Genomic DNA, 57671 nt, shown 5'->3' on the forward strand with positions numbered 1-57671 from the left:
TGCTCCTGTGTGTAACTTATCAAAGGGTGGGTTGTTCTACCCCAGAGCGTGCTCTGGCGCAATGTCGATAAAAATGCTTTCGGCTGGCATAACACAACAAGCAAAAGCTTTGAGCTTCCCAGCCGTGGTACTGGCAATGGTTTGCAGCATACAGCCGGCGTCGGCGAAGACAGATTGGCGATATGATGCCCATCGGGACCAGACGATGGTGCGACAGACCGCGGATCAGCCTTACGTTCGCAGGTACGAGCAACCGCCATCTCCAGTGGTGCTGCCAGAAGCCGCATGGCCCCAAACAACCGGCGCTTCCAATCGAGGCTGGCAATTCATGGATCCTGCGTTCGGCACCGGGCGGGTGGAAAGCTATCAGGACTCCCGCACTGCGGTCCAGCTTGCCCAGGGCCAGCAGGATGCCAGCCTGGCCAGCTCTGCGGCCCCACCTCCTGGCCTTGACAACCTACCCGATGCGTTGCAGGGCCTGAATTATCGAATTGATTTTGGCATCGAGTACCGGTTCTGAGATTGTCCCTGCCAGGGCGAACCGTTAGCGCTAACGGTGAATCGGTGGCACCTCTTTCGACAGCGCCTGTTTTTCGATGGCGAAATCACCGGTGACAGCAAAGCCGAGGGTTTCGCCTCCCTCGCCGACAAACAATGCCTTGACACTGTTGCCAGTACGTTCAACCTTCCACTCTCCCTTTGCATCGTTCGGCGGTGGGCAAACCACTGTAGGACAGCATGGCGTTTTAATCATTACCGGCATGGTGCCGTAGCTGACTTCTGTGCGTTCTCCCAGCAGGGTTTTCGCTAGCGCGCGCGCGCAGGCCATCAGTGGTAAAACGTACAACAACACATGGCCATCGACCTCCGCACAATCCCCAAGCGCGTATATGTCTTTCGCGCTGGTTTCCAATGCCCGATTCACCTCGATACCCCGGTTAACCTTGAGGCCGGATGCTTTCGCAAGATCGGTACGAGGTCTCAATCCCACCGCTGAAATCACTATGTCCGAATTCACGATATTGCCGTCGGACAAGGTCAGCCGCACGCCTTCGCCACGCTTTTCAATTCGTTCCACCACGGTTTCAAGATGGAAGTTGACACCAATCTCGGTCAAGCCGTCCATCACCGCATTCGCTGCCTCTGGCGGTAACAACCCGGGCATGACGGTGTCCGAAGGCGCAATGACGTCAACTTCGTAGTCGCCATTACGCAGGTCGTTGGCGAACTCACAGCCAATCAGCCCGGCCCCCATAATAGCGACACGTTTTCTGCCAGCCAGAGCCTTACGAAAGGCGCGATAATCCATCAGATCATTGATGGAAAAAACATGTTCATGCCCCTCACCCGGAATTGTCAGCCGAATCAGATCGGCTCCCCACGCAAGTACCAGGCTCGAATAGACCAGGCGCTCTTCGCCGATATGCAGCTCGTGAGCGTCGACATCGATTCCCGTAATCGTGGTGTGGGTGCGCAGCTCAATACCAAGCTGCTCTACCATTCCACCAGAACTGGCCTGGGCCAACTCATCGGCTTCCTTACCTTTGGTGAAACCGGTGGACAGCATGGGCTTGGAGTAGCTGAAGCCGTCATCAGCGGTAATCATCATGACCGCTGAGTCTTTGTCCTGCTTGCGGATTTCCCGCGCAAGGGAATAGCCGGAGAGTCCGGTACCTATAATAACTATGGGGGCATCCGCGCTCATAAGCTGCGCTCCTGAGGGAGTTGGTTGGTTAACCAATTTCTATCATTTCGAAGTCTTCTTTACCCACGCCGCAGTCAGGGCACACCCAGTCTTCGGGTACGTCGTCCCACTCGGTACCTGGCGCGATGCCATCTTCCGGCCAGCCCTGAGCTTCATCGTAAATCCAGCCACACACCACACATTGCCACTTCTTCATCAGAAACCTCCACGCACCCTTAGAGAGAGCGATCTTGATTATAAAAGGTCGTTATCAAAAATACGGGAGGCCTATGATACGCATTGTTCGGTGATTGACCAATGCCAGAGCCGACTCCCATCGTCTTCCATTTGGCGTCAACCCCTCCCTTCCTGCAGCGCCCTTCGGTATAATCCGCCGTTTTACGACAGGACCAGATCACTATGACCGACACCGTCGATGAGTTGAACCAGGTGTTTGCAGAGGCAGATTGCCTGGTCAGCGAGAACCAGGTTCACACTGCCATTCAGTCTGTGGCCAGCGCCATCACCGAACGCCTGAGCAGCAGCAACCCACTGATATTCTGCGTGATGAACGGCGGGCTTATATTCACCGGTCAACTGCTTCCGCAGCTTAAGTTTCCGGTGCAGGCCGAATATCTGCATGCCACCCGCTACCGTCAGGAAACCACCGGCGGTATCCTCGAATGGAAACTGAAGCCGGATGCAGACTTCAATGGCCGCACGGTTTTGATCGTTGACGATATTCTTGATGAAGGCACTACTCTGGAGGCCATTGGTGACTATTGCCGGGCCCAGGGGGCAAAAGAAGTGCTCACCGCGGTATTGGTGGACAAACAGCACGATCGCAAAGCCCGACCCGGACTGAAAGCGGATTTCACCGGCCTGGAAGTGGAAGACCGCTTCCTATTCGGCTTTGGCATGGATTACAAAGGCTACTGGCGCAACGCGCCGGGGATTTATGCGGTCAAAGGGCTTTAACCTGGCGGCCTTACGTGCCCACCACGCGATTCCCCCGACTACGTGGTATCCGACACTGGCTGCGGCGGCGTTAATTCGTCCGTTGCCGAAGGATCGCGCGCGGTATTGGCTCACACTGGAGGGCTCCCTGACACGGGCCTTGCAACTGCGGTGTCGGGTGCGATTTCATGTTGATGTACTCCATGAAGGCTTCGCTCTGCCCACGTTGGAGGAAGCCCGCACCCTCGGCATTCCAACCCGACAGAACGCCTGGATACGGGAAGTTCAGCTCTGCGGCGATGATCAACCCTGGGTGATGGCCCGCACAGTCATCCCCCGTCATACCCTGGCCGGAAAGGGACGCCGCCTGCGCTACCTGGGCCGAAAACCACTCGGTGCCTATCTGTTCAGCCGTCCGGAATGGCAACGCGGACCGTTCCAGACTGGCTTGTGCGACTGCGACGAGAGCGGCGATCAGCCCATGGTGGCAAGGCGTTCCCGATTCCATTCCGGCAACGCTGCGCTGCTGGTGGGGGAGTACTTCCTGCCAGCGGTTCTGTGACCACGCCCTCACCGCTATACTCCTAAGGAGCCTCTGATTAACTCCTGGATCGCCTCTGGCTTTCAGAGCGATTCAGGAGTTAATCAGAGGCTCCCTAAGTGCCCGCAATCCACCAAAAGACAGATCGGACCTGATATGAAGCCTGATGTTCTCCCCCCCCATGTGCAAGTCCGGCTAACCGACTACGCCATACTGCTGCGTCTGAACCGGCCAGTCGGCAGCCTGCTGTTGCTATGGCCAACCTACTGGGCCCTATGGCTGGCCGCAGGCGGCGTCCCCAGTCTCGCTAATCTGGTTATCTTTACTCTGGGTGTATTTTTAATGCGGGCTGCGGGCTGTGCCATCAATGACTTTGCCGACCGCAAAATAGACGGCCATGTGAAACGCACCCGTGAGCGTCCGTTGGCCTCTGGACGAGTGAAGCCGAAGGAAGCGGTCGCGCTGTTTCTCGGGCTGGCCCTGGTGGCTTTCCTGATGGTGATCTTCTTCACCAACATGCTGACGCTATATCTTTCGTTCGGCGGCCTCGTGCTGGCCTTCATCTACCCGTTTATGAAACGCCACACCCACCTGCCCCAGCTATTTCTGGGAGCCGCGTTTTCCTGGGCCATTCCAATGGCCTGGGCAGCCGAAACCGGCGGGTTGACCAACCTGGCGTGGCTACTGTTTACCGCCAATGTGCTGTGGACGGTGGCCTACGATACCTTCTATGCCATGGTGGATCGCGATGATGACTTGCAGATCGGTGTCAAATCCACCGCTATCCTGTTTGGCGACGGTGACAGGGCCATAATCGCAGTTCTGCAGGCCCTGGTGATTCTGGTCCTTATACTGGTGGGCCAGCAGGCGGAACTGGGCGCATTCTACTATCTCGGGCTGGTTGTAATGGCGTGCCTGTTTGTCTATCAGCAACATCTGGCGAGACATCGTGAGCGGGAAGCGTGTTTCAAGGCCTTCCTGAATAATAACTGGGCAGGTTTTGCCGTGTTTGTGGGGCTGTTTATCGACACACTTCTCTAAAAAGATATCTGTCATATACTTGTAACACTTCCGGGTTGTAATGAGTCAGCAACAAACACCGGTCTGATACAGGTTAATTCTCATGTCTGGAAAAACTGTCCTGATTGTTGATGACGAAGCGTCGATCCGCGAAATGATCGCCGTCGCTCTCGAAATGGCGGATTACGACTATCTGGAGGCAGCGGATGCCAGAGAAGCGCATGCGCTGATTGTTGATAAGCACCCCGACCTCGTTCTGCTCGACTGGATGCTCCCCGGTACCAGTGGCGTTGAATTGGCCAGGCGCCTGAAGAAGGATGAGGCAACCGCAGAAATTCCCATCATCATGCTGACCGCCAAAGTCGAGGAAGATAACAAGATCCAGGGGCTTGAGGTCGGCGCTGATGACTACATCACCAAACCCTTCTCACCCAGGGAACTGGTTGCACGCCTCAAAGCCGTGCTAAGGCGGGCAACGCCCGCTGGTGTAGAAGCCCCGATTGAAGTCGAGGGTCTGACCCTCGATCCCATCGGCCACCGGGTCAGTACCGAAAATAACGGCGCCCTGACTATGGGCCCGACCGAGTATCGCTTGTTGCAGTTTTTCATGACCCATCAGGAACGGGTTTATAGCCGCTCCCAACTATTGGATCAGGTCTGGGGCGGCAATGTGTACGTCGAGGAACGTACCGTGGACGTACACATCCGACGCTTGCGCAAGGCCCTTGGAAACCAATACGATCATCTGATCCAGACCGTCAGGGGCACTGGCTATCGCTTCTCTACGCGGGCTGCCTGAAATCCTGTTAGCCGTATCTTTTACAACAGACGGATAGACCCATGCGACACAACTGGACGCAGCATCTGCGCCTGATTGTTTTTTTGCTGATTGCATCAACAGGCCTTGGCCTTTACTTCGGTCAGCCGTTCGCAGGGTTAATGGCAGCATTGGCAGCGTATCTGGTCTGGACCCTGGTTCAGATCCGCAAGCTGCACCATTGGCTTGCGCATCCGGATACCGGCGACGAGGCGCCGGAGAGTATCGGGTTATGGGGTAATATTTTTGATAACCTGCACCGATTGCACCGGGACCATTTGCGTACCCGGGATCGACTGCAAGCCTCGGTAAACCGCGTTCAGGAATCCACTAATGCCATGCGGGACGGCGTCATCATGACCGACGCTCAGGGCCGGATGGAATGGTGGAACGGTTCGGCCGAACACCTGCTCGGGTTTCGTCGCCAGACTGATCGGGGCCAGTATATCCACAACCTTATTCGCCACCCTTCTTTCAAAGCCTATTTTGGTGCCCGCGACTACCGGGAGCCCCTGGAACTCAACTCTCCGGCCAAGCCCCACATTCACCTGCAGATCCAGATCAGCCTGTTCGGTGATGATGATCGACTGATTGTCGCCAAGGATGTCACCCGACTGTTCCAGCTCGAACTGATGCGACGGGACTTCGTCGGTAATGTCTCTCATGAAATGAGAACGCCGCTCACAGTAATCAGCGGCTACCTCGAGACCATGGTGGACAACGCCGATGACCTCCCGCCCAAATGGCGGCGGGCGATCAACACCATGGCACAGCAATCATCACGGATGGAAGCGCTGATCACGGATCTGATTCTGCTGTCCAAACTGGAAACCGGCGAGCAACTGGTGAATGCCGACGTCGTCGATATCCAGGCCATGATTAATCACATCTGTACTGACGCCAAAGCCTTGAGCGGTGACAAGCATCATACGTTCAGTGTTGAGATCGGGGAGCGCAGTTACCTGAAAGGCGATGAGGGCCAGCTTCGGAGCGCGTTTTCGAATCTTATTTTCAATGCCGTGAAGTATACCCCGGCCGAGGGCCATATCACGGTCACCTGGACCACTGACCGCAGGGGGGCGCACCTGTCGGTCAAGGACACTGGAATCGGCATTGACCCTGTGCATATACCGAGGTTAACCGAACGGTTCTACCGGGCTGATCCCAGTCGGCACCAGCAAACCGGTGGCACCGGCCTCGGTCTTGCTATCGTCAAACATGTGCTGTTAAACCATGATAGCAATCTCGAAATAAAGAGTGGTCCGGGCCAAGGCAGCGAATTTATCTGTCATTTTCCCCGCGAACGCATTGCCGAGTATCTCGAGGAAACCGGGCCAGCGTAATCAGACTAACCGGTATTAAAGCGGGCGATAAAGCGTGAGAGATCCTCAAGCTTCTGCGGGTCTTCATCAACAAAACGGATAACCACGCTGACAAAGTCGGTATCCTGCCGCTTATCCACTGCCTGTAGCTGATGGATATAACCGTTCAGGCGAGCCACCTTGTCTTCAGCAATTTCCATGTCCACCACTGCCTGGTCCAGGATACCGGGGAATATCTGGTCACGACGGGCGATCACCCGAATCTCAGTCAACGAGATGTCCTTCACTACCGACTTTAGCGTACTGTCGGCAAACCGGATTGCCGCGACACTACGAACACCCTTTGCACCGGTTGCTTTTTTCACTTGCTCAGCGGGCAGATCCGATTCGACGACGCCCGGTTTCTGGGTTAACAACGTTGCGGATTCTTTGAATACATCCCCAGGACCCTCCATCGACTTGCCGCTGCCGGTCATGGCGTCATGAAGACGCCGCCCCATTACCTTGATGATTTTCCTGCTCAGCCCGTCCGGACTGAAGGGCTTGCCAAGGTATTCGGATACACCTTCCTGAACCGCTTCGACGACGTGGGATTTGTCACCCCTACTGGTAATCATGATGAACGGCGTTTTTTTATAGTTGTCTTGTTGGCGCATCCAGCGCAGCAACTCAAGGCCGGACATTTCGGGCATTTCCCAATCGCAAAGAATCAGGTCATAGGTCATCCTGGACATCAGGCCCTGTGCTTTTTTCCCGTTCTGGGCCTCCGCCAGTTCAATGACTGGAAATCGTTGCCTTACGGTGCGTTTGACCAGATCCCGAACAAAACTCGCATCATCCACTACCAGTGCCTTCAGTACTGCCATACTGCAACCTTCTATTGTTAGCGTTCACGCATTACAGGAACATCTCGAGGGTTAAGTCACTATAGATCAAAGCCGTCGAGTTAACCGCCAGCAAGGGGTTACTTTCTTAAGGAAATGTCATTCTCACAACTCCGAAAACCTCCCTTGTCGCCATTGAAACAGGCTACCATGGCGCTCTATGCTCCGCCCTGAATCGAGGTTATACGTGCAGAACAAACAACCACCTACTCCTAGCGGGTCGTTTAATCGCAACACCATGCTCGGCATAGGCCTGGCCGCAACGCTGCTGTCGGGCATGTCTCATGCTAGAACCCCGGAGAACTTTCAGCAATGTGTTGCAGAGCTGACCGACAAAGCCATCACTGAGGGCGTGTCCAGAACCACCGCCGAGCAGGTGATGGCCACCACCGAGTACCAGGACCGGGTCATCGAACTTGACCAGCGCCAGCCGGAATTCACCACGACCTTTGCTGACTACCTTAACCGTCGGGTGAATGACAGCCGCATCAGCCAGGGTCGCGAGTTAATGGAAGAACACCGGGCCCTGTTGGAGCGGGTGACCCGTGAAACTGGCGTTCCGCCCGCTTATCTACTTGCGTTCTGGGGTCTGGAAACCAATTTTGGCAGCTACTTCGGCAAGATGTCGGTGCCCAACTCCCTGACCACTCTGGCCTGCGATCCGCGGCGAAGCGAGTATTTCACCGGCGAGCTGGTCGCCGCCCTGAAGATTATTGACGAGGGTGCAATTGCCGTTGAACAAATGGAAGGTTCATGGGCAGGCGCCATGGGGCACGTGCAGTTCATGCCATCCGTCTTCCTGCGTTATGCCGTTGATGCAGACAACGATGGCAAGCGGGATTTATGGAACAGTCTGGATGACGCCCTGATGTCCGCTGGCACCTTTTTGAACGACTTAGGTTGGGACCCGGAGTACCGTTGGGGACGCGAGGTATTGCTTCCGGACGATTTTGATTATGCCCTGGCGGATGGTAAAAAACGGTCACTGAAGGAGTGGCGCGAGATGAACATCACCGATGCCTTCGGGAACACATTGCCAGCAGCGGATATCGAAGCCGGTCTTGTGGTGCCTGCCGGGCATGAAGGGCCCGCCTTTCTGGCCTACAGTAACTTCAATGTGATCATGGGCTGGAACCGCTCGGAATTTTACGCCATCGCCGTCGGCCACCTGGCGGACCGGATCGCCAGCGCGGGTGGGTTGCAGAATCCACCACCTACCGATACCCCTAATTTGTCCAGGGCCGATATTGAGGCATTGCAGGCAGCTCTAGAGAGCGAGGGCTTTGATCCGGGTAAGCCAGACGGCATTCTTGGCCCTGCCACCCGTTCAGCCATCCGGCAGTTCCAGACCAGTAAAAACATGATCGCTGATGGCTATCCGAGTGCCGAGGTGTTCAGTGCAATGGACATCGAGCTCACATCGACCAAGGGTACCTAAGCGAGCTAAGTATCCACCTTGCCCCGCAGGGCCTTCTTCTGGCCCCGCTGCTTTTTGTTCTCTATACGCCGTTTACGCGCGCCCAAAGTCGGGCGCGTTGCCCGGCGCACTTTTTGCACCACCAACGCGTCCTCTATGAAGCCCTTCAGGCGCTCTAGTCCCTCTGCCCGGTTTTTTTCCTGACTACGGAATTGCTGGGCCTTGATTACAAGAACTCCGTCGCCGGATATCCTGCTGTCATTGCGCTCCAACAGACGCTGTTTGAGAAACTCCGGCAGTGAAGAGGCCGCAATATCAAACCTGATATGCAGGGCAGAAGAAACTTTGTTAACGTTCTGCCCCCCGGCACCCTGGGCCCGGATCGCCTGAAATTCTATTTCAGCCTCGGGAATCGTGATCTGATCGGTGATTCTGAGCATAATCACTAAACCTTATTTTTTTATGTTGAGCCAACTTTATGGATTCAATTTCACAGGCGGTCCTGGGCGCGGCGCTGGGCAGTGCTGTTGCTGGCAAAACCCTGGGTCGATCAGCCATCCTGGGCGGCGCGTTGCTGGGCACTTTACCGGATATGGACGTAGTGATCGATTATGGTTCCGCCGTTGCCAATTTCAGTCAACACCGGGGCTTCAGTCACTCCTTGCTGATACTGTTTCCCCTTGCTGTCGTGCTGGCCTGGGTGTTTCATCGCTGGCGACCGTTATTATCCTATCAGCGATGGCTCGCCTTCACCTCGCTGATCCTGATAACCCATCCGCTACTGGACGCTTTCACCACCTATGGCACCCAGTTGTTTTGGCCCTTTGCCAAGCCGGTGGCGATCAGCAGCATTTTCATTATCGACCCGCTCTACACCTTGCCGCTGCTGTTTGCGGTTATATGGACCCTATGGCGTCCAAGCCAAACGAAGGCGGCGTATACCGGCCTCGCTGTGTCGACGCTTTATCTCGGCTGGACCCTGCTGGCGCAGCAAGCGATCAACCAGAAAGTGGAATCAACCCTGGCGGCTGAGGGGCTTGAAGACGCCCCACGGCTCGTCCAGCCGATGCCGCTCACGACCTTCCTCTGGCGAGTGACTGTGATGGCAGAAGATGAGCGGCTGGAAATCGTAACCGGCTTTTTTGACGGTGACATCCCGTTGAGCATCGAGCGATTTCCCCAGCATCCCGAACTGGAAGCAGCCACCCTGGCGCTGCCAGAAGGCCGCCGACTGGTCTGGTTTACCCGGGGGTTTCTGGCTTATTCAACCACTTCCGACCGCAAACTCGCCGTCACCGATATTCGTCTCGGAGTTCCGGGAGCGCACCCGTTCACCTTTATCCTGGCAGAAGCTGTTGAAACCGGCTCCGATACCTGGCAATGGCAATCTGTAACCAGCTATCAAAGCCCAAGGCCGACTATCCGAGCGGGACTGCTCACCGCATTGTGGGACCGATTGTCAGGTAAAGCCCCAATCCTCTGCCTGGCAACCCTGGAAACACGGCAACTCGGAGACCCCTGCGGCTGACCATGCGACTGGACTACTATCTGGCCAACGCCACGGCCATGTCACGAAAAGACGCCAAACGGGCGATCAGCCGAGGCCAGGTTTGCATCGACGGCCAGCCTTGCCGCCAGATTGCCCTCCATATAGTGACCGGCCAGCATATAACGCTGCGGGGGCAACTGTTGTCGCTGCCCGGCGAGCGATATCTGATGCTGAACAAGCCCCTAGGGGTCGTCAGCGCCACCTCGGACCGTGATCATCTGACTGTCCTCAGTCTATTGCCTGCCGATCAGCGCAGTCATCTTCACGTCGCCGGGCGGCTCGATATCGACACCACTGGCCTGGTGCTGTTAACCACGGACGGCCAGTGGTCGCACCGGCTCACTTCGCCAAAAGTCGAGTGTGAAAAAATCTATCGGGTGGAACTGGCAGCGCCGCTCCGGTCGGAGGCGGCAGACGCCATTGAAGCCGGTCTGCAACTGCATAATGAAGTCAGGAAAACCCGGCCCGCCCGCGTGGTGCCCGTGGCGGAAAATGTCATCGAACTGGCGATTACCGAGGGTCGCTACCATCAGGTCAAACGCATGATGGCGGCGGTAGGAAATCATGTGGTGGGGTTGCACCGGTTACAAATCGGCGGGATTCGCCTGGACCCGACCCTTGAGCCCGGTGAAAGTCGTCCGCTGACCGAGGAGGAGATTCAGTCAGTCGATTGAGGTACGTTCGAAGCGTTGGGCTTTGAGGTTTTTCCTGACGTTGCCCGCTTCAAATACTTCTCCGTTCATCGCTATGTAGACACCTGCAGGCAGCAGACTCGCCGCCGCCCAGGCAAATCCGATATTAAACACCGCATCGCTGCGACGCATTCGGGCAGGTTGCATGGCGCCGGTGAACACGATGGTCTTGTTGCTTACGCGAGCAAGCACCGAGGCGGTCTCCGGCATGGTGTCGGTACCATGGGTAATCAGGATACGATCAGCGGTGCACTGTTCCACTGCCTGCAGGATCAGGCTGCGGTCGTTATCGGTCAGCTCGAGGCTGTCCTTGCGCAACAGCCCAGCGATATCGTACTTCCCACTAATATTAGCTTCGGCCAGTAACTCGTTTAATAACGACTCACCAATCTCAAATTCGCTATTGGCGTCAAAATAGACCTTGTCAATCGTACCACCGGTGGTAAATACCTGAATCATAAAGGCATAACTCCCTGGCCGCCGTAACTTAGTTGGTTGTCTGCATGCCGTTACTGCCGGTGGCATACTGGGCATTCTTCTGCTGCTCGTAACGCTTGGCAGCACCAGCCACCTTGCCGCTTTCACCGGTGGTGAGCCAGCGCTTTACCCGGCCAGCATCACCTATCGGCGAACGCGTACCGAACGAGTCCAGAAACACCGTAATCACTTCCTTACCCTCGACTTTCGATATCATGGCCAGACACCGACCAGCTTCTGTCAGGTAGCCTGTCTTGCTTAAACCTACTCCCCAGCTGTCGCGATGCACCAGGGCATTGGTATTGCCATAAGACAGCGAGTAACGGGGCTGACGGAATCTGGCGGAGTAGTACCGAGTCGTCGAGTAATCTCCGATTTGGGGGTGCTTGATTGAGGCCCTAACGAGCTTGACGATATCCGAGGCGGAGGCGACATTGCGCTCGGAAAGCCCGGTCGGATCGAAGAAGACGCTGTTGGTCATTCCCAGCGCCAAGGCGGTCTTGTTCATGTCTGCGACGAAGGCATCGTAACCGCCGGGGTGGTGACGGGCGAGGGTGTAAGCGGCCAGGTTTTCCGAGGACATCAGCGCAATACGCAGCATATCAGAGCGCCGTAATTCGGAACCGATGCGGATTCGGGAATAAGCGTTATTGGGGGCATCCTTGTGCCTGGGAAGCACCTCCAGCCACTCATTCAACGGCTCACCGGAGTCCATCACCACCAGGGCAGTCATCAGTTTGGTGAGCGAGGCAATCGGCACCGGACGGTCAGCATTTTTATCCTGTAACAACGTCTCGGAGTCAACATAGGCAACCGCCGCATTGACCGACGCGAGATGAAAGTTGTCAGCCGCCTCATCACCGGCGGCGACAGCGGATGTACTGAAAGCGAGCCAGCACAGGGCTGCTGCTATCGCATACTTCCGATACATAACCATAAACCCTCAGACGTAACGGCCAGCAGAGCCGATCACTACGACCAGCAGGCCAAGCACAAGATTTACTCCGACAAACATTCTTATCTGCCCTACCCGACGTACTGCCTCATCGGTATCGTTGCTCTGGACGGCTTTTTTAAGGCGACGATAGGGTGCGAAATAAATGTGCAGAAACAACAGCATCATCAGTAGCCCCAGCCCCTGCATCGCATGTATGTGCCAGCCAGCTCCAGCCATCCCGCCGAAATACGCGCCGATCATGCCGTACCCGGTGACCAGCAGGACGATCACGCAACCCCAGACCCAACGGAAAAATACTGCCAGTGTGTGGCACCAGAGGACTGAACGCGGGCCGGGGTCCAGCACTTTGCCCGCGGCCGGGCGAAGTGCCATATAGGCAAAAAACATACCGCCAACCCAAATAACCGCGGCCAGGGTATGCAACGCAACAAATAAACTCATCAGAATGCTCTCTTTCTCTGTTAAATCGATGTAGCCGAACTATACCAGCAACCCACAATTAAAAGTTGCAAGAAAAGTACGCCTTCAGAGCAGATCCGTCACCGCGCCCAAAGAAGCCGAGCTGACTGTTTTGGCGTACTTGGCCAACACCCCGCGACGATAGCGGGGTTCCGGGGCAGACCAGCGCTTGCGACGTTCCGCCAGTATCTCTTCAGACACTGCCAGTTCAATGGAATTGGAGTCCGCGTCAATCGTGATTTCATCACCGTTTTCAACCAGAGCCAGGGGGCCACCCTCCGCGGCTTCTGGCGTAATATGCCCGACCACAAAACCGTGGCTGCCACCGGAAAACCGGCCGTCGGTAATCAGCGCGACGTCGCTACCCAGGCCTTTCCCCATGATAGCGGAGGTAGGAGTCAACATTTCCCGCATGCCGGGGCCGCCAACCGGACCCTCGTAACGGATAACCAACACATCCCCGGCGACCACTGTGCCATCCATGATGCGCTCCTGAGCTTCCTCCTCGGAATGAAAAACCCTGGCCTGGCCAGTAAAGCGGGTACCTTCCTTTCCGGTAATTTTTGCTACTGCGCCCGTGGGCGCAAGGTTGCCGTACAGAATGCGCAAATGGCTGTCTTTTTTTATTGGGTTATCGAGAGCATGAATGATCGTCTGGCTGCTCGGATAGGGCGCCACATCCGCCAGGTTCTCCGCCAATGTCTGCCCGGTTACCGTCAGACAGTCGCCGTGCAGCAAATCGGCATCGAGCAGCATCTTCATTAACGGCTGGATACCGCCAATGGTGACCAGCTCCGACATCATATAGTGGCCACTGGGGCGTAAATCCGCCAGCACCGGCACGCGCTTGCCAATTCTGGTGAAATCTTCCAGCGACAACTCCACGCCTGTGGTGCTGGCCATGGCTAACAAGTGCAAGACCGCATTCGTGGAGCCGCCCAACGCAATGACCACGGTAATGGCATTCTCGAAGGCCGGCCGGGTCATGATATCCGATGGTTTGATGTCCTTTTCCAGCAGGTTCAGTACCGCGGCCCCTGCGGCCCTGCAGTCATCCAGTTTGGTCTGGGAAACTGCATTCTGGGCCGAACTGCCCGGCAGGCTCATGCCCATGGCCTCAATAGCCGAAGCCATGGTGTTAGCGGTATACATACCACCGCAGGAGCCAGGCCCGGGAATGGCGGTTTCCTCGATCTGTTTCACCTCAATCAGGTCCATGTCACCCTTGGCGTAGGCACCCACAGCCTCAAAAACCGAGATGATATCGGTGTGATTCTTACCGGGCTCAATGGTGCCCCCGTAGACAAATACCGAAGGACGATTCAAGCGGGCCAGGCCCATGACGCAACCGGGCATATTTTTGTCGCAGCCGCCGATGGCAACCAGGCCGTCGAAGCCCTCGCAGCCTGCAGTGGTCTCGATGGAGTCCGCAATCACCTCCCTGGAGACCAGTGAGTACTTCATGCCCTCGGTGCCGTTAGCAATGCCATCCGACACCGTTATGGTATTGAAAATCAGGCTTTTGCCTCCGGCTTCGTCCGCCCCATGGCCAGCTTCTTCTGCCAGGCCATTAATGTGCATGTTGCATGGCGTCAGGTTGCTCCAGGTGGAGGCAATGCCTATCTGAGGTTTCAGAAAATCCTCATCGGTAAACCCGACCGCTCTGAGCATGGCACGGCTGGCAGATTTCCCGATCCCGTCAACCACGGGGGCGGAATGGCGGCGTTTGCTATCTTCAGTCATCATGGCTCTCTCTGTTGATCCTTGTTTTTACACAGCATTATCTGAATAGTCGTTAACTGCAAGCGCGTCGGGCAAACCGCAAATGCAAAATTCTTTGAAATAATATAAAATATTTCAGTTTTCAGTGTGTTGCATATTATTTCACGACGTATCCGTATTGTAACCAGGCCAACTTCTGAATGGACTCGACACCACCGAAGAACGACAACGCCAGACGCCCGACTTCACGTCGGGACGTCATCGGCCGACCAGCAGTACATCGGCAGGCGACTTTCTGGGCCACGGTCGTGATGCTGGTGCTGGCCGTGCTTTATGGCTTGTTTATTGCTATCTATCAAAGTCTTGCCTCCGCAGACAACTCGCCCACCGTTGAACTGGTCAGGAGTGACCTGCTTAGCTCCCAACCCACCACCACCTATATAGAGCTTCCGCTAGCCAAGATACTCTCGACCGAAGCCTGGCGCGACGAAAACTGGAAAACAGCTCCAGATCACGGGTCCGGCCTGGGTTATTTGCAAACCCCGGCGACTTTTCGCTTCTCTCTGAAAAACGATACCCAAGTCGCGCTTGATCGATTCCTGATGGTACCTGCACCCTTTCTGGACCGCATTACCCCGGTGGCAATATCATCGGATGGCTCCGTCCGGCCCCTGCCCACTATGGGAGACACCTATCCCTTCCAGCAGCGCTTTTATGACTTGCCGCAATGGGTCTGGCCGGTGACTCTTCCGGCTCAGTCTGAGACCCTGTTTTTGTTTGAAGTCGACACTACCGGCCCTACCATTTTCCCTGTCTCAGTCCAGGCCGCCCACGCCCTGATTGGCGCCAGTTCAAGCGTTATTGCCTGGAAAGCACTCCTCTATGGCATATTGATTTTTGCACTGGCGTTCAATCTTGTCATGGTGGCTCTACTGCGTACCCCTGCAGTGGCCTGGCTCGCACTGCTGGTGGCTTCGGTAGTGCACAGCCAATTAGTGATCGATGGCTTTGGCGCCTGGTTGTTATGGCGGGAATGGCCGCTGGTCAATAGTCTGATCTCGATTTCGATACCGCTCTCTGTAGTGGCGTTGTGTCAGTTCACTCGTCACTTTCTGGTACTGGCAGGGCGCCAGGCCCTGGTGTTCAACCTTCTCACGTTGAGCGCAGTTGTCCTTCTTGTCACCACTCCCCTGCCCGGCATACTGCCAGGCCAGGGTACGCTTTTGATTGTTGGGCTTTTAACCTGTTTTTTTGCTCTGATCTCGGCCTTGCGACTGGTCCGGAAGAACATCTATGCTCGTTATTACGCAGCAGCAGTCATTGCCATAATTGCAGGCATTCTGTTGGCATCCATGCGCATCGTTGGCTGGGTTCCGATCAACGAGTTTACTAACTCCGGTTTCTACCTTGGTGCCGCCATGGCTTCTATTATCCTTACCATGGCCGTGGCCCAGAGGCTGCTGGAGGAGCGTCGGAGAAGGCTCAGTGCATTCGTGAGAGCGCGCCATGAGCGCGACCTGAGAACGCGGCTTAAAAGTGATTATGATCGCCTGCTGACCACCCATCGGGTGACCCGAAAACCGAACCGCCCCATCCTTGAGGAGCACCTCGACCGGCTGCAACATAGTGGAGAAGCTTATGAATTATGCCTGGTCCGACTCGAACGCTACACCGAGATTGAACAGACGCTCGGTCACAAAGCGGCGGAACAACTGCTGCGGATTTATCTCACCCGATTCAACCGGTTCCTCAAACAGAACTACGCAGACCAGCTTGTGATGATGAAGGGCTACTCTGTTGCCACAGTGGATACCATGACCCACGCCTTCGCCCTGAAAGTGGCGCCAGGCCGTCAGATCCCCGAGTCTACGTGGATCAACATCACCCGGTGGCTCGAGAGCAGTTTTAGCGAAAGCCAGTACACGTTTAGCTGGCAACCCTCTCTTGGCTTGGCCTACTCACCCGAACATGGCCAGGCTGGCTCCGACGTCCTGTCCTGTGCAGGCTTTGCTGCTCTCAACCCGACCCATACCTTGACAGTGTACGACCCTGCTATCGCAGACCGGCAATACGAGCAACAAATGCTGATGCTGGATGTGGAGTCTGCTCTCAAGAACAATCAGATCCATTTGGCCTATCAACCAAAGGTGCGAATAGCTGATAGTCAGATTATCTCCTACGAAGCGCTGATCCGCTGGGAGCATCCGGTTTTTGGACGCGTGGCACCTGACCGCTGGATTCCTATAGCCGAGCAGATGGGAGTCATTCATCCGGTAACGCTGTGGGTGCTTGGCCGCGCCTGTCAGGACTGGCATATCCTGGCTGAAAAACACGATCCGGGGCTGACCATTGCCATCAATATATCCGCCAGGGATCTGGGGCACCCATCGTTCGATCAAGCCGCCCTGGAGATTCTCAAGGGCCACGGGGTGGCGCCTGGCAATGTCATACTGGAAATTACCGAAACTGCGGTTATGGTCAACACCAGCCAGGCCCGAGCCATGATCCGGGCCCTGAGCCGGGCCGGCTTCCGGATAGCATTGGACGACTTCGGCACCGGGCACTCCTCCCTGAGCACACTGGCAAGCTTTGAGCTCGATGAACTCAAGATCGACCGCAGTTTCTTACAGGACATCACGCAGGACGATATCCGTCAGCGGATATTTCGTACCGCTGTCGAGCTCGGAGACGCTCTCGGGTTGGACATCATAGTAGAGGGCGTGGAAACCGAGGCCGTTGCAAGATGGCTGGGGCAATTCCCCAACCTTTACGGTCAGGGCTATTACTGGGGCTTCCCGTCCCGCCTGGCTTCAGACGAGCGAAGAAACCGCGCCTCAAACTCTGACGGCGGCAAAGGCGGCGATCTGAAATACCCTTGATAGGTATCACAGCCCAAGCCCTGGAGGATGGCAAGTTGCTCCGGAGTTTCAATGCCCTCAGCCTGCACCGTGAGTTTCAACGCCTTCGCCATTGCCACAATGGCTTGGACGAGTTCCTGATCATGATTCAGTTCGACCAGTTCGTTGACAAAACTGCGGTCAATTTTGAGCTTGTCTACCGCAAAGCTTCTCAGATAAGCCAGTGACGAATAACCCGTGCCAAAGTCATCAATCGCCAGCGACACTCCCGTGGCTCGTACGGCGTGTAACAATGCCACCGTCTGTCCACCCAGAGCCATCAAACTGCTCTCCGTCAGTTCCAGCTCAAGCCGCTCCGGGGGTAAACCAGATTTTGCCAACAGATTACTGATCTGGGAGTCGAAATCTCCGTGCGTAAGCTGACGGGAGGATACATTGACGGCTGTTGCTCCGGGCTCCAAACCCGCTTTTAACCAAAGTCCGATTTGCTTTACAGCCGCTTCCAGGACCCATTCACCGACTTTTACAATCTGTCCGGTTTCTTCCGCCAGAGGAATGAAATCAGCGGGCGACACCAGCCCCCAATCCGGATGCTGCCACCGCACCAGCGCTTCAGACCCCACCAGGCTACCTGTGGCCAGATCAAACACTGGCTGATAATACAATACCAGTTCCTGATCGACGATTGCCCGATTCAGGGCCGCTTCGAGCCGCAGGCGCTTTTTCGCCAGCGCGGTCATATCCATGCTGTAAAACGCGAAGGCATTCTTGCCCCGCTGTTTAGCCTCACGCAGCGCTGAATCCGCCTGACTGAACATCATCGAAACCTGTTGCGGACCCGCCCGCACGTTACCGTAACTCAGACATATACCAACACTTGCGCGCACATTAATCCGTTGGGCAGCGCCTATTTCAAACGCCGCTGTGAGCTTGTCCAGCAATGTTTGCGCAAGTATTTCCACCTCAGCCCGGGTGGAAATACTGGGTACAACAACGACAAACTCGTCACCGCCAAAGCGGCCAAGATAATGGGTGTGGCCAATGCTCGCACTGAGTCTTGCCGCTGCCTGGCGCAACAACTCATCGCCCCTGTCATGACCATAGGATTCATTCACAGTTTTGAAGTCATCCAGATCCAGGAAGAACAGCGCAACCTGTTCGATCCTGCTTGCTCCCAAACGCCGCAATGCAGATATCAGGTTTTCACTGATTAAGGAGCGGTTGGGCAGGTCGGTCAGTGGGTCGTAAAACGCCAAATAGTGGAGTCGCTCCTTACCGGCTTTTTGCTCGGTGATATCACTCAACACCGCAATGTAATTAGCCGTACTACCATTTTTATTTTGAACTTTGGAAACGGTTGCCCAATCCGTATGCAGGGCGCCGCTCTTGCGTCGGCTGGTCAGCTCGCCACGCCAGACGCCAGCAGACTCAAGCTCGCCCCACAAGGTTTGATAATCCGCACAATCGCCCGTTCCGGACAACAGCGATCGCAGAGGTTGGCCGATAACATCCGTGGCAGCGTACCCCGTCATGTCGCAGAAGGCTTTGTTGACGTAGACAACACATTTCTGGGCGTTCGCCGTGACAATGCTGTTGTGGGTGTTTTCGATAACAGTACCCTGCACATTTAGCAGGCTGCCAGCCCGATGGAGTTTATTCACAGTCCGGTGCACCAGATACCAGACCAGCCCACTACTCAGCAACACAAAAAGAGAGCCCTTGAAGGTTTGGACCAGGGTCTGGGTCTTGTCAGATGCTTCAGAAAACAGTATCGCTACAGCCTGGTCTGAAAAGGCAATCCAGACCAGGCTGATAGCACCGTAAATCAGGGCGATCCTGACAGGGGATGTTTTAGCGCCAGGTAACCACACGTGAGAACTCCAGTATCCTGCTTCATAAGCGTCGAATGCACCACACGTCGAGAGCAACGTCAGAGAGATTCAATACCATGACTCGTAACAAGAAATGAGTATAGATGGTTTCTGTAACAATGTTTGCCCGTTAGCCCATTGAAACTAATGCCACAACCCTCCATTGAGTACCTACAGCGTTTACCTTCAGGATACCCATGCTCACTAACATACCATTTTCACTGCTTGAACTTGCCTCGGTGCGAGAGGGCGATTCCGTCACTACCACACTCGAAAATACCGTTGCCTATGCCCGTCATGGTGAGGCACTGGAATTTAACCGGTTCTGGCTGGCTGAACATCACAATATGGAAGGTATCAGCAGCTCGGCCACATCTATCCTGATCGGGCACATTGCCAGCAAGACCAACTCACTTCGGGTGGGCTCTGGTGGCGTGATGCTACCCAATCATCCGCCGCTGGTGATTGCTGAACAGTTTGGCACCCTGGCTAGCCTTTATCCGGAGCGTATCGACCTCGGGCTCGGTCGCGCCCCCGGCACTGACCCCATTACCAGCAGGGCGTTACGTCGGGACGGCCTTGGGGCGGAGCAATTCCCCAATGATGTAGGCGTTTTACAGTCCTTACTTGGGCCACTTCGGCCGGGTCAGCAACTCAAGGCCATTCCAGGAGCTGGCACTCAAGTACCGATCTGGTTACTGGGTTCCAGTCTCTACAGCGCCCAGTTGGCTGCCATGAAAGGCTTGCCTTATGCTTTTGCCGGACACTTCGCACCTCGACTTTACCGCGAAGCCATTCAGGTCTATCGGGACAATTTCGAACCTTCCGAGAGCCTGTCCAAACCCTATGCGATGCTATGTGTGCCAGCCGTCGTCGCTGAAACGAATGAAGAAGCGGCATTACTGGCGACCACCAGTTACCAGCGCATACTGGCTCTGTTCCGGGGCCAGCCGCTGTGGCTGAAACCACCAGTAGAAACCATGGAAGGGCTTTGGAGCCGGGAGGAAGAAGCCGGTGTCCGGGGTTTCCTTGACCTCCAGATCAAAGGCGATCGGGCCGCGGTCAAAAGCCAGTTGGAAGAGCTTCTCGCCACGGTCAAAGTGGATGAGCTGATGTTTACCGTGGATCTTTACGACCCGGAGAAACGGCGACATGCCCTGGATATTCTGGCTTCAGTGAAAGCAAACTGAGGCCCGCAGCGACGCTAACTGCGGGCTCAATGAATTCAGGCCTTGCGGGGATCGGTCTCTGCCACCATGGGGTGCTGCTGATTATGGTCACGGAATGACAGCAGGCTTTCGATACCCTGAAAATCAACCAGCCCCCGGAAATCCAGCCAGTCGATCAGGCTCAACAGGCAGATCGAAGGGTAGTGCCACTCTTTAAACTCGCCCGCATCCACCATGGCTGACAACGTGCGCAGGCTAGTCATGATGCGTTCACGCTGAAGGTTGTAAAATAGCGCATCCTGGTCGATATCGAGGCCGGAGCGTTTTGACAGCAACAGAGTGACGCAGGAATCGTTTGCCGCATCAATTAATGTTAGCTGATTTTCCTGGTCCCAAGTCAATGCTGCCGCGCCCAGCTTTGGCCCCAGGTAGCGGGAAATGACCCGGGAGTCATAAATTTCCTGACCCTCGTCCTCCAGCATGGGAATTTTGAGTGCCGGATTATTTTTACGCAGCTCGTCCCGCCCCTCCCCGTAAATATCCAGGTTCACAAAATCATAGGGACGGTTTGCCAGCAGCAGCCGGATACGTCGAACATAGGGGGATGTGGTCGAGCCAATCAGCTTCATGGAGCCTCCGGTTTATCATGTTATTGTGTTAAGACCCGAAGCCACTCTCGTGACATCGGATCGGGTAACAGGCAGCCTCGTCAATATGGCACGGAGAGGCTGCCCATGAATAGTAGTTGGCCATACAACAATCAAACAAAAGGATTCGGACAATGTGCACGATACAACAACTCGCCTATGCAACGGCGGCAATTTTTGCGTTCTCGACAGCTGCTTTTGCCGATATAACCTCCGAGACGGTGGAATATACCGTCGATGGTGATTCCTTTACCGGCTACATGGTCTACGACGATGATATCGAGGGCCAGCGCCCGGGCGTATTGGTCGTTCATGAGTGGTGGGGCCATAATGAATTTGCCCGTAGCCAGGCCGAAAAGCTGGCCGAAGAAGGCTACACTGCATTTGCACTGGATATGTATGGCACCGGAAAGCTGGCAGAACATCCTGATGACGCCAAGAAATTCATGCAAGCCACCATGGGCGATAAACAGGCACTTGAAGCCCGCTTTCGGGAGGCCATGAGCATTCTGCAGGACCATGAAACAGTCGACGAAGATCGGATTGCTGCCCAGGGATATTGTTTTGGGGGTGCGGTGGTGCTCAATATGGCACGACTTGGCCTCGAACTTGACGGTGTCGTCAGCTTGCACGGATCGCTCGGTAGCGATATCAAGCCCGAACAGGGCGCTGTCAAAGCACGCGTCCTTGCCTACACGGGTGGCGCTGATCCGTTCGTACCAGTAGAGCAGGTCACGGGTTTCGTAAGTGAAATGACCAATGCTGGCGCAGATTTGAGCCTGACGGTGTTTCCAGGCGTCAAGCACTCTTTTACGTCCGAAGCAGCTGATGAAACCGGTGAGAAGTTCGGACTGCCGATGGCCTATGACGAAGAAGCGGCTAACCGTTCATGGGAAGGCGCCATGGCATTTTATAAAGATATCTTTTCCCGGTAATCAGCCGGTCGCTTGGCAGGGAGAACACCTGGCGCCGTTTCTCTCTGCCACTTTCGCTCGTCGCGCTCATTCACCCTTCCCCAGCGAACGCCGTCAGCCCACCCAACTTGTCACAGGTTGTTCATATCATTGTCACCAACTAAGGTGAGGCTAGGAAGCCGCTTAACCAAATAACAGAAGGACTCTGAGATGAAGCCAGTGTTAACCCTGCCTCTGCTTATTGGCTCCCTGATTTTACTCTCCGGCTGCAACAGCAGCGACAGCAAGGCTAATGCTTCTGAAGCAACCCCTTCTGACGGTGACCAGACCTCGGTTCAGCTTGGCCCCCGGCCTTATTTCCTAATCAATGACATGGATGAGGGCGATCTCAAAAGCGCCCTGCAGGCCTGTGAATCAAAACCCCAGACGCCTTCGGATTTTTCAATCGCCCACCGAGGCGCGCCGTTGCAGTTTCCTGAACATACCCGCGAATCCTATGTAGCTGCCGCCAGAATGGGGGCCGGAATCATCGAGTGCGACGTCGCCTTCACCAAAGACCGCGAGCTAGTGTGCCGCCATGCCCAGAATGATCTGCACACCACCACCAACATCGTGGCGGTACCGGAACTGAACGCCAAATGCACCCAGCCCTTTGTACCTGCCGACGCAGCCTCAGGCACACCAGCCCAGGCTGAATGCCGCACCAGCGACATCACCCTTGCCGAGTTCAAGACCCTCAACGGCAAAATGGATGCGTTCGATCCAGACGCCATAACACCCGAGGCATATCTGGGTGGCACGGCGGATTGGCGCACTGATTTATATGCCACGAAAGGCACTCTGCTAAGTCATCGCGAAAGCATCGAACTGTTCAGGAAACTAGGCGTCAAGTACACCCCGGAACTGAAGACCCCCGTCGTGGATATGCCCTTTGAAGGCGACTATTCCCAACAGGATTACGCTCGTCAGATGATCAATGACTACATTGAGGCAGGCGTTCGCCCAGCCGATGTCTGGCCCCAGTCTTTCCTGCTTGGTGATGTCATTTTCTGGGTCAATCAGTTCCCCGAATTTGGCGAACAGGCCGTATTTCTGGATGAAAAACCGAACGATCCTGACAACATTTCCATGGCTTACATGGAAGACCTCACCCGGCAAGGTGTTCCTATTCTGGCACCGGCGCTCTGGAAAATGTTGGCGCTGGATGGTAACCAGAAAATCGTACCGTCCGAGTACGCCACTCATGCGAAAGCGGCAGGTCTTGATCTGATTGCCTGGACGGTGGAACGCAGCGGGCCTCTCAACAGCGGCGGTGGCTGGTATCATCAGAGCATCAGCAGCGCGATCAACAACGACGGAGACACTTACACCGTCATTGATGTGCTGGCAAAAGATGTGGGTGTAATAGGCATTTTCTCAGACTGGCCCGCAACCACCACTTACTACGCCAACTGCATGGGGCTTTGAGAGCTCCATTCATGCAGCCGACCGAGAACAGGTTCCATGTTTCTGGCACCTGTCATTTTCGTACCCTCAGCTCTCTTGCCGAGCTGGTACGCTATCGGAGTCAGTAATGGATCGTTGGCGACCCACATAGTAGACCAGTACACCAGCGGTAATGAACATCACCCCGGTGTAAATCGCCGGTACCAGTGACATCGCATAATTGTTCAGCATACCCAGTGCCAACACCATCGACAGGCCACTGTTCTGGAGACCGGTCTCCAATGTGATCGAAATGCTTTGTTGGCGGTTAAGTGCAAACAATCGGGCACCATAGAAACCGATCAGCATAGTTGAAATATTCAACAGCAAAGCCACCGGTCCGGCACTGATAACCGAATCCACAAACGTATCCCGCTGCTGGTAGACCAGGAAAGCAATCAACAAAGCCAGAAATATCACCGCAAAATACTTGACCCTTTGCTCAACAGCGATGGCCAGTGCCGGCTTGAAGCGCCGGACCGTCATACCGATCGAGATCGGTATAATGGTTAACAACACCAGGCTCGCCATGGTGCGCGCGATCGGTAGTGTGATTTCCTCACTCTCTCCCATAAAGTGAAGTAGCGAGCCGTTAACAATAAAGGGAATGGAAAACACCGTCACCACACTGGCGACCGCCGTCAGAGTCACCGACAGTGCCACATCACCTTTGGCGATGTGAGCGTAGAGATTGGATGTAGTGCCCCCCGGACAAACCACCAGCAACATTACACCGACCGCAAGTTCAGGCGTAAGTGGCATCAGACTGGCCAGGCCAAAACCAATCAGTGGTAACAAAATCAATTGGCAACTTAAACCAATGGCAACAGCCTTGGGGTAGGACACCACCCGTCTGAAATCATCAAGAACCAGAGATAACCCCATTCCCAACATAATCAGGAACAACGAAACAGGAACTATCTGCACGTTTACAAGGTGGACAAGTTGTTCCGCACTCATGATTTCTCCCGGAGACGACGCAAGAACGCCATCAGAGTCTAGCGGCTAGAGCAACATGCGGGAAATTAATTTGCCGAATGGGAAGACATAAAGGTAAATAATAAAAGACAAATTTCAAGCAATAAAAAAGGCAGCCTAAGCTGCCTTTTCCGAGAAGCTGTCTGTTATTTACAGAGCAACTACGTTCTCTGCCTGAGGACCTTTCTGGCCCTGAGTAACAGTGAACTCGACCTGCTGGCCTTCAGCCAGAGTCTTGAATCCTGAACCGGTGATGGCGCTGTAGTGAACGAAAACGTCCGGGCCAGACTCACGAGTGATGAAACCAAAGCCTTTTGCTTCGTTGAAGAACTTAACAGTACCGGTAGTAGTAGACATACTTAAACATTCCTGAAATCAATAATTTTTTCTACCTGCATCCTCATGGATGACAGACGTTTACGGAAAAACAGAACTTGCGGAATCAAAAACAGGACGATGAACTACTTACTACTGCGGTATACGTCTTATTCATGAACTGCTGAACTAATCTTTCCTACCCCTCAAACTTTACTCTTTGTATTGAAGAATGCAAATAGTTTTTTCAACGTGTAAGTACAGATACGAAGATTGTGTCAGGACCGTGCCAGCCTCAGTTTTTAAGCAGGGTGTAGCCCATAATGCCAAGCGCGGTCATGGCGATTGAGCCCACCACATGCAGCATAATGCCTGCCAGCGCCATTGACCATTTGCCCTCCTGCATCGCCGCGAACATTTCCAGCGAAAACGTGGAAAACGTCGTGAGTGCTCCGCATAAGCCGGTTATCGCAAAAAGGCGCCACTCTGGTGACAAGGTGGAACCATGGCTGAAAAAGCCGATCAACAAACCCACAAGCCCCCCGCCAATAAGGTTGGCTACCAACGTACCGACAGGAATCGGATGATAGCTGTTATTAAGCCACAGACTCAGGGCCCAACGCAGGTTCGCCCCGAGCATAGCTCCGCCACTCACTGCGAGAATAGACAACCACATTCCATAGACTCCCGATGGAAAAACAAAAAACCCACGATCACCTAAGTGTCGTGGGTCCGGTTTTCGTTCTGGTCACTGACACCACTAAAGCCCTTCGAGATTAACGGAGAGGCCCGGATGGCTCAAGTGATCAGGCAGCGTTGTGATTAATGACCGTTTCTTTCTGCTGGGCAAAAGCGTCGAATGGGAAGTCATCGACACTCAGCATTTCGAGCACATCGGCTTCATACTTGCGCATGAACTCGGCCTCTTCCTCGTTGAATATTTCCGCTTTCAGCGCAGCTTCGAAACGCTCTTCCGGATGCAACGCTTCCATGGGCAGCTCGCCCTTGGCATACGCCTTCGTCGCTTTGCGATACAACACTTCCGCTTTGTCATAGTCTTTCAGCAGGGCATTATAAGTCGCCACCGGGTTTTCCGCTGGCCCCTCACTTACAGCGCTCCAAATGCTCGCTGTGAGTTTGGTGCGAATCGGTGTATCGGTAGAAATCGCCCTCGCCAATGCGCGGGTGGTGTCATCGTGGGGCTTATCCCAGTGCCGACCCAGCGGCATGGTAAATGCCCTCAGAGCCCAGGCCACCGGACGGTTCGGCAGGTTCTGCAAGAACTCGTCCAGCGCGTTTTCCGTGCGGTAAAGCAGCATCGCGAGGCTATATTGCATAATCTCCCGCTCGCCTGCTACCGGTTGGGCTTCATGCCAGTGCTTCAAAACCATCGAGGCCAAATACAGATTGGCGAGCATATCCCCCAGCCTCGCCGATATCAGCTCACGCATTTTCAGTTGTGACCCCAGCGTCGTCATGGCTGCATCTGCACACAACCCGAAGGCCGCACTGAAGCGGGCCACACCTTGGGCATATCGGCTTGAATCGACATCAAACGGCACGTCTGCCTTTCCAATACCGAAAGCCTGCGTCAAGGCCCGGGCAGCGTTACCGAAAATCAGGCCCGCATGACCGAAGAAGGCATCATCAAAAGCGTTGATATCATCGCTGTCTTTCGCAGCCAACTCCCTCAATACATAGGGATGGCAGCGAATGGCGCCCTGCCCGAAGATCATCAGGCTGCGGGTCATGATATTGGCACCTTCGACCGTTATGGAGACGGCTGCACCACTGTAGCCAATACCCAGATAGTTACGGGGCCCGAGGGTGACCGTTTTACCCCCGTGAACATCCATGGCGTCTGTCAGAATGTTCCGTTGCATTTCGGTCAGATGGTATTTGAGAATTGCAGACGGAACCGCTGGTTTTTCACCTTTATCGATCATATTGGCGGTTTGGTTAACCGCAGCCTGGGCAATATAAGTCTGGGCTGCAATGCGAGCCAGAGGCTCCTGCACACCTTCCATATCGGCCACCGGCGTGTTGAACTGGCGCCGAATACGCGTGAAGCCACCAGCGGTACCCACTGAGTAGGCCGCTGCACCGGCGGCACCTGACGGCAGCGTAATACAACGTCCTACAGACAAGCATTCCACCAACATGCGCCAACCTTCACCCGCCATTTCCTGACCACCGATCAGGTACTCCATCGGAATGAAGACATCTTTGCCTTTGATCGGACCATTCATGAACGGTGTTCCGATCGGATAGTGGCGACGACCGATCTCAATACCTTTAGTGGCACGGGGGATCAGCGCACAGGTAATACCGAGGTCTTTTTCTTCGCCCAGCAAGCCGTCGGGGTCAAACATCCGAAAGGCCAGCCCCACCACGGTCGCTACCGGCGCAAGGGTGATCCAGCGCTTCTCAAAGTTGAGCTTGAGGCCAACGACCTCTTTACCCTCGTGGGTCCCCTTACAGACAATGCCGGTATCCGGCAGTGACGTAGCATCTGAACCGGCGCGGGGCCCGGTCAAGCCGAAACAGGGAATCTCGCGGCCATCCGCAAGACGGGGCAGGTAATGCTTCTTCTGCTCTTCCGTGCCGTATTTAAGTAACAGCTCCCCCGGGCCCAGAGAATTGGGTACACCAACAGTGACCATCAACGCTTCGTTACTGGCCAGGCGTTGCAGGACAGCCGATTGGGCCTTGGCGGAGAATTCGAGACCACCGTACTCCTTCGGAATGATCATCCCGAAGAACTTTTCTTTCTTGAGAAACTCCCATAGCTCGGGGGGGAGATCTGCGCGTTCGACCGCAACATCCCAGGCGTTACACATGGAAGCGGCCTTTACGCACTGGTTATCCACGAACGCCTGCTCTTCTTCGGTCAAGCCGGTATTGCGGTTGATCAACAAATTATGCCAGTCCGGCCGGCCGGTAAACAGCTCACCGTCCCAACCTACGGTGCCGGCTTCGAGCGCCACTTTTTCGGTATCGGACACCTTCGGCGCCACGTCTTTAAACATCGCGAAAACACGAGGGGTCAACCAGCTCTGGCGTAGCCCGGGAAGACCGCACACAGCGGTCACGGCAGCGCCCACCAACAACACAAAAGCCAACCAGCCTGAGGCGAAAATCAGCGACAACAGCCCAACCACCACCATAACGCCAATGGCCGCCTTAGCCCCTGACTCCCGGCGCATCACAATCAACAGCCCGGCAATCGCAACCACAAATAGAATGAACGTCATCATAGGCACTCTCTTTCATCCGTGTTCAAAAGTAGATCAGGCAGTTAGAGCCCGTGTTAAGACTACGACTAAAGTACATTATTGGATGACGCCCCGCCAGTTGTCCGAGGCCATCCCGTCAGGCTGTGATAATGACCCGGATTCCCTCCACAGCCATACTGGCACGGTCAACGGCAGACTCCGCAGCCGCCAGTTGGTCGTTAAAAAACTGCACTTCCTCGTCCCGGATGGCAGGGTTGTGACGCCGTAGTGATTCCAGGCGCCTTATCTCAGGCTGAAGAGAATCCCTGACGCGCTGGCGGGCAGCATCACGCAACGGTTCAAGCCGCTCTGCTGCCAATCCGTCACAATGATCAACCATCGTTTCCACCTCGGCCCGAATCCGGGGCACAATCGCCTGGGCGGTGCGACGCCGGATATTGGCACACAACTCGTTCAGACGGTCGTGGGGTAAGGCATCGGACAAGTTACGCCCGTTCACATCCACCAGCACCCGCACTGGCGACAACGGCAGATAACGCTTCAGCTGAAGGGCCTCTGGCGCCGGACAATGCACGGTATAAAGCGCTTCCAGCAGCAAAGTCCCGGCTGGCAGACTTTTAACGGCAAGGCTGGCCAGCGCCGCTTTACCCAAATCGGAACTGGTCACCGCATCCATCACGCCGGTAACCATCGGGTGCTCCCAGCTCAGAAAGCTCATATCCTCCCGCTCAAGGGCTTGTTGGCGATTCCAGGTGACTGTGACCCCATCCTCGGGTAGTTCGGGGAAATGGCCGGTCAGCATGTGTTCGCCGGGACGCAGGATGTCAGTGGTGTCGGAGTGGTAGTCAACGTCGACGCCGAAGATGTCGAACGATTCCATCATGTATTCCTTGACCTGGGCCGATGACTCTTCATCTTCAATCCGCGCAATCAAGGCATCAGCCTGGTTCCGGCGGCAGGAGTTGAGTTCAATCAGCGCGTCGCGACCCTCCTGCAGCATGGCTCTGAGCCGGGCCGCCTCTTGTGCGGTGGCGGTCATCAAGACCTCAAGATCGGAATTTTCTGTCTCCAGTGCTGCCCGCCACTGATCTTCTACAACCTCGCGGACCGCGACACCGACCGCATTGCTCTGGGTAAACGCCTGCAACCCCTCGTCAAACCAGCGGAACTGAACCTGCTGAACGGTGTCTGCAAGGTATGGCACGTGAATGCTGATGGTTTCTGCCTGCCCGATTCGATCAAGGCGGCCGATGCGCTGCTCCAGCAGGTCTGGATTGGCGGGCAGGTCGAACAGTATCAGATGATGGGCGAACTGGAAGTTGCGACCTTCACTGCCTATTTCCGAGCAGATCAGTGCTTGGGCGCCCTGCTCGCTCTCCGCAAAATACGCAGCGGCGCGGTCCCGTTCGATCAGGCTCAGATGCTCGTGGAAAGCCGCACTCCGGATACCAGCACGAAGCTGCAGGTGCATCTCCAGCCCCATGGCGGTTTCAGCATGAGCGCAGATGACGACGACCTTGGCAGGCCGTAAACCCACCAGGGTTTTTTCGAGCCAGGCTACGCGGGGATCGGACGCCAGCCAGAGTTCATCCGGCACGGTTTGCTCTGGTGTCAAAGCCGCCAGGCCGAACGTCTGCTCAGGCCGGGAGTATATATCCGGACATGGCAACGGTGCTGACTTCAGCTCGCGTTCGGGAAAACCGCGGATCGCAGCACGGGTATTCCGGAATAACACCCGCCCGGTACCGTGGCGATCAAGCAATGCATCCACCATGGCCGATACCGGATCCGCGACCGCCAGCAACTCATCCAGTTCCGCCCCAAGCCATTGTCGAAGAACCTCTTGCTGTTCCAGACCGGGCGACACGTTAGCATCCAATAGTTCACGGACGACCTGATTGACCTGTTGATAATCAGCTTCCTGAGCCTGAAAAACTGATAGATCGTGAAAACGGGCAGGGTCCAGCAGACGCAGACGGGCGAAGTGACTGGCCACGCCTACCTGTTCCGGGGTTGCTGTTAACAGCAGCAGCCCTCTGGTCTCTTTCGCCAGAGTCTCAATGGTGTCGTATTCCGCACTGGACGCTTCCGGGGTCCAGGCCAGGTGATGGGCTTCATCCACCACCATCAGATCCCACCCTGCCGCAACAGCATCGGCTTTGGCACCAGGATAATGCGTCAGGAAACTGAGACTGCAGAGCACCAGCTGTTCACTCTCGAACGGATTATCGTCGAGTTCAACGCCGTCGCCTTCCAGCAGCTCATCCAACTCCGGAATCGCTTCATAGCGCGACTCATCCACAATGGAGAAACGAAGGTTGAAACGGCGCAACATTTCTACCAGCCATTGGTGTACCAGAGAGTCAGGCACCACAATCAACGCTCTGCGCGCACGTTCGGTATGAAGCTGGTAATGCAGGATGAGGCCCGCCTCAATAGTCTTACCCAGGCCGACTTCGTCCGCCAGCAACACGCGGGGCGCGTGGCGGCGGGCAACTTCGTGTGCAATGTAGACCTGGTGAGGCAAATGCTGGGTGCGGGCACCGACCAGCCCCTGAACCGGCGAAGCGCGCAGACGATCCTGATGGTGCACTGTGGCTAATCTCAGGCGAAACGCACCGCTGCGATCAAACTGACCGGCGAACAAACGCTGGTGGGGCTCGGTGAAGTGGACATAACTGTTGAGCCTGACCTCAGAAATAACCCTCAGCTCGGCGCTTGCATCTTCCCCGTGATATATCAGGACGCCAGCGACTTCCTCTACCGCTCTGACAGTAAGACGCTCGCCTTCAAACGTTTCAATCTCCTCGCCGGGCTGATAACGAACCCGGGCCAGCGGAGCGCTATCGATGGCATAGGTGCGTTCTTCGTCTATGGCGGGAAATCCCAGAGTCACCCGGCGACCGGAGACATCGGTTACAATACCCAGGCCGAGGCCGGTATCGCTGTGACTAACCCAACGCTGGCCAATTCCAAAATCAGTGTTGTCCAAAAAACCTCCAGACCGGTATTAAACAGAAAAAGACATTTATCAGTCCAGCGCGGGCTGACCCGACGTCTCCCGCACCCAGTAGGCGGTTGCGCCACAAACCGCTGCGGGAACTACAAAAAGATTCAGCACCGGCACCATGGCCCCCAGAGCGACGGGTAACCCGAAGCCCAGAGCCGTCAAGCGCGTGATTTGCAGGTTACGCTTGAGACCCTTGAAACTGACGCGGTGATTGTCCGCTGGATAGTCGACGTATTGCAGCGCCATCATCCAGCAGTTGAACGTGAACCACAGGGCAGCCGCGATCAGGTTTACCACCGGGATCAGGCTGAGAATAAACAGCCCCAGTGCCCTGGGGAGGTAATACGCTATCTTCTGAAACTCACGCAAGAGAGCCCTTGGAATATCCCGGACAATCTGCCCCCAACCGTCATCGGTGCTGACTTCCTGGCCGGTCAGGTGTTTTTCGGTCAGCTCTGACAAGTAGCCATAAAAGGGCGACCCGATGAGGTTGGCCAGAATAACAAAGCCGTAGGCAAGCATGAGCAGGATGACGACGCCGTACAGAATCCAGAATAACCAATCGAGGCTCTGCAGCCAGGCCCAGTCCGGCAGCATACCCATGGCGGCGGCAATCAGAACACTGAAAAATTCGGCGAGCAAATAGAATAACGCGCCGAACAGCAGGATATTAAGCACCAGAGGAATCATCACGAATAAACGCAGGCCAGGCTGTCGAATCAGGCGGAAACCTTCTCCCAAATAACCCAAGCCTCTGAAAAAATTACCCTTTACCATGGCGACCGGACCTCTACTTTGCGACCTCTACTTTGCGGTAGGTTAATGGTAATAATGGGGCGCAGAGCATACCATGTCGCGACGTTTACGGCAGCCGGAAGTACCCCATGACCTTTAAAAAGCGCCTCATTACCGTGTTGTCCTGCCAGCCGCTTTGGCGAGTTGTGCTGGCGATGTCCATCATTGCGGTACTGTATCTGGCCACTACGAGCCAGACCTATCCGGTACCAGCCTCCGCCAATGACAAAGTTAACCACTTCATCGCTTTTCTGGAGCTCACTTTGCTGGCGTTTCTGGCCTGGCCCGGCGCTCGCGTTCTCTACGTCGCCTCACCCATGTTGCTATTTGGTCTGCTGATCGAGTTGGTACAAAGCTTGTTGCCGTACCGCGAATTCTCATTGTTCGATGTCGCTGCCGACGCCTCTGGAATCCTCGCTGGCGTGATTAGCTGGCACCTGTTGCTTAGAAAGCCCGTGTTGTCGAATTCCACGGATTAGCGATATTCGCCCTTTTTTGTGTGCGATATTTCCTACATTGGTTGTGAGAGTATTCAGCAAACTCTCGTACGCAGAACGATTTTTTTCGCAGGGACAATCTTTAATATCATGAATATGAAAAGATTTTAGTTTTAACAGTAAAACCATGTCGGTACGTTAATACAGACGTCACACGATTGTTACCTCCAGATTGCTATAGTGGCGGTGTCAGGGATGACAAGGAACTGGACGAAGCAGTGGACGTGTCCTCACAGGATGTGAGGGGAAGCAGGGACGATAAGGACGCAGCGCTTAAGGGATAACTATTTGGATCGCTAGCTCGGACGCTGGCGCCACGGAGCTGGCTCAGGGAAAAGAAAGCGACACGGTAGTTGCAACCTTCGCAAGGAAGCGTCGACTTGTTCCGACCAAAGGGCAACATATGTTGCCCTTTTTTTTTCAGTTATACTCCCCGCCCCAATCAATGCCTCACTGGCTGCCGCAGATGACGTCCAGACCTGACACTGACGATTACCGCACCCTTTTCCTCAATGATACGCCCCTGATGGATGTGCGTGCCCCCGTTGAATTCGCCAAAGGCAGCTTTCCTCTCGCGCAGAATGCACCGTTGATGAACGATGACGAACGCCATCGGGTGGGCATCCGCTACAAGGAAAAGGGTCAGGACCAGGCCATTGTACTCGGCCACCAGCTGGTTTCCGGAGACATCAAGACTGCCAGGGTAGAAGCCTGGAAACGCTTCGCTATTCAGAACCCTGACGGCTACCTTTTCTGTTTCCGCGGCGGGCTTCGCTCACGATTGACCCAGCAGTGGTTGCGTGATGCCGGTATCGACTACCCGCTCATTACGGGGGGCTACAAAGCCCTTCGACGCTTTCTCATTGATCAGCTTGAGGCACTGATTTCAAGGGAAAACTTTATGCTGGTCAGCGGCCGCACCGGCACTGGCAAAACCCGTCTGTTGAATAATCTGCCCAACCCTGTTGACCTTGAAGGCATAGCAAACCATCGTGGCTCCAGCTTTGGCCGGCAGATAACACCGCAGCCGACTCAAATTGATTTTGAGAACCGCCTCTCCATTGCGCTTCTGAAAGCTTCTCACCAGCCGCACAACACCCTGTATCTGGAAGACGAGAGCCATCTCGTGGGCCGCTGCTGTTTGCCAGACAGCTTGCGAGCCAGAATGATGGAAGCCCCGATGATGGTTCTCGAGCGCCCCATCGAAGAACGTACGGCCATTATTAAAGAGGATTATGTTATCGGCATGGTCAGCGATTTTATCGCACGGGACGGTGAGCAGGCAGGCTGGCTCAATTTTCGGGACTATCTGTTAAGTGCTCTCGAACGACTTCGCAAACGGCTTGGCGGCGACCGCTATGCGCTTCTGAAATCCACCATGGAGTCAGCCCTGGAACTCCAGCGCAGCAGCGGTGAGCTCGGCGGCCATGACAAGTGGATTCAAGCGCTTCTGAAAGACTATTATGACCCGATGTACGACTACCAATTGAGCCAGAAAGAGGGTCGCGTCGTAGTTAAGGGGGATCTGGAAACCTTGCTGAACTGGGCCCGAAAGATCGCTTGATGGGCCCTGGCAGGTGACTGAACGCGCGTCTGCGATGCGCATTGCTCACTATTATCTGTTATAAGAATTCCGAACCTTGGCAACACGCCGGACATCTTTTCGCCTGAATAGTACGTACCAGGCGTATGCCATTTTGCATTACCGAAAATGAACCGGAATAAGGAGTCTCTATGGAAAACTTTTTCAGTGACGAGGGTCAGGCAGCTGAGTTGCTGCAGCAAGCCATAGCCATGGTCATGACCTACGCCCCGAAAGTATTACTAGCCATCGTGACACTGGTGATTGGCCTCTGGCTGATCAATCGTTTCATTAATGTGCTGGACAATAAGCTGGGAGCAAGGGACCCCACACTCAACAAGTTCGTGTGTGGCCTGATTGGCGTCATATTCAAAGTCCTGCTGTTTATCTCTGTCGCCTCCATGATCGGCATCGCGACTACTTCGTTTATCGCCGTCATCGGTGCCGCTGGCTTGGCTATTGGTCTGGCACTGCAAGGCAGTCTGGCTAATTTTGCAGGAGGCGTACTGATTCTGATCTTCAAGCCGTTTAAAGTCGGCGACACCATCGAAGCTCAGGGATTTCTGGGTGCGGTCGCTGAGATCCAGATTCTTTATACGGTCGTGAACACCTTCGACAACCGTCGCATCGTAATTCCCAACGGCAGCCTGTCCAACGCGACGTTGATCAACGTCAGCATCTACCCGACGCGCCGCTGCGACATGACGTTCGGCATCCACTACGACGACGATATCGACAAGGCCAAAGCTGTTATCAAACGGTTGATCGACGAAGACGAGCGTTCGTTGAGCGAACCCCCACCGCGTATCTCCGTGGGCAGCCTCGGTGATAACTCCGTCAACCTTATCGTGCGCCCCTGGGTGCCAACCGATGATCTGTGGCCTTATTACTGGGATATGCAGGAGAAGGTCAAGAAGGCCTTTGATGCGGAAGGCATTACCATCCCATTCCCTCAGCGCGATGTGCACATGTATCAGGAAAAATAAAGGCTCCCCGCCGACAATCCAGGGCTGAATAACCGGCCCTGGATTCGTTTTTCGCATTCTTCCAATCCTCGACTAAGCTGACTAAAGTATGCCCAGAAAGGAAGCCGCTGCCGTGAAAGCTCCGCGTGCAAAAGGTTTCTCAGCCCCCGGGGCGGACCGGTTGTTTGAGTTCGTATTCAGCAGGTAGCAAGGCTCGGGATATGCTGTCATTGCTGGTAGGAGGTTGTCATTATGCCGGTACAGCAGTTAAAAGAATTTCTCGATTCCGCAGGCACGGAGTACATGTGTCTATCCCACCCTCCCGCCTTCACCGCACAGGAACTGGCCCACCACGTCCAGATCGCTGGCGATCAGGTTATCAAGACCGTGATTCTTGAACTCGATGGTAAAATGGCGATGCTGGTCATGCCTGCCACTTGGCGTATACGCTGGGATCGATTAACCAAGGTGCTCGAAACCGACTTCGTTCAGCTAGCTGACGAGCAGGAATTCGAGGCCCGTTTTCCGGATTGCGAAGTAGGCGCCATGCCCCCTTTTGGCAATCTTTTCAATATGACCGTTTATTGCAGTGAGGCGCTGACCTCTCAGCCGGAACTGGCTTTCGCCGCCGGCTCTCATACCGAATCCATTCACATGAAAACCGTAGACTTCCTGCGTCTGGTACAGCCGATGGTTATCAATCAGGGGTTTATCAAGCCCGGCGCTCAAAAACCGGCCTGGCTGGCCAAACGCCGTTCGAACCGAAACCTGACGCCGATACATCCGGACGCACCCGCTCTGGAGCCGGTCCACTACTGAGCGGCGGCGGTTGCTTGCCTGTCTGCCCTCTTCGCGTAAACTGGGGGCCACAGACAAGGAACCAACATGAAAGAACAGGTTGATATTGTGGTGGTCGGCGCTGGCATGGTCGGCGCAGCCCTAGCAACCGGGCTCGGCCAGGCTGGACTCTCCGTTGTTCTGGTAGACCGTGAAAGCGCCCCTGAGTTCGACCAACACCAGCCACCGGACATCCGGGTATCTGCGCTTAGTGCAGGCAGTGAACGTTATCTCAGGCAGCTCAACGCCTGGGCCGGGATTGAGCAAATGCGGACCACTCCTTATGCGCGTCTGTCGGTCTGGGACGCCAGCCCGCATCCGCTTTCAGCTTTGCTTCCAGTCGGAATAAACCGCACCACCTTCAACGCTTCCGATCTCGGAGTCAGCCACCTGGGGCACATGGTAGAGAATCGCATCACCCAGCAGGCGCTCTGGGATAGTGCTGCAGCGCTGCCAACGGTTTCAGTGCTGGCAAATGATGCTATCGTTGAACTCACTAACGGCGACTACATGGCAGAGGTGATTCTGCAAAGCGGTCAGCGTTTTGAATGCCAACTGGTGATCGGCGCAGACGGCGCACAGTCCCGGGTTCGTGAACTGGCGGGCATTGGCACCAGCCGCGATCAGTATGCGCAACAGGCTCTGGTTGCCTCTGTTACTTACCATGGCTTGCCGCAAGATATTACCTGGCAGGCGTTTTATCCCAGCGGCCCCCGGGCGTTCCTGCCCCTCCACCTGACTCAGGCCCGCCCTGGAAGTCAGGGGGCTGAAAGCTGGGCGTCCCTGGTGTGGTATGACCGGCCGTCGGTTCTGGCCGAATTGAAAGCCATGCCTGAGGCAGAGTTTATCGCCGCCGTGCAAAAAGCGTTTCCCAAGGACCTGCCGCCGCTTGCCTCCATTGCTGCCAGGGCCAGCTTTCCGATAGCGCGCCAACACGCACGCCGCTATGTGCAGAATCGGGTGGTCCTGATAGGTGATGCAGCCCACACTATCAACCCGCTCGCCGGTCAGGGCGTCAATCTCGGGTTTCAGGATGCGGAATGCCTGCAAGGGCTTCTTCGGGAAGCAAAGCGATCAGGTGACGATCTTGCACACCCGAGGTGGCTCAATCAGTACGAGCAGACGAGACGCCCTGCGAACGGCCGCATGATGCTTGCCATGGACGCCTTCTATTACCTGTTCAGCAACCGCATACCGCCGGTGCACCTGGTGCGTAATCTTGGCCTGGGGTTAGCCCAGAGATTACCGGGCGCCCGCAATCAAATTGCGCGCTACGCCATGGGGCTCAATGGCGGCACACCCATAAATTAAACCTATAGAGGAATCCGTATATGTCAGGAACACTGTTTACCAAAATCATCAACCGGGAGATTCCCGCCGACATTGTCTACGAAGATGATCTCAGCTTGGCCTTCAAGGATATCAATCCCCAGGCGCCCATACATCTGCTGATCATCCCGAAAAAACCCATTGCGACGGTTAACGACATTGAGGACGGTGACCGGGAACTGATCGGGCACCTGTATCTCGTCGCTTCCAAGTTGGCAGCTGAGATGGGGTTTGATGAGAGCGGCTACCGAACCGTCATGAACTGCAATGAACATGGCGGCCAGACCGTTTATCACATCCACCTACACCTGCTGGCGGGTAAGGCGATGGGCTGGCCGCCCTACACCGATAAACTCAAACAGGCCTGATCAGGCCTGGGGACCGAACAGTCGCATCAGGCCATTGCCAATACTCTCTACCGGTCTGATGATGGCTTGCTGAACCGAGTTGGTGACCACTTCGTTATAGCGGTCGCCTTCCTGGCTCTGCATGAAGTCGATGTAGTTTTTAAGCTGCTCATCCGAGAGTGACTCATAGGTATGCAGGTAAGCAGCATATACCTGCTGCCCCACCATACCCGTGAGCATCGGGCGCTGGTCCTCGACCCGAGCCTTGATGCTCTCGAAATCGGCGGTCTGGCCATTGAACGCCGCCATCGCAGTTCCAAAGGCAGTCTGAACAGCAATCGCAGTATCCACTGCACTTTCCGTTGCCCGCGAAGCGCGGTCAAAGCGGGTAAACATTTGCTCCCGCTCCGTGCCCTGATACTTTTTGATCAGTTCCGGACCGCGACGCTCAATCTGCTTCCAGCCAGCCGGTTTGGCAGCGTCGGCTTCCAGCGAGGTCACCCGCTCTCCCAACGGTGACTGATACCAGTCCAGTACGGTCTGCAGGGTAGACTCGGACAGCCCATCGTCCAGATCAGCTACTACCTGGCCGCGAATCTTAGAGCTGCTGAATGCCTGCCCTACCATGCCGGTAATCGCACCTTTGAGCATCGGGTCCAGATCACCGGTCTGGCTTAAGCCCTGGGAAATACCTTCTGTCAGCATCGCCGGATACTGTTCAATGACCTCGCCCAGGGCAGAGCTACGGAGCACCGACTCCGCCAGTTCAGACGCCATCACACGATGGCTGGATAACATGAAAAGCGCCGGTAACAACAGGCTTGCGATAACGCGGGTAGGAACAGTGGAAAACATTAGGGCTCTCTTTGCGTAATAGATGGAACAAGCCTACTTATGACACGCCACTGCAAGCAGAACAAGGCTCAAACCTTTACAAAAAAGACAGCTTGAAGACCTGCAAGGAAATGTATCAACCCCTGCAGGTTTGCAGGGCGCCATCAACGTCCGACGATTCTCTCCGCTGCCTCGACAGGGGTGTGCCGAACATCCTCACCTTCGACCATAAAAATGACATGCTCAGCGACGTTGCAGGCATGGTCGCCTACCCGCTCAAGGGCACGCAGCACCCACATCACCGACATACAGCGGGAAATATTCCGCGCATCTTCCATCATGAACGTCAGCAGAGTGCGGGTGGCCGCCTTGTACTCTTCATCCACTATTTTATCTTCCTTCATCACCCGAAGTGCCTGCTCGGAATCTAGTCGTGCGAAGGCATCCAGTGCATCGTGAAGCATCGATAAAACGTGGGTGGAGATATGGCGCACCTCAATATAACCTCGGGGTGCCTGACCCTCTTCTGCCAGGGCCAGGGCAAACTTGGCAATTTTCTTGGCTTCATCACCCACCCGCTCCAGATCCGCTACCATTTTGATCACGGCAATAACGAGGCGAAGATCTCTCGCCGCAGGTTGCCGGCGGGCGATTATTCGGGTGGCTTCCTCATCCAGTTCCAGTTCAAGCTTGTCGACAATTTTATCTTTTGCTCGCACCTCATCGGCCAGATGGCCATCACCTTCAATTAGCGCAGTCACCGCATCGCCGAGCTGCTCTTCGACCATTCCGCCCATGTTCAGGAAATCGGCTTTCAGGGACGCCAGGTCATCGTTGAAATTATGGGAGATGTGATCGCCGTAAACATCGTCCTTATCTTTTTTCATAGCAGGATTCTCCTTCTATTTTTCGGTGCACGGCTTAGCCGAAGCGCCCGGTAATGTAGGACTCTGTCAGCTCATGCTCGGGAGCAGTAAACACCTTATTGGTGTCGTTAACTTCTACCAGGTGCCCCAGATGAAAATACGCAGTGCGGTTAGATACCCGCGCAGCCTGCTGCATGGAGTGGGTAACAATCACAATGGTATAACTCTCGGACATTTCCGAAATCAACTCTTCCACCCTCGCAGTTGCAATCGGATCAAGCGCCGAGCATGGCTCATCCATCAGGATGACTTCCGGGCTCACAGCGATGGCGCGGGCGATACACAGGCGCTGCTGCTGGCCACCGGACATACCGGTTGCAGTCGCATCCAGTCGGTCCTTGACCTCATTCCACAGGCCCGCTTTGCGAAGACTGTTTTCGACAATCTCGTCCAGCTCGGATTTGCGATTGGCAAGACCATGAATTTTTGGACCGTAGGCGACGTTGTCGTAGATAGACTTGGGGAACGGGTTGGGCTTCTGGAAGACCATGCCTACCCGGGCCCGGAGTTCTACTACGTCCCTTTTCGACGCGTAAATGTCTTCCTCATCCAGCAGCAATTGGCCCTTGATCCGGCAAATCTCGATGCTGTCATTCATTCGGTTCAGACAGCGCAGGAACGTGGATTTACCACAACCGGACGGGCCGATAAACGCGATAACCTCATTGCGGGCAATATCGAGACTGATGTTCTTAATAGCCCTGTCGTTGCCATAGGACACATCCACATTACGAAGTTTGTACTTCGGGTCGTCCGCAAACGGTTTACCAACGGTTTTCCCTTCCTCAATCACTGTATCCTCGGGTTTTTGCTCTGCTACCGGGACAACTGCTTCATTTTCCTCTCGCACACCGGCCTCCGCTGAAATATTGGAACTCATCGTATTCATATCGCTCTCCTCACCAGCGGCGTTCCAGCCGCTTGCGCAGCCAGATTGCCAGGGCATTCATACTCATCAGGAAGGCCAACAGCACCATAATGGCTGCCGACGCGCGTTCAATAAAGGCCAGCTCCGGGCTGCCCGCCCATAGAAACACCTGCACTGGCAGCACGGTGGCGGCATCAAAGAAGCCCTCGGGTACTTCCACAATAAATGCCACCATGCCAATCAACAACAAAGGTGCAGTCTCACCCAGAGCCTGAGCCATACCGATGATCGAACCGGTAAGCATGCCGGGCATGGCCAGGGGTAAGACGTGGTGCAACACCACCTGCATTTTGGAGGCACCAATACCTTCAGCTGCTTCCCGTACCGAGGGCGGCACACTCTTGATGGCGGCGCGGCTTGAAATAATGATAGTCGGCAGGGTCATCAATGTAAGCACCAGTCCCCCCACAAACGGCACCGAACGAGGCATGCCAAACAGATTGATAAACACTGCCAAGCCAAGCAAACCGAAGATAATAGAGGGAACAGCTGCCAGATTGTTGATATTTACTTCAATAAAATCCGTCAGCTTGTTTTTCGGTGCGAACTCTTCCAGATAGATTGCAGCCGCCACGCCGATGGGGAATGACAACATCAGCGTGACGAACATGACCAGCAACGACCCGACAATCGCCCCCAGCACTCCGGCCCTGGCTGGATCACGGGAGTCGCCGCTGGTGAAGAACACATCGTTAAAGCTGGTTTCCACCAATCCACTTTCTTGCAGCTCATTCACCCATTCCTGCTGCTGCTCATTCAGCTTTATGGAGTAGGCCTTGTCGCCCTGGTGTTTGACATAGACATCTACGTCGCTGTGGGCCAGGAAGGTAATGGTTTGAGTAGTACCCATCCAATCGGGATTGGCCACCAATTTGTCGCGAAGCCCGATTGAGGCATAGGGATTGATCAACCCCCGCAGGGCATTCCGGTCGTCTTCCGTGGCACTCGGGAGGGTCTCCGCAAGGCTCACAATCAGCGGCTCTACAAAATCCGCCATGCGAATTTCATCGGGATTGGTCGGGTCTTCGAGATACATCCGCTCGGAGTCCATTTCGACATCCAGGGTGATGGTTGTCTTCAAAAATCCTGTGTGCCCTTTGCCGATAATGTCAGCCAGCAGCACCACCAGGGCGGCAAGCGCTATAGCGATAGCCAGAACGCCGTAGGCCCGGAAGCGGCGCTCTTTGCGATACCGTCTTTTGAGCGAGCGGCGGACAATCTCCGCCTGTTCAGTGCGATCAGTCATATTGTTCCCGATATTTGCGGACAATCTTGAGAGCAATCACGTTCAGCAGCAGGGTTACGATAAAGAGCATCGCACCCAGGGCAAACGCAGCCAGTGTCTTGGGGCTATCGAACTCCTGATCGCCGATCAGCAGGGTCACGATCTGTACCGTCACGGTGGTAACGGACTCTAGTGGATTGGCAGTCAGATTAGCCGCCAGGCCTGCGGCCATGACCACGATCATGGTCTCTCCAATCGCCCGGGAAGCCGCCAACAATATGCCGCCCATAATGCCGGGCAAGGCAGCCGGGAAGATAACCTTCTTCATGGTCTCGGACTGAGTGGCGCCCAGCGCCAATGAGCCGTCCCTGAGTGTTTGGGGTACAGCATTGATTACATCATCGGAGAGTGAAGAGACGAACGGAATAATCATTACCCCCATCACCAGGCCCGCAGCCAGCGCGCTCTGGGAAGAGGCACCTAATCCCAGGGTGTCAGCGAAATCCGCGATGAAAGGGGCAACCGTCAACGCGGCGAAAAAACCGTAAACAACAGTCGGTACTCCCGCCAGCATTTCCAGCAGTGGCTTCACCACCCCTCGTACCCGCTTATTCGCGTATTCCGACAGGTAAATGGCAGAGAACAGGCCAACCGGCACAGCCACCAATAAGGCAATGGCAGAGATTAGCAGCGTTCCCGTAAAGAGCGGGATCATGCCGAAAGCACCTTCCGAGCCAACCTGGTCTGCTCTTAGCGCTACCTGAGGGCTCCAACTGGTGCCGAAAAAGAACTCCGTAAACGGAACCATCCCGAAGAAACGGATAGTTTCGAAAATAACCGAAAAGATAATGCCGACGGTGGTCAGAATCGCGAGTCCGGCGCAGGCAAAAAAGAACCACCGCAGGGTTTTCTCCACCTGCTCCCTGGCATTGAGTTTTGGCTGGATCCGATACCAGCCCACAAAACCGGCTAGCACCGCAATGGAGATAACCAACAGCGTCATGTAGGTTCCGCTGTTTTCCCGCAGAACCTTAAGTCGCTCAGCCGCATTGATCAGAGGCTCTTCAACAGAACCTGCAGATAGTGCTCCGCTGGCCACATTGCTGATTTTTGACATCAGCAGGCTGGCCTCGCCGATGGATTTCGGAACCATCTCGACAGGCAGTGACCCGAGCACCAGTAACTGTATGATCTGACTTTCAAACGAGGCCCAGAGCGCCAGAATAATCAGGGCCGGAATACCGCACCACATAGCGGCACGAACGCCATAGTAACCGGGTAGGGATTTGAGGTGCCGAATGCCTCCCAGAGGGGTGGCCAGCGCCTTTGATCGAAAATAACCCAGCGCATACGCCACACCGATGAGCACCAGGGTTATGAAAAAAAGATTCGCGGGTTGCATGGCATTTCCTGTCTGCGACTACGGGATCGAGGCGAATTCTACTCTCGCGAAGCGTTATTTTCACGCTCGCCTGTCTGAAATGACGAAGGGTGCGAGCCTGTTTAATGGCTCGCACCCTTTTTACGTCTGGACCGATTTTAGTTAAGCTCACTCGCTGTCAGGTTAGGCATTTCTTTCAGTTTTTTCTGCAGCGCCATCAGGCCATCGCGGGTCGGTACAATCAGGCCGACGTCCTTGAGGTAGCCGTTCGGGCCCATGGCGCCCGGACTGACAAATTCAGCCGCGTATTCCTCAATGCCCGGGACCACGCCAATGTGTGCTTTCTTGACATAGAAGAACATGGTACGGGCCATCGGGTACTCGCCTTCAGCAATCAGGTCGGGCTCCGGCGCAACACCCTCCAGCTCGACAGCCTTGAGCCGGTCTGAATTTTCTTCCAGAAAGCTGTAACCGAATGCACCGTACATGCTGGAATCACCGATCAGCTTTTGCACGATCAGGTTGTCGTTCTCACCAGCTTCGATAAAGGCGCCGTCTTCACGGACGCTCTCGCAGATGGCACCGTGCTGATCTTCACTCAGCTCAGCGGCTTCCGGAAGCTGGTCACAACCAGCGGCCAGGCCCAGCTCATTGAAAGAATCGCGGGTACCGGAGGTCGGGGGTGGCCCCATAACCCGGATTTCGAGGTCCGGCAGGCTGGAGTCAATATCGCTCCATTTTTTGTTAGGGTTCATCACCCACTCGCCGTCAACAGGCACTTTCTCACCCATGGCCAGGAACAGCTGCTCCATGGTCAGGTCCAGGTCCGGCGCATCCTTCGAGCTGGCGATAACAAGGCCGTCGGAGCCGATGGCGAACTCGACAATGTCGTCAACGCCGTTGTTCTGGCAAAGTTCGAGTTCTGAAGGTTTGATGCGGCGCGAGGCGTTGGTAACGTCGGGGTGGCTGGTGCCAATACCCTGACAGAAAATTTTCAGACCGCCGCCGGAGCCAGTGGATTCCAACTTAGGAGTCGGAAAGTCACTGTTGGCGCCAAAACGCTCGGCAACGACGGTTGCGAACGGATAAACAGTGGAAGAGCCGACGATGTTGATGGTATCGCGGGCCATGACCGGTGCAGAGATGGCAGCAATGCTGCCTGCAAGGGCAAGAGATGTGAGGGCTGTTTTCAGTTTGATCACGTTGGTTCTCCGTCATTCGCGTTAGCTGTGTTAGCTATTTTTAGTGCTGAAAGTCACAAAACTTCAGCCTTGGCTGAACTCGTCCTGACTCTCAGGCGAACCGGCGCGGGTGAGCCGATGAATGGAGAATAAAGCCACAGTATGACAACTTTGTGACATTCACTGAAATATTCACTGTGTGATGAATACTGCTTGCAGCAAACGCCCGGAGCATTACCATGAGAGCCAACCCAATAACGACAACTCCTTTCAAAAAGAAAAAAGGTAGCTCTCATGACAGCGCTTGATGACGATAAACCCGTGCCTCGCGGGCAACTGACCATCCAGGTCATCCCCTTACCGTCCGATACCAGCGCCAACGGCGATGTCTATGCCGGCTGGGTAGTCAAACAGATGGACATTGCCGCTGCGTCCACCGCAGGACGAATATCCCAGGGCCGCAATGCCACCGTCGCTATCGACCGGATGGAGTTCCTGTCACCCTTACGGGTCGGCTCTCAGGTGAGCTGTTATTGCGAACTGGTGGATATTGGCCGCAGCTCCATGAAGATCAACGTGGAAGTCTGGACCCTGGACCGGAGCGCTAAAACCCCCCGAAAGGTCACTGAGGCGCTGTTTGTATTTGTTGCCATTGATGAGCACGGCCGGATTCGGGAAGTGCCGGAGCAAGCTCACTAACCTTTAACACATTGAGGCCGCGCCTCCGCTATGGCAGCAAATCCTGCCGGAGGAATCCGTCACCACGTCACAACGGCGGGCCAACTCCTCCCGCAAGCGCTCCCTGGCGCGACGGATTCTGGCCTTGGCGGCCGGTAGTGAAATAGCCTGGGCGCTGGCATAGTCGGCCTGGCTCAACCTGCCAAGGTCACAGGCTTCCAGAATATCGCGGTCATCATCCCCAAGTGCCGGTAAGGCAGCACGTATACACACATCCAGATCGGCTACCGGATCCCGGGGCTCCCTGCCTTCGTCGGGTAAATGCTCAGGCACCGGCACCCAGGTCTTGCGAAGGCGATGGGCGTCAATCAAAGCATTACGAGCGACCCGAAACAGCCAACTGCGGGGATTTTCCAGCTCGCAGAAGGACTGTCCTTCTCTCATCGCTTTGAGAAACACATCCTGTAGCAGATCATCGCATACGTCCGGGTCTTTCAGTTGGCCAAGCATAAAATGCCGGAGTTCCCGGTGGTGGTCATGCCACGCCTGTAGGACATACTCAAACATCATGTTGGCTCCGGCCCCTGAACTTGTCTGCTTTAAACTATGCCACAGCCTGGAACTTCGTAGTATAGGTGTATCTTTTCACTCTGCCGTTCGTCTTCATGCCGCACACTCATAGCCATGCCATAACTCATACCCAAGCCATAGAGAGGAGCTCCATGAGCAGCCAAACTGACGTTGTGACCACCTACGACACCACTGTAAAAATGGGCCTGTTCGAGCGGTATCTGTCGGTCTGGGTGGCGCTGGCCATCGTCATCGGCATTGCCCTGGGCCAGTTGGCCCCGTCGGTGCCGGAGACGCTATCGCGGTTCGAATATGCCCAAGTCTCCATTCCCATTGCCATTCTGATCTGGGCAATGATTTTTCCGATGATGACGCAGATCGATTTCAACGCCGTAGTCAATGTGAGGAAGGAGCCCAAAGGCCTCGCGATCACGACCATTGTCAACTGGCTGATCAAGCCCTTCACCATGTTCGCCATTGCCTGGTTCTTCCTGATGGTGGTATTCGAGCCCTGGATTGCCGACGACCTGGCTAGCGAGTATCTGGCCGGTGCCATATTGCTGGGGGCCGCGCCCTGCACCGCGATGGTGTTTGTCTGGAGCTATCTGACCAGAGGCGATGCGGCCTATACGCTGGTGCAGGTGTCCGTTAACGACCTGATCATGCTGTTTGCCTTCGCACCTATCGTGGTGTTCCTGCTTGGGGTCTCCAACATCCAGGTACCCTGGGATACAGTGATCCTGTCGGTGGTGCTCTATATTGTAATTCCCCTGGTCGCTGGCTACCTGACCCGTCGCACCCTGATCGCCCGCTATGGCCAGCGCTGGTTTGATGAAGTATTCATGAAGCGCCTGGGCCCGATCACCCCGGCGGCTCTAATCGTTACACTCGTGCTGCTGTTTGCCTTCCAGGGCGAGGTTATCCTCGCCAACCCGCTGCACATTGCGCTGATAGCCGTACCTTTGATCGTGCAGACGTTCCTGATCTTTTTCATCGCCTATGGCTGGGCAAAGCTATGGAAAGTACGCCACTGCATCGCCGCACCAGGGGCCATGATCGGCGCCAGCAATTTCTTCGAGCTGGCAGTGGCCGCCGCGATTGCCCTGTTTGGTCTGCAATCCGGTGCAGCGCTGGCTGCTGTGGTGGGGGTGCTGGTAGAGGTGCCGATCATGCTGATGCTGGTAAACATCGCTAACCGCACCCGGAACCGCTTTCCGGACTGAGGCGGCGAGCAGGCTCAGGCGATGACTGGTCGCTTTTCCGGCAACCTCAGCGATAACAGTGCCGCCATGGCGACCAGCGCAGCCGAGATCCACAAACAGGCCTCCAGCCCATAGGCCTGGTAAACCCAGCCAGACAGAATAGTGCCGAGCAGCCTCCCGGCGGCGTTGGACATGTAGTAGAAGCCCACATCCAGCGACACGCCATCGCCACGGGCGTAGCTGACAATCAGGTAGCTGTGCAGGGAGGAATTGATCGCAAACAGCACACCAAACAGCAGCAAGCCACCCACGATCACAACCTGCGGCGACCAGCCCGCCATCAGGCCCCCGGCAATGGCGGCGGGAATCAATGCCAGAGCGGCCGCCCAGAGCACCGCCGGTTTTTTGCCTTCCATGTTGCCGGTAATCTTAGGAGCAATGGTCTGGATAAATCCGTAGCCGATGATCCAGCTGGCCATAAAACCGCCGACTTTCCAGTGGTCCCAGCCAAAAACCGTGCTGAGGTACACCGGCAAGGCCACCACAAACCACACATCCCGTGCCCCGAACAGGAACATTCGCGCCGCCGAGAGCACGTTGATGGCCCGGCTCTTGGACAGAATCTCGCTGAACTTCGGCTTTGACGTGCTTTTACCCAGGTCCTGTCCCAGCAGGAACAGGCTACCGACCCAGACCACACCCAGAACAACCGCCATACTAACAACGGCGCCCGTAAAGCCCGCCGTGACCAGCAGCACACCACCAAGGAAAAAGCCCACGCCCTTGAGGGTATTCTTAGAGCCGGTCAGAATGGCGACCCATTTGTAGAGTTTGCCCTGCTCCGAGTCCGGCACCAGCAGTTTGATGCCGCTCTTGGCGGACATCTTGTTGAGATCCTTGGCAATACCCGACATGGCTTGTGCCGCCATCACCCAGGGCACGGTCAGCATCGCCGCCGGTACCGCCAGCATGGCCAACGCGGCTATCTGCAGGAACAGGCCAATGTTCATGGTACGATTCAGGCCCCACCGAGCCCCTAGATAGCCCCCCACCAGGTTGGTCACCACCCCGAAAAACTCATAGAAGATGAACAGCAGGGCGATTTCCAACGGCGAATAGCCAAGCTGATGGAAATGCAGCACCACCAGCATCCGCAGGGCCCCGTCCGTGAGGGTAAAGGCCCAGTAATTGCCGGTGATAACCAGGTACTGGCGGATGGCGGGTGTCATATCAGGCAGACCCTACCTTGCGCGCCAGTTCGACGGTGCGGTTGGCGTAGCCCCATTCGTTGTCGTACCACGCGTAGATTTTCACCTGAGTGCCGTTGACCACCATGGTAGACAGGGCATCGACGATGGACGAGCGCGGATCAGTCTTGTAGTCAATAGACACCAGCGGGCGCTCTTCGTAGCCCAGAATGCCCTTGAGTTCGCCGTCGGCCGCTTCTTTGAGCAATTGATTTACGGTGTCACGATCCGTTGTCGTTTCCACCTCAAACACACAGTCAGTCAGCGAGGCATTGGTCAGCGGAATACGAACAGCATGGCCGTCCAGACGCCCTTTCAGCTCCGGGAATATCTCGATAATCGCGGTGGCAGAACCCGTGGTAGTCGGAATCAGTGAGCTGCCGCAGGCCCTCGCCCGGCGCAGATCCTTATGGGGTGCGTCGAGGATGGTCTGGGTGTTGGTCAGGCTGTGAATGGTGGTGATGGAACCGTGTTTGATACCCAGCTTCTCATGAATCACCTTAACCACTGGGGCCAGGCAATTGGTCGTGCAGGAAGCCGCCGTCACGATCCGGTCGTTGGCCGGATCGAAGACGTCTTCGTTCACACCCATGGTGATGTTCTTCGCGCCGGTTTCCTTGACCGGCGCAGTCACGACCACGCGCTTCACGCCCTGATCGAGATATCCCTGCAACACCTTCACGGTCTTGTTGACACCACTCGCCTCAATCACCAGATCACAACCGGACCAGTCGGTATCGCCGAGGGCTTTGTTGCGGGTAACCCGGATGCGCTGACCTTCGATCACCATGTCGTCGCCGTCGGCATCTGCTTCAAAGTTCCAGCGTCCATGGACGCTGTCGAAATTCAGCAGGTGTGCCAGGGTAGCGGCATCAGCGCCCGGGTCATTGATGGCGACAAACTCCATATCCGACCAGCCCCAGGCAGCGCGAAGCGCCAAGCGGCCAATGCGGCCAAATCCATTAATGCCGACTTTTATCTTGCTCATTATTTACTCCTGTTTAATTCTGAATTCGATAACATTTCGATAGCACGCCGAGCGAGAGTAAAGGGCTTTCCAGAACCGTGCGGAGCCATGGATGGCGGAGCCCGAACGTACAGGGGTTCAGCCGAGCGTTTATGAAGCGAAGCTTCATGCGAAAGCTGAACGACCGCAATCTGCGATTGCGGGCCGGACCCGCTTGCGGGTATTTACAGCGTGTTCTGGAAAGCCCTTTTCTCTTGCTCGCCCCCTCCACCATCAGATAAACCGGACAACTGGCCGATCTTCCATCGTTTTCAGGCGCTCCAACTCCCTTTCTACCAGCCCGGTGTTACTCTCTGAGGTTTCATCCAGCACCCGTAAAAGCCACTGGGGCAACTGGGGATGAAGGAAATAATAGACCCACTGGCCCTGACGATCGGTGTCCAGCAAACCGGCCTCCTTCAGAGTGGCCAGATGGCGGCTGACCTTCGGTTGCGACGAATCCAGTGCCGTGGTCAGCTCATATACGCATAGCTTTTTCTGCTCACGGATCAGCATAAGAATGGCCAGCCGAATCTCGTCCCCCAACGCCCGGAACACGCTGACCGGGTTGTAATTCAGGGCTTTCAAGCCGGTCTCCTTCTGGTGCACCAAAGTAAACAGGCCAATCCTCTCCTTCAGCTCCTTAAGGGTGAGCGCAAAGGTGGCGTGGCGATTTGCCGGTACCGGATCGCGGAAATCCCAGGCAATCTGCTGCGCCGGCTCACAAACTCTGCCGCACTCGTTGGCCGCTTTCTCGCACAGGGTGATAACGTAATCCCAGTGCTCACCCTGCAAATCGGCCAGCTGTTTACTCCTCAGCCCTTCCACAGAAATCCCGGATTCCGTTAGCACCTGCAATGCCAGAGGATGTGGCTGTGTCGGCCCGGTACCGGCACTGGCGACTTCAAACCGGTCACCGGCCATGTGCCTGAGCAGGGCTTCCGCCATTAAAGAACGGGCGCTGTTAGCGGTACAAACGAACAAAACGCAGCGCTTCATATTCGTATAACCTTATATGTTTATTTAGACATATCTCATTTTTCGGATACTATGACAGAGGGAAACGAAAGTAAATACTTCTCTGATCAAAAATGATCCTGCCAGTCAGAAATGCGATTCCGATGTATCCTTTCGATAGATTGTTCGTCTCCCTCACAGCTATGTTCTGAAATCCAATTCGGACCTATAAATTCTGAAGATTCATCCAGGGAGTACCATGAGTTACCCAGACCTTCCGAACATTGACGCGGCGCTGTTTTCCTCCCCTGCCGCTGACAGACTTTTTGCCGACACGCCGTCTGCACACCCGGCCCGCATACTCCTGCTTTACGGATCGCTCCGGCAGCGCTCGTTCAGCCGTCTCGCTGTAGAAGAAGCCGCCCGGCTACTCGAAGCCATGGGTGCTGAAACCCGAATCTTCAATCCACGCGGCCTGCCGTTGGCGGACGCGGAGGATGCGTCACACCCAAAGGTTCAGGAATTGCGAGAATTGGCTCAATGGAGCGAGGGTATGGTGTGGTGCTCTCCGGAACGCCACGGTGCCATGACCGGCGTCATGAAAACCCAGATTGACTGGATTCCCTTGTCCATAGGCGGCATGCGCCCGAGCCAGGGCAAGACCCTTGCAGTGATGCAGGTATGTGGCGGCTCCCAGTCCTTCAACACAGTCAATCAGTTGCGAGTGCTGGGGCGCTGGATGCGGATGATCACTATTCCCAACCAGTCGTCGGTGCCCAAGGCTTTTACCGAATTTGATGAGCATGGCCGCATGCTGCCGTCGCCGTATTACAACCGCATCGTGGATGTTATGGAGGAGTTGGTGAAGTTCACTCTGCTGACCCGGGACCAGAGCGGCTATCTGACAGACCGCTACTCGGAGCGAGTGGAAAGCGTCGAGGAGGTTTCGAAGCGGGTAAATCAACGAAGCATGTGAAGGTTGATGTGATGTTTGCCAGCCTTGCCTAACTGGTACTGATGCAGTAACTCTCTACACTGAGGATGCCAGTCAACTCTGACCCTGAGCGGAGACTTCACGATGCTGAGATTTTTTCGTATTGATAACGGGCTTATTCGGGATCTCGGTGTTCCAGCGGAGGAGCAGAAGTCGCGCCTGTCCGAGGCACACTGGATTGATGCGGTTGAGCCCGACGAGCAGGAGCGAACCATACTCCAGAGCCTGCTCAGGACAGACCTGCCCGAGTATGACGATGTCGAGGAGATCGAAGCGTCCGCCCGCTGTTTTGTTGATCAGGCCGGCATCCATGTGCATTCCCTGTTTATTACCCAGAGCGAAGGCCGGCACGATACCGTCTCAGTCGCCTTTATCCTCCAGAAAACCTGCCTGATAACGATCCGGGAAGAAGAGCTGGCCGATTTCAGGCTCATACGCATGCGGGCACGACGAAATCAGGTGGAAGCCCGGAATCCCGCGGAGCTCCTGGTGATGATTCTGGAACAAAAGGTGGAAAACCATGCTGATGGCCTGGAAGACCTTCATCGCCAGTTAGAAGAAGTCAGCCATCTGGTACTGGAAGACGAAGAGGCCGAGCTGGATGAAGCTATTACACAACTGGCACGACTGGAGGACAGCAACGGTAAAACCCGACTCTGCCTGATGGATACTCAGCGCGATATTTCTTTTCTTATCAGGAATCTGAAAGGCGAGCCAAAACTGTCTGACACTCAGCGGGAAATCATGCACGACATCGAAACCCTGATGTCCCATACAACCTTTTTATTCGACAAAATCAACTTCCTGATGGACTCGACCCAGGGTTTCATCAACATTGAGCAGAACCAGATCATCAAGACCTTCTCGATTGCCGCAGTGGTATTCCTGCCACCCACGCTGATTGCAAGTATCTATGGCATGAACTTCGAGTATATGCCGGAACTGAAATGGCTACTGGGTTACCCCTCGGCCATCGGGCTGATGATCATGGCCGGCATCGCTCCTTACTGGTTCTTCAAGCGTAAGGGCTGGCTTTGAGGCTTGGGTAGCTGGTATCGATTTTGGAGTAAGCAGGAATTGGGCAGGTCTTTCCAAAACACGCTCCTTCGGCACCTCCATGTGGCGCTTGAGCTCCGCCATGAATGGCGGAGCCCAAGCCGAACAGGACGTCCCGAGGCGTGTTTTAAACAAAGTCCCCCAGCCTGCGCTTTACAAGGAGCCGGGCCTACATTCAGCAGGCTTCCAGCGGCGCATACGCCAAAACAAGCCATTTGGCACCCTCGTCAAAATTGACCTGTACGCGAGTGTGGTGGCCGGTGCCTTCACAGTTCATCACCACGCCTTCGCCGAATTTCGGGTGCCGCACGCACTGGCCGAGACTGAAGCCGGACTGCTGGGCGGAATCCTGGCTGAACATGCTTTCGTTCGGCCGCTGCATGTTGACCGGTCGGGTCACGGTGTTGCGCAGCCGCACTTCCTGAATGCAATCACTGGGGATTTCCCGCACAAATCGTGACAGCGCGTTGAATTTTTCCTGACCATAGAGACGACGGGATTCGGCGTAAGTCAGCACCAGCTTTTTCATGGCCCGGGTAATGCCCACATACGCCAGACGACGTTCCTCCTCCATCCGGCCGGGCTCTTCCAGAGACATGCTGTGAGGGAATAACCCCTCCTCCACGCCTGCCAGAAACACCAGCGGGAACTCCAGACCCTTGGCGGAATGCAGGGTCATCAACTGCACGCTGTCTTCATGGGCTTCGGCCTGGGATTCACCGGCGTCCAGGGCCGCCTGGGCGATGAATTCAGACAGCGCGTCCATCTCACCATCCACCTCGAAATCGGCCATGGCGTTGATCAGCTCATCGAGGTTCTCGACCCGGGCCTGACCTTTCTCGCCCTTCTCGTTGCGATGATAGTCACGCAAACCACTGTCGGCAATGGTCTGTTTCATCAGTCCTTGCAGCGTGGCATTGGGCGCCAGCACCGAGAGTTCTTCCACAATATCGATAAAGCGCTGTAGACCGGTTTTAGCGCGACCCTTGAGGTTGCCCGCTGCCAATAACCGGTGGGATGCTTCCCACAACGACAGACTCTCCTCCCGGGCCAGTTCCCGAACATCCGCCAGGCTCTTGGCGCCAATGCCCCGAGGGGGAATATTCACTACCCGTTCAAAGGCTGAATCGTCATTGCGGTAATGCACCAGCCGCAAATATCCCAGGGCGTTGCGGATTTCCTGACGATCATAGAACCGCAGCCCTCCATAGACCCGATACGGCATGCCCTGGCGCATCAAAGACTCCTCCAGCACCCGTGACTGGGCATTGGAGCGATAAAGGATGGCACACTCGCTGCGCAGATTACCCTCGGAAACCCAACTGGCGATGGTATCGGCGATGTAGTTGGCCTCATCCTGCTCATTGAAAGCCGCATAGAGGCTGATCGGCTCACCTTCGTCGCCATCGGTCCAGAGCTCTTTGCCTAACCGCCCCTGGTTGTTGGCAATCACCGAGTTGGCGGCTTTCAGAATAAGCTGGGTAGAACGGTAGTTCTGCTCAAGCCGCACCAAACGTGCGTTAGGAAAATCCCGTTGGTATTGTTGGATGTTTTCGATCTTGGCGCCACGCCAGCCATAGATCGACTGGTCATCGTCCCCCACTACGGTCAGGGGCACACGATTACCCGCCAGCACTTGCAGGAAAGCGTATTGAATGGTGTTGGTGTCCTGGAACTCATCCACCAGAATGTGCCGGAAGCGGCTCTGGTAATGGGCCAGTAACTGGGGGCGATAGAGCCAGAGTTCGTGGGCCCGCAGCAACAACTCGCCAAAATCCACCAGGCCCGCCTGCTGGCAGAGCTTTTCGTACTGACGGTAAATTTTCAGCATGGTGGACGTGAAGTGATCGTCCGGGTTGTCCTGGATATGGTCCGCCCGCAGGCCTTCGTCCTTCTGGTTGTTGATAAACCACTGCGCCTGTTTAGGAGGCCAACGGCTTTCGTCAATCTGGAACTCCCGCATTACCCGCTTGACCATGCGAATCTGGTCATCGCTGTCCAGCACCTGGAAATTTTCCGGCAGGCCTGCATCCTGCCAGTGGGTACGCAGCAGCCGATGGGCAATGCCGTGAAAGGTGCCAAACCACATACCCCGGGTGGGCAGGTTCATCATCTGCTCAATCCGGTAGCGCATTTCCCGCGCTGCTTTATTGGTAAAGGTCACCGCCAGCAGGCTTGTAGGGGGCAACTGATCCACCTGCATCAACCACGCCATCCGATGCACCAGCACCCGGGTCTTGCCACTACCAGCGCCCGCCAATACCAGCAAATGGTCATTCTGGGCGGTAACTGCCTCCCTCTGGGCATCGTTGAGGGGGTCAATAATCGGGGAAACATCCATGGGCAGACATCGCTGTGTGCAGGTGAATTGGTGGCGGGATTATAACAGGCCGGGCCGGTAACGTGGGCAATGCACTGCGGGGGGAGTTCAACGAACTTGTTCGTGGGCGCGCAAATGCCTCGCTCACGGTCTATCGTAGCGGTATGGCTACCCTGTTTCCGGCCTTAACGCTGAGCCTTGGCCAACGCCAATAGCTGGAAACAGGAATTCATTTAGTACAATATCTGGTCAGAATGCCCGTGGCACCGTCTGCGCTTCAACAAACTCGAACAGCCCTTCAAGACCACCCTCACGGCCGATACCTGAAGCCTTCATACCGCCAAACGGGGCTTCCGGCGTCGGTCCGGTACCGGTGTTCCAGCCCACATGACCGAATCGCAGTTCTGCCGAAACGCGCTGGGCACGCTCCGCGTTTGCCGTAAAGACATAGGCCGCCAGGCCGAACTCGGTATCGTTACCGGCCTTGATGACTTCTTCCTCGGTGCGGAACGACGCCATTGGCACCAGTGGACCAAAGGTTTCCTCACGGTAACATGCCATATCCCGGGTCACACTCGAGAGCACTGTCGGAGGGTAAAACAGATCTTTGCCGCTAAGCTCAGACGGATTGCGTCCGGCCACCAGATCCGCACCTTTCTCCAGGGCATCTTCCACATGCCGGCGGACTTTATCAAAACCGGCTTTGTTGATCAGCGGGCCAAGGTCCACATCGCCTTTGATGCCATCACCGATGGTCATGCGGTTTACCCGTTCCGCCAGCTTTTCTCCGAACGCATTCATGACGTTTTCATGAACAAATATACGGTTGGCGCAAACACAGGTCTGGCCACCACCGCGGAACTTGTTCGCCATCAGGTTATCGGCGGCGGCATCCAGGTCTGCATCCTCAAAAACGATAAACGGCGCATTACCACCCAGCTCAAGGGCCAGTTTTTTAACCTGCTCGGAGGTGTCTACCAGCAGTTTGCGACCCACTTCGGTGGAGCCGGTAAAGCTCAGCATCGGCACGTCAGGATGCTCACAGAGCACTTTTCCGATCACGCTGGCCTTACCCATGACCAGGTTCACCATGCCCGTGGGCAAGTCGACTTTTTCATGCATAAGAGAGAACAGGGCAATCATGGTCAGCGGCGTTTCGCTGGCTGGCTTGATGACCGATGGGCAACCGGCTGCGAGGGCTGCAGACAGCTTTTTGGCGATCATCCCGACCGGGAAGTTCCACGGCGTGATCAGGCCTGTCACACCGATGGGGCGATAATGAACCGTCCAGGTGCAGTCTTTCGGCTTTTCGGTCAGCGTGTGTGCGTCCAGGGCCTGGATATGCTTGGCACAATAATCAAAGAAGCCCGCGGCGTATACTGCTTCACCTTGCGCTTCCTGAAGGGGCTTACCATGCTCCATACAGAGAATCCGACCGACCTCTTCTTTATTATCAATCAAGGCGTCGCGGATACCTTCGAGCCAGCCACGGCGGACTTCAAGGCTGTAAGGACTGCCCAGGCGCAAGGCCTGCTTGCCAGCATCTACCGCCGCGTTGACATCGTCCGCTGTCATCGAAGCGACCTGGGCGATACAGTCGCCGGTCGCCGGATTATAAACGTCAAACCGGTTCCCATCGGAGGCATCCGACCAGCGCCCGCCGATGTAGCCTGTGAAATTCTTCAGTAAGGGTGACTCAATCATATCGGCTCCTTATTGTGCATTGATGCCGTAAGCTTTCTGTAGTGCTTAAGCAACAGTAATTGCGCACGGCTCAGGGTTAGTTGGTTCATAGTGGCTGCAGATTTCATTGCTGTAAAGCAACAGGGCTTTTGACCCACCCCCCGGTATGCCTATACTCGGTGGATAAACTCACAGGAGGCCGGACAATGAAAGCATTTTTCCATCCTGCACAGGATCAGCACATTCCAAAAACCTACTTTACCCGCGGACAAATGCGCCAGCCTCAGGAAGTGCCAGACCGCACGGCGCAAATGCTTGAAGGATTGAAGACATTGGGCATACCCGTGCTACAACCGGCAGATCAGGGCGCTGGCGCGATTTCCAGAGTCCATGACCTCGGATATCTGAGATTCCTTGAGTCGGCCCACCGGCGCTGGAAGGAAATTCCGGAAGATTGGGGCGATGAGGTGATGTCCAATATCTTCGTACGCTCGCCCAACGCCATGAAAGGCATCCTTGCAGAAGCCGCCTGTTACCTGGCTGATGGCAGTTGTCCCATTGGAGAAAACACCTGGCATGCCGCTTACTGGTCTGCGCAGACAGCCCTTGGCGCCACCGATGCGCTGATCGCTGGCGAACGCACGGCATACGCCGTCTGTCGCCCTCCCGGGCATCATGCCCGCCGCGCGGCTGCGGGTGGGTTTTGCTATCTCAATAACGCCGCTATCGCCGCCGAGAAGCTGACCAGAAAATTCCCTCGAGTGGTGATCCTCGATACCGATATGCATCACGGCCAGGGCATTCAGGAAATTTTTTATCAGCGCAGCGATGTGCTCTACATTTCCATCCATGGTGACCCCACCAACTTCTACCCGGTCGTCGCCGGTTTTGAAGACGAGCGGGGCGAAGGTGAGGGTTACGGCTACAACATCAACTTGCCGATGCCCCACGGCTCATCCGAGCAGGACTTCTTCAACCGCCTGGAAGAAGCCATGGCCGCCATCAAACTGTTCCAGCCCGATGCTATGGTGCTTACCCTGGGGTTCGATATCTACAAAGATGACCCTCAGGCCAAAGTGTCCGTGAGTTCGGAGGGGTTCAGCCATCTCGGCAAGCGCGTCGGTCGCGCCGGGCTGCCTACGCTGGTTGTTCAGGAGGGCGGCTATGATATCGAAACTCTGAGCGAGAACGTTCAGCAGTTCTTCAATGGCCTGGGAATCTGATGCCAGATCAGCGCCGGTCAGGTATTACCCATACGGTTTCCAGAGAGATGGAAGCCATACATTTTCAGGAGCTTTCTGTTACATGAGTCAGGTCAAAATGAATGCATTGGTGTCCCCAGAGGGCAGTCTTGAAATCCTGTCCAACCATGAGGTCAATCGGCTGAAAGACCGCAGCGAGGGCGGTTTGTATCAATTGTTCCGGCAATGCGCCCTGGCCGTACTCAATACCGGAGTGGAAACCGACGATTGCAAGGACCTCATGGAGGCTCATGCGGATTTCGATGTGCGTCTGGTGCCACAGCCGAGGGGCCTGAAACTGGAACTGATCAATGCGCCCGCCAGCGCTTTTGTGGATGGCGAGATGTTGCGGGCGATTCGCGAGCACCTGTTCTCAGTGCTCCGGGATATCGTGTACTCAAACTCGATCCCCACCACTGCCGCCGGTTTCAATCGTCAGGAACCAGCGGATATTACCAACCTGATTTTCCATATCCTGCGCAACGCCCGTGTTCTCCAAGCTGGGCGGCAACCGGATATGGTGGTGTGTTGGGGCGGCCATTCCATCAGCCGGGAAGAATACGTTTACAGCAAGGACGTCGGGCATGAACTGGGGTTAAGAGGCCTTAGTATCTGCACCGGTTGCGGACCGGGTGCGATGAAAGGTCCGATGAAGGGTGCCACCATCGGCCACGCCAAGCAGCGGGTGAAAAACGGCCGCTACATAGGCCTGACCGAACCCGGCATTATCGGAGCCGAAGCGCCCAACCCGATCGTTAATGAGCTGGTGATCATGCCAGACATTGAGAAGCGCCTCGAAGCCTTCGTGCGAGCAGGCCATGGCATTATTGTATTCCCCGGCGGCGTCGGTACGGCAGAAGAAATCCTGTATCTGCTGGGTATATTGCTGCATCCGGATAATATCGACC

53 protein-coding genes (1 of these 53 only partly in view) are annotated in these 57671 nt (G+C 55.5%); 25 read left to right on the forward strand and 28 right to left on the reverse strand.

Going from position 1 to position 57671, the window contains the following annotated elements; genetic code table 11:
* The first annotated feature begins 205 nt into the window (after positions 1 to 205).
* Complete coding sequence (locus WEB64_RS06325; RefSeq protein ID WP_368060113.1) at positions 206 to 520, forward strand: hypothetical protein; 315 nt, start codon at positions 206 to 208, stop codon at positions 518 to 520.
* Between the two features lie 30 nt (positions 521 to 550).
* On the opposite strand, the gene WEB64_RS06330 is transcribed toward WEB64_RS06325, so the two are convergent.
* A complete protein-coding gene (locus WEB64_RS06330) occupies positions 551 to 1705 on the reverse strand; it encodes an NAD(P)/FAD-dependent oxidoreductase (RefSeq protein ID WP_368060111.1) in 1155 nt (384 codons plus the stop codon).
* 28 nt (positions 1706 to 1733) lie between these two features.
* Positions 1734 to 1901: a rubredoxin gene (gene rd, locus WEB64_RS06335; protein WP_152205471.1), complete on the reverse strand. Its 168-nt coding sequence runs from the start codon at positions 1899 to 1901 to the stop codon at positions 1734 to 1736.
* A 203-nt stretch (positions 1902 to 2104) separates the two neighbouring features.
* Between rd and WEB64_RS06340 the strand changes: the two genes are divergently transcribed.
* The 5 genes from WEB64_RS06340 to phoR all read left to right on the forward strand — a co-directional run bounded on the left by WEB64_RS06340 (position 2105) and on the right by phoR (position 6362).
* A complete protein-coding gene (locus WEB64_RS06340) occupies positions 2105 to 2662 on the forward strand; it encodes a hypoxanthine-guanine phosphoribosyltransferase (protein ID WP_368060109.1) in 558 nt (185 codons plus the stop codon).
* Positions 2643 to 3203, forward strand: coding sequence for a chorismate lyase (locus tag WEB64_RS06345; RefSeq protein WP_368060107.1), 561 nt, complete (start codon positions 2643 to 2645; stop codon positions 3201 to 3203). The genes WEB64_RS06340 and WEB64_RS06345 overlap by 20 nt, the downstream gene beginning before the upstream one ends.
* A gap of 135 nt (positions 3204 to 3338) precedes the next feature.
* A complete protein-coding gene (gene ubiA, locus WEB64_RS06350) occupies positions 3339 to 4223 on the forward strand; it encodes a 4-hydroxybenzoate octaprenyltransferase (protein ID WP_368060105.1) in 885 nt (294 codons plus the stop codon).
* An 82-nt stretch (positions 4224 to 4305) separates the two neighbouring features.
* Positions 4306 to 5001, forward strand: coding sequence for a phosphate regulon transcriptional regulator PhoB (gene phoB, locus WEB64_RS06355; RefSeq protein WP_368060103.1), 696 nt, complete (start codon positions 4306 to 4308; stop codon positions 4999 to 5001).
* 41 nt (positions 5002 to 5042) lie between these two features.
* On the forward strand, positions 5043 to 6362 hold the full coding sequence (gene phoR / locus WEB64_RS06360; protein ID WP_368060101.1) for a phosphate regulon sensor histidine kinase PhoR: 1320 nt from the start codon (positions 5043 to 5045) through the stop codon (positions 6360 to 6362).
* 5 nt (positions 6363 to 6367) lie between these two features.
* Here the strand turns inward: phoR and WEB64_RS06365 are convergent, their stop codons facing one another.
* On the reverse strand, positions 6368 to 7207 hold the full coding sequence (locus WEB64_RS06365) for a response regulator (protein ID WP_368060099.1): 840 nt from the start codon (positions 7205 to 7207) through the stop codon (positions 6368 to 6370).
* A gap of 295 nt (positions 7208 to 7502) precedes the next feature.
* Here WEB64_RS06365 and WEB64_RS06370 point away from each other — a divergent pair, with 295 nt between their 5' ends.
* Positions 7503 to 8663, forward strand: coding sequence for a lytic murein transglycosylase (locus tag WEB64_RS06370; RefSeq protein WP_368060817.1), 1161 nt, complete (start codon positions 7503 to 7505; stop codon positions 8661 to 8663).
* Positions 8664 to 8668: 5 nt separating this feature from the next.
* Here the strand turns inward: WEB64_RS06370 and arfB are convergent, their stop codons facing one another.
* Positions 8669 to 9082 (reverse strand): alternative ribosome rescue aminoacyl-tRNA hydrolase ArfB, encoded by a 414-nt coding sequence (arfB, locus tag WEB64_RS06375; RefSeq protein ID WP_368060097.1) that lies wholly within the window; start codon positions 9080 to 9082, stop codon positions 8669 to 8671.
* 38 nt (positions 9083 to 9120) lie between these two features.
* Here arfB and WEB64_RS06380 point away from each other — a divergent pair, with 38 nt between their 5' ends.
* A complete protein-coding gene (locus WEB64_RS06380; protein WP_368060095.1) occupies positions 9121 to 10170 on the forward strand; it encodes a metal-dependent hydrolase in 1050 nt (349 codons plus the stop codon).
* A gap of 2 nt (positions 10171 to 10172) precedes the next feature.
* Entirely contained in the window at positions 10173 to 10865 is a 693-nt protein-coding gene (locus tag WEB64_RS06385; RefSeq protein ID WP_368060093.1) for a pseudouridine synthase, read from the forward strand.
* Here WEB64_RS06385 and WEB64_RS06390 read toward each other — a convergent pair.
* The 4 genes from WEB64_RS06390 to ilvD form a co-directional block, all read right to left on the reverse strand.
* A complete protein-coding gene (locus WEB64_RS06390) occupies positions 10854 to 11342 on the reverse strand; it encodes an asparaginase domain-containing protein (RefSeq protein WP_368060091.1) in 489 nt (162 codons plus the stop codon). The two genes, WEB64_RS06385 and WEB64_RS06390, sit on opposite strands and share 12 nt — an antisense overlap.
* A 28-nt stretch (positions 11343 to 11370) precedes the next feature.
* Positions 11371 to 12291 (reverse strand): D-alanyl-D-alanine endopeptidase, encoded by a 921-nt coding sequence (gene pbpG, locus WEB64_RS06395; protein WP_368060089.1) that lies wholly within the window; start codon positions 12289 to 12291, stop codon positions 11371 to 11373.
* 12 nt (positions 12292 to 12303) lie between these two features.
* Complete coding sequence (locus WEB64_RS06400; RefSeq protein ID WP_368060087.1) at positions 12304 to 12759, reverse strand: CopD family protein; 456 nt, start codon at positions 12757 to 12759, stop codon at positions 12304 to 12306.
* Between the two features lie 84 nt (positions 12760 to 12843).
* Positions 12844 to 14520, reverse strand: coding sequence for a dihydroxy-acid dehydratase (gene ilvD / locus WEB64_RS06405; protein ID WP_368060816.1), 1677 nt, complete (start codon positions 14518 to 14520; stop codon positions 12844 to 12846).
* Positions 14521 to 14699: 179 nt separating this feature from the next.
* On the opposite strand from ilvD, the gene WEB64_RS06410 reads away from it, so the two are divergent.
* Positions 14700 to 17378 (forward strand): EAL domain-containing protein, encoded by a 2679-nt coding sequence (locus tag WEB64_RS06410; protein ID WP_368060085.1) that lies wholly within the window; start codon positions 14700 to 14702, stop codon positions 17376 to 17378.
* Here the strand turns inward: WEB64_RS06410 and WEB64_RS06415 are convergent.
* The gene (locus WEB64_RS06415) at positions 17282 to 19228 is read right to left on the reverse strand and encodes a putative bifunctional diguanylate cyclase/phosphodiesterase (protein WP_368060083.1); all 1947 of its coding nucleotides are present in this window, start codon (positions 19226 to 19228) and stop codon (positions 17282 to 17284) included. The two genes, WEB64_RS06410 and WEB64_RS06415, sit on opposite strands and share 97 nt — an antisense overlap.
* 197 nt (positions 19229 to 19425) lie before the next feature.
* Between WEB64_RS06415 and WEB64_RS06420 the strand changes: the two genes are divergently transcribed.
* Positions 19426 to 20418: an LLM class flavin-dependent oxidoreductase gene (locus tag WEB64_RS06420; protein WP_368060081.1), complete on the forward strand. Its 993-nt coding sequence runs from the start codon at positions 19426 to 19428 to the stop codon at positions 20416 to 20418.
* A gap of 35 nt (positions 20419 to 20453) precedes the next feature.
* On the opposite strand, the gene WEB64_RS06425 is transcribed toward WEB64_RS06420, so the two are convergent.
* Positions 20454 to 21026 (reverse strand): glutathione S-transferase family protein, encoded by a 573-nt coding sequence (locus WEB64_RS06425; protein ID WP_368060079.1) that lies wholly within the window; start codon positions 21024 to 21026, stop codon positions 20454 to 20456.
* A gap of 152 nt (positions 21027 to 21178) precedes the next feature.
* Between WEB64_RS06425 and WEB64_RS06430 the strand changes: the two genes are divergently transcribed.
* Together WEB64_RS06430 and WEB64_RS06435 are read left to right on the forward strand one after the other, a co-directional pair.
* The gene (locus tag WEB64_RS06430) at positions 21179 to 21979 is read left to right on the forward strand and encodes a dienelactone hydrolase family protein (protein ID WP_368060077.1); all 801 of its coding nucleotides are present in this window, start codon (positions 21179 to 21181) and stop codon (positions 21977 to 21979) included.
* A 189-nt stretch (positions 21980 to 22168) separates the two neighbouring features.
* Entirely contained in the window at positions 22169 to 23425 is a 1257-nt protein-coding gene (locus WEB64_RS06435; RefSeq protein WP_368060075.1) for a glycerophosphodiester phosphodiesterase family protein, read from the forward strand.
* 66 nt (positions 23426 to 23491) lie between these two features.
* Here the strand turns inward: WEB64_RS06435 and WEB64_RS06440 are convergent, their stop codons facing one another.
* From WEB64_RS06440 to cysZ, 6 genes are all read right to left on the reverse strand, one after another.
* Complete coding sequence (locus WEB64_RS06440) at positions 23492 to 24403, reverse strand: bile acid:sodium symporter family protein (protein WP_368060073.1); 912 nt, start codon at positions 24401 to 24403, stop codon at positions 23492 to 23494.
* 168 nt (positions 24404 to 24571) lie between these two features.
* Positions 24572 to 24778 (reverse strand): cold-shock protein, encoded by a 207-nt coding sequence (locus tag WEB64_RS06445; protein WP_152205488.1) that lies wholly within the window; start codon positions 24776 to 24778, stop codon positions 24572 to 24574.
* Positions 24779 to 25031: 253 nt separating this feature from the next.
* Complete coding sequence (crcB, locus tag WEB64_RS06450; protein WP_368060071.1) at positions 25032 to 25412, reverse strand: fluoride efflux transporter CrcB; 381 nt, start codon at positions 25410 to 25412, stop codon at positions 25032 to 25034.
* Positions 25413 to 25542: 130 nt separating this feature from the next.
* Positions 25543 to 27993 (reverse strand): acyl-CoA dehydrogenase, encoded by a 2451-nt coding sequence (locus tag WEB64_RS06455; RefSeq protein WP_368060069.1) that lies wholly within the window; start codon positions 27991 to 27993, stop codon positions 25543 to 25545.
* Between the two features lie 115 nt (positions 27994 to 28108).
* Positions 28109 to 30964, reverse strand: a complete 2856-nt coding sequence (gene rapA, locus WEB64_RS06460) for an RNA polymerase-associated protein RapA (protein ID WP_368060067.1) — start codon at positions 30962 to 30964, stop codon at positions 28109 to 28111.
* Positions 30965 to 31003: 39 nt separating this feature from the next.
* Positions 31004 to 31759 carry a sulfate transporter CysZ gene (cysZ, locus tag WEB64_RS06465; protein WP_368060065.1) on the reverse strand — a complete coding sequence of 252 codons (756 nt, stop codon included), beginning with the start codon at positions 31757 to 31759 and terminating at the stop codon, positions 31004 to 31006.
* Between the two features lie 107 nt (positions 31760 to 31866).
* On the opposite strand from cysZ, the gene WEB64_RS06470 reads away from it, so the two are divergent.
* The 6 genes from WEB64_RS06470 to WEB64_RS06495 all read left to right on the forward strand — a co-directional run bounded on the left by WEB64_RS06470 (position 31867) and on the right by WEB64_RS06495 (position 37355).
* The gene (locus WEB64_RS06470; RefSeq protein ID WP_368060063.1) at positions 31867 to 32256 is read left to right on the forward strand and encodes a VanZ family protein; all 390 of its coding nucleotides are present in this window, start codon (positions 31867 to 31869) and stop codon (positions 32254 to 32256) included.
* A gap of 484 nt (positions 32257 to 32740) precedes the next feature.
* The gene (gene mnmH / locus WEB64_RS06475; protein WP_368060061.1) at positions 32741 to 33838 is read left to right on the forward strand and encodes a tRNA 2-selenouridine(34) synthase MnmH; all 1098 of its coding nucleotides are present in this window, start codon (positions 32741 to 32743) and stop codon (positions 33836 to 33838) included.
* 170 nt (positions 33839 to 34008) lie between these two features.
* Positions 34009 to 34842 (forward strand): mechanosensitive ion channel family protein, encoded by an 834-nt coding sequence (locus WEB64_RS06480; RefSeq protein ID WP_368060059.1) that lies wholly within the window; start codon positions 34009 to 34011, stop codon positions 34840 to 34842.
* A gap of 231 nt (positions 34843 to 35073) precedes the next feature.
* On the forward strand, positions 35074 to 35640 hold the full coding sequence (locus WEB64_RS06485; protein WP_368060057.1) for an aminoacyl-tRNA deacylase: 567 nt from the start codon (positions 35074 to 35076) through the stop codon (positions 35638 to 35640).
* Between the two features lie 66 nt (positions 35641 to 35706).
* Entirely contained in the window at positions 35707 to 36969 is a 1263-nt protein-coding gene (locus tag WEB64_RS06490) for an FAD-dependent monooxygenase (RefSeq protein ID WP_368060055.1), read from the forward strand.
* Between the two features lie 20 nt (positions 36970 to 36989).
* Entirely contained in the window at positions 36990 to 37355 is a 366-nt protein-coding gene (locus WEB64_RS06495) for a histidine triad nucleotide-binding protein (RefSeq protein WP_368060053.1), read from the forward strand.
* On the opposite strand, the gene WEB64_RS06500 is transcribed toward WEB64_RS06495, so the two are convergent.
* The 6 genes from WEB64_RS06500 to WEB64_RS06525 form a co-directional block, all read right to left on the reverse strand.
* Entirely contained in the window at positions 37356 to 38189 is an 834-nt protein-coding gene (locus WEB64_RS06500) for a DUF2059 domain-containing protein (RefSeq protein WP_368060051.1), read from the reverse strand.
* 143 nt (positions 38190 to 38332) lie between these two features.
* Positions 38333 to 39055, reverse strand: a complete 723-nt coding sequence (gene phoU / locus WEB64_RS06505; protein ID WP_368060049.1) for a phosphate signaling complex protein PhoU — start codon at positions 39053 to 39055, stop codon at positions 38333 to 38335.
* A 34-nt stretch (positions 39056 to 39089) separates the two neighbouring features.
* Positions 39090 to 39983, reverse strand: a complete 894-nt coding sequence (pstB, locus tag WEB64_RS06510) for a phosphate ABC transporter ATP-binding protein PstB (protein WP_368060047.1) — start codon at positions 39981 to 39983, stop codon at positions 39090 to 39092.
* Positions 39984 to 39993: 10 nt separating this feature from the next.
* Positions 39994 to 41268 (reverse strand): phosphate ABC transporter permease PstA, encoded by a 1275-nt coding sequence (gene pstA, locus WEB64_RS06515; RefSeq protein ID WP_368060045.1) that lies wholly within the window; start codon positions 41266 to 41268, stop codon positions 39994 to 39996.
* Positions 41261 to 42649: a phosphate ABC transporter permease subunit PstC gene (gene pstC, locus WEB64_RS06520; protein ID WP_368060043.1), complete on the reverse strand. Its 1389-nt coding sequence runs from the start codon at positions 42647 to 42649 to the stop codon at positions 41261 to 41263. The genes pstA and pstC overlap by 8 nt, the downstream gene beginning before the upstream one ends.
* 137 nt (positions 42650 to 42786) lie before the next feature.
* Positions 42787 to 43830, reverse strand: coding sequence for a substrate-binding domain-containing protein (locus WEB64_RS06525; RefSeq protein ID WP_368060041.1), 1044 nt, complete (start codon positions 43828 to 43830; stop codon positions 42787 to 42789).
* 273 nt (positions 43831 to 44103) lie between these two features.
* Between WEB64_RS06525 and WEB64_RS06530 the strand changes: the two genes are divergently transcribed.
* Positions 44104 to 44508, forward strand: coding sequence for an acyl-CoA thioesterase (locus tag WEB64_RS06530; RefSeq protein ID WP_368060039.1), 405 nt, complete (start codon positions 44104 to 44106; stop codon positions 44506 to 44508).
* A gap of 3 nt (positions 44509 to 44511) precedes the next feature.
* On the opposite strand, the gene WEB64_RS06535 is transcribed toward WEB64_RS06530, so the two are convergent.
* Positions 44512 to 45057 (reverse strand): sigma-70 family RNA polymerase sigma factor, encoded by a 546-nt coding sequence (locus tag WEB64_RS06535; RefSeq protein ID WP_368060037.1) that lies wholly within the window; start codon positions 45055 to 45057, stop codon positions 44512 to 44514.
* Positions 45058 to 45209: 152 nt separating this feature from the next.
* Here WEB64_RS06535 and arsB point away from each other — a divergent pair, with 152 nt between their 5' ends.
* On the forward strand, positions 45210 to 46280 hold the full coding sequence (gene arsB, locus WEB64_RS06540; RefSeq protein WP_368060035.1) for an ACR3 family arsenite efflux transporter: 1071 nt from the start codon (positions 45210 to 45212) through the stop codon (positions 46278 to 46280).
* 14 nt (positions 46281 to 46294) lie between these two features.
* Here arsB and arsJ read toward each other — a convergent pair whose 3' ends face one another.
* From arsJ to WEB64_RS06555, 3 genes are all read right to left on the reverse strand, one after another.
* Positions 46295 to 47488 (reverse strand): organoarsenical effux MFS transporter ArsJ, encoded by a 1194-nt coding sequence (gene arsJ, locus WEB64_RS06545; protein WP_368060033.1) that lies wholly within the window; start codon positions 47486 to 47488, stop codon positions 46295 to 46297.
* Position 47489: 1 nt separating this feature from the next.
* On the reverse strand, positions 47490 to 48494 hold the full coding sequence (locus WEB64_RS06550) for an ArsJ-associated glyceraldehyde-3-phosphate dehydrogenase (RefSeq protein WP_368060031.1): 1005 nt from the start codon (positions 48492 to 48494) through the stop codon (positions 47490 to 47492).
* 252 nt (positions 48495 to 48746) lie between these two features.
* Positions 48747 to 49511 carry a metalloregulator ArsR/SmtB family transcription factor gene (locus WEB64_RS06555; protein WP_368060029.1) on the reverse strand — a complete coding sequence of 255 codons (765 nt, stop codon included), beginning with the start codon at positions 49509 to 49511 and terminating at the stop codon, positions 48747 to 48749.
* Positions 49512 to 49728: 217 nt separating this feature from the next.
* Between WEB64_RS06555 and arsH the strand changes: the two genes are divergently transcribed.
* Positions 49729 to 50445: an arsenical resistance protein ArsH gene (arsH, locus tag WEB64_RS06560; protein ID WP_368060027.1), complete on the forward strand. Its 717-nt coding sequence runs from the start codon at positions 49729 to 49731 to the stop codon at positions 50443 to 50445.
* Positions 50446 to 50547: 102 nt separating this feature from the next.
* Positions 50548 to 51501 carry a magnesium/cobalt transporter CorA gene (gene corA, locus WEB64_RS06565; RefSeq protein WP_368060025.1) on the forward strand — a complete coding sequence of 318 codons (954 nt, stop codon included), beginning with the start codon at positions 50548 to 50550 and terminating at the stop codon, positions 51499 to 51501.
* 193 nt (positions 51502 to 51694) lie between these two features.
* Here corA and uvrD read toward each other — a convergent pair whose 3' ends face one another.
* Entirely contained in the window at positions 51695 to 53860 is a 2166-nt protein-coding gene (gene uvrD / locus WEB64_RS06570) for a DNA helicase II (RefSeq protein ID WP_368060023.1), read from the reverse strand.
* A gap of 228 nt (positions 53861 to 54088) precedes the next feature.
* Entirely contained in the window at positions 54089 to 55543 is a 1455-nt protein-coding gene (locus WEB64_RS06575; protein WP_368060021.1) for an NAD-dependent succinate-semialdehyde dehydrogenase, read from the reverse strand.
* Positions 55544 to 55728: 185 nt separating this feature from the next.
* On the opposite strand from WEB64_RS06575, the gene WEB64_RS06580 reads away from it, so the two are divergent.
* Both WEB64_RS06580 and ppnN read left to right on the forward strand, forming a co-directional pair.
* On the forward strand, positions 55729 to 56745 hold the full coding sequence (locus tag WEB64_RS06580) for a histone deacetylase family protein (protein WP_368060019.1): 1017 nt from the start codon (positions 55729 to 55731) through the stop codon (positions 56743 to 56745).
* An 82-nt stretch (positions 56746 to 56827) separates the two neighbouring features.
* On the forward strand, positions 56828 to 57671 hold the 5' portion of the coding sequence (gene ppnN, locus WEB64_RS06585) for a nucleotide 5'-monophosphate nucleosidase PpnN (protein ID WP_368060017.1). Its footprint extends 542 nt past the window's final position; the window shows 844 of its 1386 coding nt (coding positions 1-844); the start codon lies at positions 56828 to 56830; its stop codon lies beyond the right edge, outside the window.

The sequence above is a fragment of the Marinobacter sp. genome, assembly GCF_040882185.1.
Lineage (GTDB): Bacteria > Pseudomonadota > Gammaproteobacteria > Pseudomonadales > Oleiphilaceae > Marinobacter.

Bases quoted from the DNA above. Each gene is read 5' to 3' on its own strand.
- pbpG (WP_368060089.1), bottom strand. From the start codon at position 12,291: ATGTATCGGAAGTATGCGATAGCAGCAGCCCTGTGCTGGCTCGCTTTC.
- pstA (WP_368060045.1), bottom strand. From the start codon at position 41,268: ATGACTGATCGCACTGAACAGGCGGAGATTGTCCGCCGCTCGCTCAAA.
- WEB64_RS06425 (WP_368060079.1), bottom strand. From the start codon at position 21,026: ATGAAGCTGATTGGCTCGACCACATCCCCCTATGTTCGACGTATCCGG.
- uvrD (WP_368060023.1), bottom strand. From the start codon at position 53,860: ATGGATGTTTCCCCGATTATTGACCCCCTCAACGATGCCCAGAGGGAG.
- cysZ (WP_368060065.1), bottom strand. From the start codon at position 31,759: ATGGTAAAGGGTAATTTTTTCAGAGGCTTGGGTTATTTGGGAGAAGGT.
- pstB (WP_368060047.1), bottom strand. From the start codon at position 39,983: ATGAATACGATGAGTTCCAATATTTCAGCGGAGGCCGGTGTGCGAGAG.
- WEB64_RS06400 (WP_368060087.1), bottom strand. From the start codon at position 12,759: ATGAGTTTATTTGTTGCGTTGCATACCCTGGCCGCGGTTATTTGGGTT.
- WEB64_RS06485 (WP_368060057.1), top strand. From the start codon at position 35,074: ATGCCGGTACAGCAGTTAAAAGAATTTCTCGATTCCGCAGGCACGGAG.
- ilvD (WP_368060816.1), bottom strand. From the start codon at position 14,520: ATGACTGAAGATAGCAAACGCCGCCATTCCGCCCCCGTGGTTGACGGG.
- arfB (WP_368060097.1), bottom strand. From the start codon at position 9,082: ATGCTCAGAATCACCGATCAGATCACGATTCCCGAGGCTGAAATAGAA.
- rd (WP_152205471.1), bottom strand. From the start codon at position 1,901: ATGAAGAAGTGGCAATGTGTGGTGTGTGGCTGGATTTACGATGAAGCT.
- WEB64_RS06340 (WP_368060109.1), top strand. From the start codon at position 2,105: ATGACCGACACCGTCGATGAGTTGAACCAGGTGTTTGCAGAGGCAGAT.
- WEB64_RS06480 (WP_368060059.1), top strand. From the start codon at position 34,009: ATGGAAAACTTTTTCAGTGACGAGGGTCAGGCAGCTGAGTTGCTGCAG.
- WEB64_RS06575 (WP_368060021.1), bottom strand. From the start codon at position 55,543: ATGATTGAGTCACCCTTACTGAAGAATTTCACAGGCTACATCGGCGGG.
- WEB64_RS06390 (WP_368060091.1), bottom strand. From the start codon at position 11,342: ATGATTCAGGTATTTACCACCGGTGGTACGATTGACAAGGTCTATTTT.
- WEB64_RS06495 (WP_368060053.1), top strand. From the start codon at position 36,990: ATGTCAGGAACACTGTTTACCAAAATCATCAACCGGGAGATTCCCGCC.
- WEB64_RS06420 (WP_368060081.1), top strand. From the start codon at position 19,426: ATGCTCACTAACATACCATTTTCACTGCTTGAACTTGCCTCGGTGCGA.
- WEB64_RS06500 (WP_368060051.1), bottom strand. From the start codon at position 38,189: ATGTTTTCCACTGTTCCTACCCGCGTTATCGCAAGCCTGTTGTTACCG.
- WEB64_RS06535 (WP_368060037.1), bottom strand. From the start codon at position 45,057: ATGATGTTTGAGTATGTCCTACAGGCGTGGCATGACCACCACCGGGAA.
- WEB64_RS06385 (WP_368060093.1), top strand. From the start codon at position 10,173: ATGCGACTGGACTACTATCTGGCCAACGCCACGGCCATGTCACGAAAA.
- WEB64_RS06365 (WP_368060099.1), bottom strand. From the start codon at position 7,207: ATGGCAGTACTGAAGGCACTGGTAGTGGATGATGCGAGTTTTGTTCGG.
- pstC (WP_368060043.1), bottom strand. From the start codon at position 42,649: ATGCAACCCGCGAATCTTTTTTTCATAACCCTGGTGCTCATCGGTGTG.
- WEB64_RS06435 (WP_368060075.1), top strand. From the start codon at position 22,169: ATGAAGCCAGTGTTAACCCTGCCTCTGCTTATTGGCTCCCTGATTTTA.
- WEB64_RS06550 (WP_368060031.1), bottom strand. From the start codon at position 48,494: ATGAGCAAGATAAAAGTCGGCATTAATGGATTTGGCCGCATTGGCCGC.
- WEB64_RS06380 (WP_368060095.1), top strand. From the start codon at position 9,121: ATGGATTCAATTTCACAGGCGGTCCTGGGCGCGGCGCTGGGCAGTGCT.
- WEB64_RS06410 (WP_368060085.1), top strand. From the start codon at position 14,700: ATGGACTCGACACCACCGAAGAACGACAACGCCAGACGCCCGACTTCA.
- crcB (WP_368060071.1), bottom strand. From the start codon at position 25,412: ATGTGGTTGTCTATTCTCGCAGTGAGTGGCGGAGCTATGCTCGGGGCG.
- WEB64_RS06470 (WP_368060063.1), top strand. From the start codon at position 31,867: ATGACCTTTAAAAAGCGCCTCATTACCGTGTTGTCCTGCCAGCCGCTT.
- WEB64_RS06490 (WP_368060055.1), top strand. From the start codon at position 35,707: ATGAAAGAACAGGTTGATATTGTGGTGGTCGGCGCTGGCATGGTCGGC.
- WEB64_RS06530 (WP_368060039.1), top strand. From the start codon at position 44,104: ATGACAGCGCTTGATGACGATAAACCCGTGCCTCGCGGGCAACTGACC.
- corA (WP_368060025.1), top strand. From the start codon at position 50,548: ATGCTGAGATTTTTTCGTATTGATAACGGGCTTATTCGGGATCTCGGT.
- arsH (WP_368060027.1), top strand. From the start codon at position 49,729: ATGAGTTACCCAGACCTTCCGAACATTGACGCGGCGCTGTTTTCCTCC.
- WEB64_RS06445 (WP_152205488.1), bottom strand. From the start codon at position 24,778: ATGTCTACTACTACCGGTACTGTTAAGTTCTTCAACGAAGCAAAAGGC.
- arsB (WP_368060035.1), top strand. From the start codon at position 45,210: ATGAGCAGCCAAACTGACGTTGTGACCACCTACGACACCACTGTAAAA.
- mnmH (WP_368060061.1), top strand. From the start codon at position 32,741: ATGACGTCCAGACCTGACACTGACGATTACCGCACCCTTTTCCTCAAT.
- WEB64_RS06580 (WP_368060019.1), top strand. From the start codon at position 55,729: ATGAAAGCATTTTTCCATCCTGCACAGGATCAGCACATTCCAAAAACC.
- phoB (WP_368060103.1), top strand. From the start codon at position 4,306: ATGTCTGGAAAAACTGTCCTGATTGTTGATGACGAAGCGTCGATCCGC.
- phoR (WP_368060101.1), top strand. From the start codon at position 5,043: ATGCGACACAACTGGACGCAGCATCTGCGCCTGATTGTTTTTTTGCTG.
- WEB64_RS06325 (WP_368060113.1), top strand. From the start codon at position 206: ATGGTGCGACAGACCGCGGATCAGCCTTACGTTCGCAGGTACGAGCAA.
- arsJ (WP_368060033.1), bottom strand. From the start codon at position 47,488: ATGACACCCGCCATCCGCCAGTACCTGGTTATCACCGGCAATTACTGG.
- WEB64_RS06430 (WP_368060077.1), top strand. From the start codon at position 21,179: ATGTGCACGATACAACAACTCGCCTATGCAACGGCGGCAATTTTTGCG.
- WEB64_RS06345 (WP_368060107.1), top strand. From the start codon at position 2,643: ATGCGGTCAAAGGGCTTTAACCTGGCGGCCTTACGTGCCCACCACGCG.
- WEB64_RS06555 (WP_368060029.1), bottom strand. From the start codon at position 49,511: ATGAAGCGCTGCGTTTTGTTCGTTTGTACCGCTAACAGCGCCCGTTCT.
- WEB64_RS06440 (WP_368060073.1), bottom strand. From the start codon at position 24,403: ATGAGTGCGGAACAACTTGTCCACCTTGTAAACGTGCAGATAGTTCCT.
- ubiA (WP_368060105.1), top strand. From the start codon at position 3,339: ATGAAGCCTGATGTTCTCCCCCCCCATGTGCAAGTCCGGCTAACCGAC.
- WEB64_RS06370 (WP_368060817.1), top strand. From the start codon at position 7,503: ATGTCTCATGCTAGAACCCCGGAGAACTTTCAGCAATGTGTTGCAGAG.
- WEB64_RS06330 (WP_368060111.1), bottom strand. From the start codon at position 1,705: ATGAGCGCGGATGCCCCCATAGTTATTATAGGTACCGGACTCTCCGGC.
- phoU (WP_368060049.1), bottom strand. From the start codon at position 39,055: ATGAAAAAAGATAAGGACGATGTTTACGGCGATCACATCTCCCATAAT.
- WEB64_RS06455 (WP_368060069.1), bottom strand. From the start codon at position 27,993: ATGATGACGTTCATTCTATTTGTGGTTGCGATTGCCGGGCTGTTGATT.